Genomic DNA, 57,671 nt, shown 5'->3' with positions numbered 1-57,671 from the left:
GTGACCAGCGGCATGGGCACGTACCGGCCGCCGAACACCTCGGTGAGGAACATCTTGGCCACGCGGCGCGCGGTTTCGTTGGTGTTGTGGTCGCTCTGGGTGTCGATCACCAGGGACTCGAGCACCCCCTGCATCTTGGCTTCCACCTCGGACCGCAGCTCGTCCATCTCGCCCGGGCGGATGAACGCCGCGATGTTGTCGTTCGCGTGGTAGCGGCAGTCCGCGCCGACGAGCCGGTAACGGATGCGCTCGGAGGCGCTGAGCTTCGCAAGCTCTTCCTCGCTGCGAAAGATGGGGGCGGTGGGCTCACCGGACATGGCTCGATCCTCTTACTTCTGAAGTCCAGATTGTGACCGCCCCGGCGCGCCCGTGCCCGCCGGGGTCCCGGGCTCTTCTTTCTGCCGCCCCGGGCCCCCGGGTCCGGGCCGATAGACTCGGTGGGTGAACACGCCTTCCTTGCCCCTCTCGACCCTGCTGGTCCACACCGCTGCCGCGCTGCAGGCGGTGCGTGCCGGCCGGTCGCTCAACGACGTGCTCGACCGCTGCCCGCCCGCGGCCCGGCCCGGCACCCAGGCCCTCGCGTTCCAGGTGCTGCGGCGCCTGGGCGGCGCGCAGGCCGCGCGCCAGCACCTCGCGCCCAAGGCGCCCGCCCCCAACGTCGACGCGCTCCTCACCACGGCGCTGGCGCTGCTGTGGCCCGGCGACGACACCGGCGCCCGCTACGCCCCGCACACCCTGGTCAACCAGGCCGTCGAGGCGGCCAAGCAGACCGCCCGGGCCAGCGCCCCGTTCATCAACGCGGTGCTGCGCCGGTTCCTGCGCGACCGCGACACCGTCGTGGCCGCGGTGCAGGCCGACCCGGTGGCTGCGCTGAACCACCCGCGCTGGTGGATCGACCGGTTGCGCGCCGACTGGCCCAGCGCGTGGCGCGGCGTGCTCGAGGCCGACAACGACCACCCGCCGATGACACTGCGGGTCAACGCCCGCCGCACCACGCCGCAGGCGTACGTGGCGCGCCTCGCGGCCGCGGGGCTCGAGGGCACGGTGGTGGGTCCGCATGCCGTTCGCCTCGGCCGGCCTGCGCCCGTGTCGGACCTGCCCGGTTTCGCCGACGGCGACGTGTCGGTGCAGGACGCCGCCGCCCAGTTGGCCGCCCCGCTGCTGCTCGGTGGAGGGCTGCCCCCGGGGGCCCGGGTGCTCGACGCCTGCGCCGCCCCCGGTGGCAAGACCGCCCACCTGCTCGAGCTGGCCGACCTCGACGTGCTGGCCCTCGACAGCGATGCCGACCGGCTGCGCCGGGTGGACGACACGCTGCACCGCCTTGGCCTTGTCGCCCGCACCGCGGCGGCGGACGCCCGGCAACCCGACACCTGGTGGGACGGCCAGGCGTTCGACGCCATCCTGCTGGACGCCCCGTGCAGCGCCTCGGGCATCGTGCGCCGCCACCCCGACGTGCGATGGCTCCGCCGCCCCACGGACATCCCGGCGCTGGCCGAGACCCAGGCTGCGATGCTCGACGCGCTGTGGCCACTGCTGAAACCGGGCGGCCGCCTCGTCTACTGCACTTGTTCGGTGTTCCGGGCCGAGGGCGACGCCGGAATCGACGCTTTTTTGCAACGCCAGGGCGGGCTCAGCCTTGTGGGCCGGCCACCTTCTCCCGGTCATCTGCTGCCGGGGCCCGACAATCGTGCCGTGGAAGACGCGCCCGATGCCGGGGCGTCGCCCGACGGTTTCTATTACGCCCTGCTGACCAAACCCTTGCCCTGACCCTGCCGCGTGCTCCGGATCCACTGGCCCCTTCCATCAATCGGGTTCCGCCACGGCGCACCGCACCGGACGGGCGGGCTGCGCGCGGCCGTGCTGGCGTTGTTGTGCGCGCTGGCCCTGTTGATGGCCGGGCCGGTGCGGGCCGACGGGGTCAACCTCACCGCGTTCGAGCTGGTGCGCACCGACGAAGGGCTGCAGCTCACGTTCTCGGCCAAGTTCGAGTTGCCCCGTTCCGTCGAGGACGCGCTGCAAAAGGGCGTGCCGCTCGTGTTCGTGGCCGAGGCCGCGGTGTTCCGCGACCGCTGGTACTGGCGCGACAAACGGGTGAACGAAGCCGTCCGCACCTGGCGGCTCGCCTACCAGCCGCTCACGCGCAAGTACCGCGTCACGTTCGGCGGCCTGAACCAGAACCACGACAACCTGGCCGACGCGCTGGCGTCGCTCAGCAGTTCGGTGAACTGGAAGATCGCCGAGCCGTCGCAGCTCGATGGCGATGGCCACTACGTCGAGTTCCGCTACGCCCTCGACACCAGCCAGATGCCCCGCCCCATGCAGATCGGCATCGGCGGCCAGGCCGACTGGTCGTTGCGTGCCGAACGGTCGCGCCGGTTGAACTGAACCGGCGCGTGTCCGTCCGACCATGAGCAAAGCCTCCCGCTGGGCGTGGATCATTTCGTTGGTGGCCGTCATCGGCACCGGCCTGGTCCTCGTGTTCCTGCTGTCCCTCGCCACGAACAGCCGCGGCCTCTACGAGCACCACTACGTCTGGCTGTTCTGGGTCAACGTGATCGTGGCCGGGTTGCTGATGCTCGTGATCGGCATCGCCGGCGTGCGCCTGCTGATGCGGGTGCGGCGCGGCAAGTTCGGCAGCCGGCTGCTGATGCGGCTGGCCCTCGTGTTCGCGATGGTGGGGGTGTTGCCCGGGTTGCTGATCTACACGGTGTCGTACCAGTTCGTGGCGCGCAGCATCGAGACCTGGTTCGACCTGAAGGTGGAAGGGGCCCTCGAAGCCGGCCTGAGCCTCGGCCGCGGCACACTCGACACCCAGGTGAACGAACTCGCCGCCAAGACCCGCCTGGCGGCCGAACGCCTCGGTGACGCCGGCCAGGCCATCCAGCCCATCGCGCTGGAGCGGCTGCGCGAACAACTGTCGGCCCAGGAGGTGACCCTGCTGGGGCCGAGCGGCCAGGTGCTTGCCACCACCGGCCGCACGGCCCGCTTCGCGCCCGAGCGCCCGTCCACCGCGCAGATGCGGCAGGCGCGCAGCGCCCGGGTGGTGGGCCAGCTCGAAGGGCTCGACGAAGACAACCCGAGCGGGTCGAACGAGGCGCGCATCCGCGCACTGGCGCACATGCCCAACAGCAGCTTTTCGCTGAACGCCCAGGACCGCTTCCTGATGGTCACCCAGCTGCTGCCGAGCCAGGTGGTGGCCAACGCGCTGTCGGTGCAGGCGGCGTACCGCGAGTACCAGGCCCGCGCGCTCGCGCGCAACGGCCTGCGGCGCATGTACATCGGCACGCTGACACTCACGCTGATCCTCGCGGTGTTCGGCGCGCTGCTGCTGGCCGTCACGCTCGGCAACCAGCTGGCGCGGCCACTGCTCGTGCTGGCCGATGGCGTGCGACAGGTGTCCCGCGGCGACCTGACCCCGAAACAGGTGCTGGCCGCCACCGACGAACTGAGCGGCCTCACGCGTTCGTTCGCCGACATGACCGGTCAGCTGTCGGATGCCCGGTCACTCGTGCAGCGCAGCCTGTCGCAGCTCGAGGCCGCGCGCACGAACCTGCAGACCATCCTGGACAACCTGACGGCCGGTGTCATCGTGTTCGACAAAGACGGCCGCATCGACACCGTGAACCCGGGCGCCACGCGCATCCTGCGGCTCCCGTTGTCGGCGTACCGAGGCCGGCCGCTCGGTGACGTGCCCGGCCTCGAGGAATTCGCGAATGCCGTGCAACAGCGCTTCGACCTGCACCGCACGAGCCCGGAGGCGGGCGAACGCGACCACTGGCAGGACGCCTTCGACCTGCAGACCGGGTCGGCCAACGCGATGGAGCGCGACAAGGTGACGCTGCTCGTGCGCGGTGCGGCCATGCCCCATGCGGGCCGCCTGATGGTGTTCGACGACATCACCGAGGTGGTGTCTGCCCAGCGCGCCGAGGCCTGGAGCGAGGTGGCGCGGCGCCTGGCGCACGAGATCAAGAACCCGCTCACCCCCATCCAGCTGTCGGCCGAGCGCCTGCAGCACAAGCTGGAATCAAAGCTCGAAGGCACCGACCAGGCGATGCTCGTGCGGTCGGTAGGCACCATCGTGAACCAGGTGCAGGCGATGAAGACACTCGTCAACGAGTTCCGCGACTACGCGCGGCTGCCGTCGGCACGCCTGCAGTCGCTCGACCTGAACGCGCTGGCGAGCGAGGTGCTCGGGCTCTACGCCACCGCGCAGGAATCGGGGCGCCTGAAGGCCGAGCTGACCGCCGGCCTGCCCCCCATCGTGGGCGACACCACCCAGCTGCGGCAGGTGATCCACAATCTCGTGCAGAACGCCCTCGACGCCGTCACCGACCAGCCCGACGGCCACGTGCGCCTGCGCACCGAGGTGGCACGCAACGAACAGGGCGAGTTGCGGGCCGTGCGGCTGCAAGTGCTGGACAATGGGCCGGGGTTCCCCGAAAAAGTGCTGAAACGCGCATTCGAACCCTACGTCACCACGAAGAGCAAAGGCACGGGCCTGGGCCTCGCGGTGGTCAAGAAGATCGTCGACGAACACGGGGCACGCATCCGCCTGGCCAACCTCCCGGCGGACGCCGAAGGAGGGCAGGGTATTGCCGGTGCCCAAGTTTCGATATCATTTTCAAAATTGGCGCCGGCAGACAGCCCCTCCGCTGTCCCTGCAACCGCTTGATGCCGGGCGCACCGAGGACCCATGGCCACCATTCTTGTTGTTGATGACGAACTGGGCATCCGCGCCCTGCTTTCGGAGATCCTGACCGACGAGGGTCACAGCGTCGAGCTGGCGGAAAACGCAGCGCAGGCCCGGGCCTGCCGGGAACGGGTGCGTCCCGACCTCGTGCTGCTGGACATCTGGATGCCCGATGTCGACGGCATCACGCTGTTGAAGGAGTGGGGCGCCACGTCGCTGCTCACGATGCCCGTGATCATGATGTCGGGCCACGGCACCATCGACACCGCCGTGGAGGCCACGAAGGTGGGCGCCGTCGCGTTCCTCGAGAAACCGATCACGCTGCAGAAGCTGCTGCGCGCCGTGGAGCAGGCGCTCGCCAAGCCCGCACCGCGTCCGCAACCCGGCCCGGCCAGCCCGCAACCCCTCACCACCCGGCTCGATGGCCTGGTGACCATCGAATCCGCGCTGGCCCCCGCCAACTCGCTGCCGCTGTCCACGCTGCCCATCGGCCCCCAGAGCGAGCAGGTGTTCGAACTCGACCGCCCGCTGCGTGAGGCCCGCGACGCCTTCGAGAAAAGCTACTTCGAGTTCCACCTGTCGAAGGAAAACGGCAGCATGACCCGGGTGGCCGAGAAGACCGGCCTCGAGCGCACGCACCTCTACCGCAAGCTCAAGCAACTGGGCGTGGATCTCTCTCGCAACAAACGTAGCGGCGGGCTCTGAAAACAGGCTATACTCTCAGGCTCTTGGCCAAGTAGCTCAGTTGGTAGAGCAGCGGATTGAAAATCCGCGTGTCGGTGGTTCGATTCCGCCCTTGGCCACCAAGATCGTCATAGAAAGCCCCGTGCACGCAAGTGCCCGGGGCTTTTCTACATCCGCTCGTCGATCAGCCGCCCTTCATGGCGAACCGGCCTGACTTGAACACGGTACTGACGCGGATCCCATGCCGGCCGACCTCCCAGGCGAGGGCCTTGCTGATCAGGTATGGTGCTTCACAGTTCGTCACAGCAGCGCCGCTCCGCGGTGAATCGCCATATGAAAAAATTTGCGTTGTGCGCAGCCCTCTGGGCCGTCGTGTCGGGCCCCGCGTGGGCGGACATCCGCATCGGGCAGACTGCCGGGCAGACCGGCGCCGTGTCGGCCAGCGTGCTCGATGCCAACCAGGGCGCCAAGCTCTACTTCGACGCCGTCAACGCCCGCGGCGGTGTCCATGGCGAGAAGATCCAGCTGATCTCTCTCGACGACAAGTTCGATCCGAAGCTGGCGGCCGACAACGCCCGCCAGCTGATCGACCAGGGGGTGATCGCGCTGTTCCTGAACCGCGGCACGCCGCACTCGCAAGCAATCATGCCGCTGCTGGCCGAGCACAAGGTGCCGCTCGTGGGGCCGTGCACCGGCTCGATGGTGCTGCACAACCCGGTGCACCCCTGGTTATTCAACGTGCGGGCCCCCTACCGGCGTGAAGCCGAACGGGCCATCGCCCACCTGAGCCTCATCGGCGTGGACCGCATCGCCATCGTGCACGTGGACGACTCGTTCGGTACCGACGCCGTTGGTGGTGCGCTCAAGGGCCTCACCGCCGTCAACAAGCAGCCGCTCGCGCTCGAGAAGTACGACCGCAGCAAACCCGACTTCGGCCCCATCATGCCGAAGATCGTCGCCACCGACCCGCAGGCCGTGATGTTCATCGGCTCGGGCACCGCGGTGGTGGACGGCATGAAGGCGCTGCGCGCTGCCGGCTCGCGGGCGCAGATGGTCACGCTGTCGAACAACGCGTCGTCCGGCTTCATCAAGGACCTGGGCCCCGTGGCCCGCGGCGTGATCGTGAGCCAGGTGTTCCCGTACGAGCGTTCCATCGCGTCCCCCCTGGTGAAGGAGGCCATGGAACTCGCCAAGGCCGCGAAGGTGGAACTGACCCCCAGCGTGATCGAGGGGTACGTGTCGGCCAAGGTGCTTGTGGAAGGCCTGCGCCGCGCGAGCCCGCAACCCACGCGCGACAAGCTGCGCCGCGCGCTGGAAACGATCAACCACTACGACCTGGGCGGCCTGGAGCTGACCTTCAGCCCCACCGACCACACGGGCCTCGACTACGCCGACCTCTCGATCGTGGGGCCGGACGGCCGCTTCCAGCGTTGAGGCCCTGCCTGCCGTCAGGCTGATCCGACATGGATTCCCGTCACCCGCCCGGGTGACGGGGTGGTGCGGCCGCCTTCAGGCCTTGGCGAGCGCAGCGATCTCGGCGTCACCCAGCGCGCCGTTGTAGATGCGCAGGTCCTGCAGCTGCCCGTTGAAGCTGGGGTCGGCGCCGTACTGTGAACGGCCGAGCCAGGCGTTGGGTGTGTTGCCGAGCTGGTACGGCGTGACGACGATGCCGCTGCCCTCGCCGACCTGCACGCCGTCCACGTAGAGCTTGCCGACGGTGCCCGACAGCTTGACCGTCACGTGCACCCAGCGCCCGGTGGGCAGCGCCTCGGTCGAGACAACGTTCTGCTCGCCGTAGAACTGGCTCCGCGTGGCGGTGAACCGCAGCTTGCCGCCCGAGTCGCGCGGGATCAACGCCATGTAGGCGATGTCGCTCGTGCCGAAGTCGAAGATGCGCGTGTTGGTCGCGGCCGCGCTCCAGTACACCCACACGGCGATCGTGAAGTCGGAGACCTGGGCCAGCGCGTCGGCCGGCAGCGCCACGTGCGCGCCCTTCGTGTCCAGCAACAGGGCGTTGCCACCATTGCGGCCGGTGCCCCAGCGCGCCCCGCCGGCCAGCGTGCCGTGCCGCGCCCGGCTCGTGGTGTCGGTGGCGGCCGTGCCGCTCCCGGCATTCAGCGGCCACAGCCCCAGCAGCTCTGGCGACGTGGCGGCACGTGCCACGCTCGAGGGCTGGCTCTCGCCGGCGTCCCCGACCGACGTGACGACGTAGTACCAGGCCCCCGCACCGGGGTTGTCCTCATGGGTGCGCGGGTCGGTGACCGTGGCGATGGTGGAGAACGGGCCGCTGGCCGAGCTGCCGCGCTTGACGTTGTAGCTGCTCGCCCGCGCACTGCCCCACCAGGACAGCACCACGCGGCCGGCGATGACGTTGGCGGCCAACCCGCTCGGCGCGATCAGGTCCTTGTAGGGGTCGCGGCTGTAGGGCAGCGTGCCGAACCCGGGTTCGTCACCGACCCAATCCAGCTTCTCGGGCCGCAACGACGCCGCGATCCGGGCGACGTAGGGCGTGGAGAGGCCCTTGCGGTTGGCGTAGTGGTTGTAGATCGCTTCCCAGGCGGGGCGTGCATTCGGACCGTCGGTGGCCGCGGCCGTGAACGTGCCCTTGTTGGTGGAGTACGGTGTGAACGGCACGATGTAGCGCACGCCCGAGGCATCGCTCAGGTTGGCCTTGGCCACATACTCCGCCCCGGCGAGCAGGCGGTTGTTCCACAGGCCATAGAGGTCGTCCCCCTGGTTCCAGGCCATCTCGCTCAACATGCTGCCGAGCGAGATGCCCAGCGTGGTGTGGCCCATGTCGCGCGGGCTCTCCTGCCATTGGCCCATGTGGCCGGGGTGCACGTAGTGGACGGCGTGCGGCAGCGAACCGTTGCCGCGCCCGGTCTTGTAGTAGGCGATGGCTTCGGCGTAGAGGTCGGCGCGGTCGCAGAAGATGCCGATGGCCAGGATGCCGCAGATCGCCTGCAGGTCCCAGTTGGCCCAGTGGTTGGTGATCTTCGAGCCGGCGTGGTTGACCAGGAAGCCGCTGATCCACGGATAGAAGAGATCCACCAGCATCTTCTGGAAGCGCGCGAGGTCGGCGGCGGCCCACCCCGGGTAGGTGCGCATGATCTCGCCGGCGTTGGCCCACTGGTAGCCATAGAGGCCCGCGGCGAGAATCTGGTCGTTGTTGCCGGTCAGCACCTTCATGGTCGAGGACCAGGCGTTCAGGTAGGTCACCGCCAGGTCGGCGTAGGCGGTGTCGCCCGAGACCTTCCAGCGCAGCGCGAACTGGTAGGCGCGCTGCATGTCCTCGACCATCGCACGGTGGTTCTCACCGGTGCCGCCGCGGATCACGGTCTCGAGCGGCGTGGGGGCCCGGCCGAGCTGGGCGCGGCCACTGCGCGTGAGCGCCCCCCAGGCATCGGCCCAGGGCTGCTCGCCCTTGGCGATCTTGTCGCGCATGCGGGTGAAGTCGGCCTCGGTATGCAGCAGGCCGGGGTGGGCGAAGGTGCGGGCACTCGTGCCAGCCGCAGCCGGCTTGGCTTCTTCGAGGAGGGCCGTTCCCTCCGCGGTGTCGGAGGAGGTGCTGGCCCCGGTCCCGGTCTCGCTTGCCACCCCACCGCCACCACCGCCGCAGGCCGCCAGCGTCGTCAACAGGGGCACCGTGCTCAGGCCCCGCAGCAGCAGCCGGCGCTCGGGGGCATCCGGCGCGTCGCTGGCGGCAGCGACGGTGTGGCGTTCGTTGGTCATCGGGACTCCTTCGTACTTCGTGATTCCTGTGGCTCGGGATTCTGCCGCAAAGGCGGGGCCCACCTCGGCCGGCGACCTGCCGTCGCAGTGTCGGCCGGCTCGATGGACCTCACCCTCGTCGTCAGTTGGTCAACTTGCACGCTGCAACGCGGTTGACGCCGACGACACCCCCTCCGTTGCTGTGTGCCCAGAGCACGTCGCCGTTGGACGCGGTGGTCATGTCCTGGAACTGATCGATGTTCAGGGACGTTGCCACGGGGCCTTCGAGCACGGCACCGGTGGTGGCATCGGCTACCGCCAGCACCAGGCGTCCGGAGGCCTTCCAGCCCATCAGCAACTTGCCGGTGCCGTAGGCGGCCATGTAGGGCCGGAACGGATAGGCGTTGTCCAGTGACGTGGCGGCCGTGATGGTGCGCTGTTGCAGCAAGGCCGAGCCGTTGCTCGGGGCCTTGGCCAGCCGCAGGGAGAGGTTGCCGTTGTCGGACTGGATGTAGTTGATCCAGAAACCATCGCTGGCAGGCACCATGCCGCCCAGGGCGCGGGTCGCGGGGTCGGTGTCGCCCAGCCACTGCAGGTAGCTGGGTGCCGCGGTGGGCGTGGACAAGCGTCCCACTTGCATCGCATTGGGGAAACCGTCGCCGTGGCAGGCGGCCGCCCATTGCTTGCCATCGTAGGCCGTGCGCACCGACCAGCTGTGGCTGCACCCCCAGTCCCACCCGCCGGAAAGCAGGGCACCGTTGGCGAGGTCGACGAACTTGAGCGTGTCGCCCGCGTGGATGTCGACCTCGCCGGCCACGTTGGGGCGGGCGGTGGACATCGCCGACCGGTAGTAGACCGCGATCTTCGAGCCATCGGTGGCCAGCCGCGCCGTATGGCCGTACCACCAGATGAACTGCGCGCCGTCACTGTCGGCGTTGCCCTTCTTGGTCAGCGTGGTGCGCGTGAGCGGGTTGCCGTTGGCGTCCAGCCGAACCAGGTCCATCTTGCCGCACACGTTGTTGTTCGGCGTGCTGCTGCCTTGGCAGTACTTGGGCGAGTAGATGTCGGGGTCGTTGGCCACGACCGCCAGGGCGATGCCATTGGAGGTGGCCAATGCGGCGTGGACCTCGAGGCCGGCCACGCCGGGCAGCGTGCGATTGAGTGCGTCCTTGGAGGTCAGCGTGGCCATGCGCACGCTCCGGGCGGCGCTGTCGGTCCAGGCCAGGACGGACGTGCCGTCGGCGCGCGGGGCAATCACCGACGGGGTGTACTCGTCGCTCGGCGAGACGCTGCCGCCCACGGCAACGCTGGTCGTGCGAACACGTTGCGCCAGGGGGTCGCAGGCTGCTGGCGCTGGCGCTGGCGCTGGCGCTGGCGCAGGCGCAGGTGCAGGTGCAGGTGCAGGTGCAGGTGCAGGTGCAGGTGCAGGTGCCGGGCCGATCGCGCATGCCTTCTTCTTGCCGGGAATCGGGTCGCCGAAGGTGGCGTTGGTGCACGCGACATTGCCTGACAGGGTCTTGATGTTCCACTTGTCCTGGGCCCCATAGGAGACCTGCCGCGAGCTCGCGCCAACGGCGCAGGTGGCGCGTTCGTTGGCACACTTCGCAAAGCCGCTCGGCCAATCGGCGGCGAACGCCGGAACTGCACTTCCACACAGTAGGGCCGTGGCGGTACCGGCGATCAGGGTCTTGCGATGCGTGCGCTTCATGTCTTCCTCTGACAGTTGTCGTGGCGGGTGGGTGCTCTTCTTGCCGGCACGCCCGTGGTGCGGGAGGCCAGGCCGCGATCATGGGGGCCACACGGGGCGATCGTCATGACCGATCCATGAGGAGGCCGTGTTGCACTGTGTCGATACGTTGTCCGCGGTGTCGCGGTGTGGTGCCCGCGATCCGTCACAGAACGGTCGTTGGCCCCTGGCGGTCCCGCTGTGATCGGTGTCGTCGCGGGCGGGTGGCGCCGGTTCCGAGCGGGCGACTCGGAACACGTTGTCACACCTTCACTCGGCATCCACGCCGTCCACCACAAAGGCGTGGTGGCCAGAGGCGTGCAAGGACTCGTCCAGCAGGTTGGCCTGCGTGGACTTGCCGGCACCCGACAGGGGCGCTCCTCGTTCGTCGGGTCGCGGAAACGGAATGTCATGCGAAGGCCGGACGCGGGCGCGATGGGGGACAACCGGCGTCGCGCCGGCTCGCTCCGCCAGGTCTCCCCGAAGGGGCTCATGGCGTCACAGGTGTCGAGGCCGTTTCGCGTAGCCCCCTGTCACAGGGTCAGCGACAACGAATCGACCACGTGGACTCGGGCCCCACCTCGTGGAACTGCTCGTTGAATCGCAGCGCCAACGGACGGGCACCGGCCGAGGTGTGCAGCGTGAGTTCCTTTCCCTGCAACTGCACCGTCACCCAATGGCCCGCCAGGCACACCCGCACCGAGACCCGGTCGAGCGCATCGGGCGGCCGCGGCCGCAGGCGCAGTCCATCGGCCTCGGGCTGGAGACCGAGGTAGTGGCGCAGCAGCACGTCCCATACGCCCCCCATCGCACCGAACGAGAGGCCATCGTCGAGCGCCGGACGTTCGTTCTGCGGGGCATGCAAGGCCACATGGAAGTTCGCCCACGAGGCGGCCGGGTCCACGGCCGCCAACACACCGGCGCGAACCACACGGGACACGGCCGTGGCCGGCGCGCTTGCGGCGATGTGGTGGTGCACGGTGCGCGCGTACCAGCCGGCGGCCGGTCGGCCACCCGCGTGGGCGATCAGGTCGTTGGCACCGTCCTCACCCAGCAGGTGCAGCAGCATCAGGGTGTCAGCGCCGTCCCCGCCGGGCAGCGCGAGCACCCCGCCGGTGTGCCATGGCACGGTGACGCTGCGGCTGAGGTCGTGCCACAGCGCCGGTTCGTGCGCCTGCAGTTGCACGCGGGCGCACAGCCGCGACCACGCGGCTTCGTCGAGGTGGTCGCGCAGGCCGGCGGCACAACGCAACGCCCAGGCTGCCACCAGGGAACGCTCGGACGCGGCACGGTCGGCCCAGAACCGGGCGGCGGCCACCAGCACATCGCCGGAGGCATGTTCGAGCAGCGCGCGGTCGCGGGTGGCAAGGTGGTGCCGCCAGGCGGCCATGGGCGCAGCGCCATGCCACGGCCGCGCCGACTGGGGCCCCAGGCGCCGGGCGCGGTGGTTCAGCAGTTCGCGGGCCAGGGCGGGCAGGTGCAGGCTGTAGAACGGCAGCGCCATCGTTTCGTCCCAGGCATCGTGGCCGGGGGCGCCGTCGGGCGCGGACCAGGCCGGCAGGCCCACGTCGCGCCCCACCGAGAGCGGAGACACCGCCTGCAGCAGGTGGAAGGCGTTGAAGCGGCAGGCGCGTTCCAGCGGCACGTCCTGCGGTGCCGACACCTGGACTCGCGACCACAGGCCCTGCCAAGCCGCACGGTGCCGTTCGAGTTCCGGGTCGAACGCGGGCACCGTGACCGGCGCGACGCCGGCATCGACCACCGTCATTGCCACGTCGATGCACACGGCCGCGCCGGGCGGCAGCTCGACGCGCCGCTGCTGGTAGCTCTGGTCGTGGTCGTGGGCCCGGCCCGCCTGGCGGCACGGCGCGCCGGAGGTGCGCAGGCTCACGTCCACGCGCAGGGCCTGGCCGGCACCGGGGCCCGTCACACGCACAGCCAGGCCGTCGTCGGGCAGCAGGTCGTGCACGTCATGGGGCTCGCCGCCATGGGCCCACGCTGGATGATGGGCCGCCTGCCGCTGCGCGCGCAGGTCCAGCAGCGAGCGGACCACGATGGGGCCGGACCAGTTCTGCGGTGTCAGTTCCCAGCGGAGCAACACCACGTGCGCGTGCGCCAGGCTCACGAGGCGGGTCTCGCGCCACAGCGTCTGCCTGCCGGCATCGTCCTGGACCAGCGCTTCGCGCACGGCGACGCCCTCGGACAGCCGCAGGCGGTGTTCGCAACGCAGGAATTGGTCGGGCCGGGGCCGGAACCACGCCGCCTCGCCGTCGTGGCGCCAGCTCAACGCGAGGCCATTCGGCAAATCGATCAGGCGGCCTCCGGCAAAAAAGCACACGGGGTCAGACGGCCCCTCGTGCCCGAACGCCACCTCGGGGTCGACCGCGAGCACGAACAGCACCCCGTTGCCCAGGCCGAAGGACAGGGTGCGCGACGCGGCGTCGGCGCGGTCACCCGGGGCGATGCTCACCTCATCGGCGGCCGTCGCGTCAGCGCCGGCCATGGAACCTCCACGGGGCAGACGGGGCAACGGAGGTGAGGGTGGCCAACGGGAGGAGGTGGGGCATGGGCAGCGAAGGGCAACGGGATGAGCCCGTCTCGGCAATCGGTGTTCCCAGTGGCCCACGGCTGCTCAGAAAACTCTGGGCTTCGGGCGCGAGGCCATCGAAAATGCAACGCATGATGCACACCCCGTCTCCGCACACCGATCCCGCCGCGTTCCTGCGCGCGCTGTACGACACGGCCGTCTCCCGCGCACTGCCCGCGGACGTCACCGCGGCCTACCTGCCCGCGCCGCCGAAGGGCCGCACGCTGGTGCTGGGCGCCGGCAAGGCCGGCGGTGCCATGGCCCACGCCGTGGATTCCCTGTGGCCGCAGCATGCGCCTCTTTCCGGTCTGGTGGTGACCCGCTACGACCATGTCCCCCCTGCCTACCGGGCCGCTCCGGGGCGCATCGAGGTGGTGGAGGCGGCGCACCCGGTGCCCGACGCCGCCGGCCGCGACGCGGCCGCGCGCGTCGTGGCGCTCACCCACGGCCTGACGGCAGACGACCTGGTGCTCTGCCTGATCTCCGGCGGTGGCTCGGCGCTGCTGTCGCTGCCGGCCGCCGGCGTGTCACTCGAAGACAAGCAGGCCATCAACAAGGCGCTGCTCAAGAGCGGGGCGGCCATCGACGAGATGAACTGCGTGCGCAAGCACCTGTCGGCCATCAAGGGCGGGCGGCTCGCGGCGATGTGCGCGCCCGCACGCGTGGTCACGCTGCTGATCAGCGACGTGCCCGGTGACGCGCCCGAAGTGATCGCCAGCGGCCCCACGGTGCCCGACACCACCACGTGCGCCGACGCCCTCGCCATCCTCGCGCGCTACGGCATCGACGTGCCGCCGGCGGCGCGCGCGGGGCTCGAGTCCGGCGCGTTCGAGACGCCGAAGCCGGGTGACCCGTGTTTCGACGGCCACACGGTGCACATGATCGCCACGCCCCAGGAGTCGCTGGAGGCCGCGGCAGCGGCCGCGCGGGCGGCGGGCATCGAGGCTCACGTCCTGTCGGACGAGATCGAGGGCGAGTCGCGCGAAGTGGGCAAGGTGCATGCGGCCCTGGCGCGCGCGGTGGCGCGCCGCGGGCAGCCGTTCGCCAAACCCTGCGTGCTGCTGAGCGGCGGTGAAACCACCGTGACCGTGAAAGCCAAGGGGGGCCGAGGCGGGCGTGCCACCGAGTTCCTGCTGGGCTGCGCCGTCGCGCTGCAGGGAGAACCCGGCGTGTACGTGCTGGCCGCCGACACCGACGGCATCGACGGCATCGAGGACAACGCCGGCGCCCTCGTCACGCCCGACACCCTCGCCCGCGCCGCCGCGCTCGGCCTGAAGGCCGACGAGCACCTCGACCGCAACGACGCCTACAACTTCTTCAAGCCCCTCGGCGACCTGGTCGTGCCCGGCCCCACGTTCACGAACGTGAACGACTTCCGCGCACTCCTGATCCTCTGATCCCCGTTCACCCACGCCATTGAAAAGGCCCGCACGAAGCGGGCCTTTTGCCGAACAGAACAGATCAGGCGAGCAAAGCGAAGCCGCAGATCAAGCTACCGCCGAGCCCGGGTCCCCCGGGCGACCGCGGGCGCCCCTTGGGGGCAGGAGCGAAGCGACTGGGGGGCCTTATTTCAAGACGAGATTCGGCAACCACATCGAGAAGCCCGGCACGTAGGTCACCAGCATCAGCGCCAGGATCAGCGCGCCGTAGAACGGCCAGATCGTGCGCATCACCGTGCCCACCGACACCCCCCCGATGGCACACCCGATGAACTGGGTGGTACCCACGGGCGGCGTGTTCAGGCCCAGCGCGCAGTTGATCAGCATCACGATGCCGAACTGCTCGGTGCTCATGCCGAACTGCTGGCAGATGGGCAGGAAGATCGGCGTGCAGATCAGGATCGTGGCGGCCATGTCGAGGAACGTGCCCAGCACGAACAGGATCACGTTGACGGCCAGGAAGATGACCCACGGGGTGGTGGAGAGGTTCGACAAGGCAGTGCCCGTCATCTCCGCCACGCCATACAGGCCGATCAGGTACCCGAACATCGACGAAATGCCGATCAGCAGCAGCACCACGCCGGTGGTCTTCACCGCCTTGGCAGCCGAGCGGATGAACTGTTCCATGGTCAGCGTGCGGTAGGCAATGACCGTGAGCAGCAGCGCCCACAGCACGGCGACTGCAGCCGATTCGGTGGCGGTGAACGCCCCCGACAGGATGCCCGCGATGATGATCACCACCACGAACAGGCCCGGCAGCGCCTGGCCGAACGACTTGGCCACGATGGCCCAGCCCGGGAATTCACCGGCCGGGTAACCGCGCTTGACCGCCACCAGGTACGCCGCGCCCAGGTTGCACAGGGTCAGCAGGATGGCCGGCAGGACACCCGCCAGGATCAGCGTCGAGATGCTCGCCTTGCCGCTCGCGGCGAGCGCGAAGATGATCAGGTTGTGGCTGGTGGGCATCAGGGCGCCCACGAGCGAGGCGTGGGTTGTCACGTTGACGGCGTAGTCAGCGTGGTAGCCCTCTTTTTTCATCTGGGGGATCAGCACCGCGCCCATGGCCGACACGTCGGCCACCGGCGAACCGGAGACACCACCGAACAGCGTGCAGGCCACGACGTTGCTCATGCCGAGACCACCTCGCACATGGCCCATCAGGCTCTTGGCCAGCGCGATGATGCGGTCGGCAATGCCGCCGTACATCATGATTTCACCGGCAAAGATGAAGAACGGGATCGCGAGGAACGAGAACGGGTTCATCCCGGAGATCATCTGCTGGAAGCCCACCGCGAGCGGCAAGCCTTCATACAGGATGGTCGCGAGCGACGAGAGGCCGATCGAGAACGCGACCGGAACGCCCAGCAGCAGCAGCAGGGCGAACGTGATGCAGAGAATTGTCAGTGCCATGCGGGCTCAACCTCGGTGCCACGCACGAGCGCAACAATGTGTTCAAACGAAAAGAGTGCGATGAGGACGCCGGCCAACGATGCCGGCAAGTACCTGAACGCCTCGGAAATGCCCAGCGTGGGCAGCTTGTACGCCATGACCGACTCGGCCAGGATGCCGCACTGCCACGCCATGACCACGCCGAAGACCAGCACCAGCGCGTGGATCAGGATCTCGAGTTTCAGGCGCAGCCACTCGGGGGCCAGCACCAGGAACGACTCGAGGCCGATGTGGCCGGCGTCATGGACGCCCACTGCCACACCGAGCATCGTCACGTACAGCACGAGCAGGATCGCGATGGTCTCCGCCCACGTGGGTGTGTCGTTCATGATGTAACGACCGAAGACCTGGTACAGCACCGCAATCACCAGCAGCACCATGCCGACCACGCCGATGTTCAAGCAGGTTTTCGCGATGAAACTGCAAGTTCGCGTGAACAGGTTGGGCGGCGGAGACGCGGTCATTGGAGCTACCAGGGAATGCGATGCGACGGTCATTTCGTGGCCTGCACCCGTGCGACCATGGCCTTCAGCTTCGGATCCTGAAGGTACTTGTCATACACCGGCCTCATCGCCGACTGGAACGATGCCTTGTCCACTTCGACGATCTGGACGCCAGCGGCCTTGACGGTCGCGAGCGACTTCTCTTCACGCTCGTCCCACAGCTTGCGCATGTAGCCGACCGATTCCTTGGCGGACTCGCGGAAGATCTTCTGCTCGTCGGGGGTCAGCGTGTCCCAGATCTTCTTCGAGAACAACAGGATCTCGGGGGCCATCGAGTGTTCGGTCTTCGAGAAGTACTTCGCCACTTCGAAGTGACGCGAGCTCTCGTAGCTCGGGTAGTTGTTCTCGGCGGCGTCGATCAGGCCGGTCTTCAGTGCGGTGTAGACCTCACCGAAGGGCATCGGCGTGGCGTTGGCGCCCATGGCCTCGAGCAGCGAGACCCACAGGTCGGATTGCTGCACGCGCACCTTCAGGCCCTTCGTGTCAGCGATGGTCTTGATGGGCTTCTTGACGGAGTAGATCGAACGGGCGCCGCTGTCGTAGAACGCGAGGCCGATGAAGCCCTGGGCCGCGCAGGCCTTCAGGATCTCGTCGCCGATGGGGCCGTCGAGGACGTGCCGCATGTGCTCCTTGCTGTTGAAGAGGAACGGCATCGTCGGCACGGTGGTTTCCGGGCAGATGTTGTTCATCGGCGCCACGTTGACGCGGGTCATGGCCAGCGCGCCCAGCTTGGTCTGCTCGATGGTGTCCTTCTCGATGCCCAGGGCGGACTTCGCATACACCTTGATGGTGTGCTTGCCGTTCGTGCGCTTCGCAACGAGTTCACCCATGTGGCGGACCGCCAGCACGGTGGGGTAGTCGTCAGGGTGGATGTCCGACGAACGGAACTCGGTGGCGCTGGCCAACGAGCCGACGCAAGCCAGCGCGGCGGCGAGGACGCCGGTACGCAGGCGCAGGGTGATGTTTTTCATGCAGGGACTCCAGTTCAACGTGTGCGGAAAGGAACTTCAGCGATACCGCGCCCACCCGGCCGCGTGACAAACAGCGCGCCATCGCGGGCGGCATCGTAACCCTCGACGGGCCTCGGGGGCTGGATCGAGGCAATGAACAGTTGATCGAGATCGGGGCCACCGAACGCGCACATCGACGGCTTGGACACCGGCACGGCGATCGACCGGTCGAGCTTGCCATCTGACGTGAAACGATGCACCTGGCCGCCATCGTTGGCGCAGATCCAGTATCCCCCGTCCTCGTCGACGGCGGCGCCGTCGGGACGGCCGGGCAGGGGTTTCATGTCGACAAATATTTCGCGCTCACCCATCGTGCCATCGCCCGACAGCGGCGCGCGCCAGATGGTCTGCACGTTCGGGTGCGAATCCGACACGAACAGGTGGCGCCGGTCGGCCGAGAAGGCCAGGCCGTTGCCAGTGATCAGGCCGCTCACGAGCGGCTCGCCGATGCCGGCACGGGTGACGCAGTACAGGCTGCCAACGGCGGCGGCGAGCGACATGTCGCGCACCATCGTGCTGACCCAGTAGCGGCCGTCGCGGTCGCAGCGGCCGTCGTTGAAGCGCATGCCGGCCTGCGGGAACGTCATCGGGAACAGCAGGCGTTCGGCGGCGTGCGGGTTGCCGGCGGGCAGGTCGATCTCGAACACGCCGGATTCCATGCCCGCCACCAGGCCACCGCCTTCGCGCAACACGATGCTGCCGATGCGTTCATCGGTGGCCCAGCTCTGCACCGAACGCGACGCCCAGTCGTACCGGCGGATCTGGCGGCCTTCGATGTCGACCCAGTACAAGGCCTGTTCGGCCACGGACCAGACCGGGCTTTCGCCCACCTGGTCACGGAGGTCGGAGACGGCGAACACGGTGGTCATTCGAAGGGGCCGGTGCGCACGAAGGGGCCGCCCTGGTACAGCACGGCGGGGTCGTTGAAGTCGAGCACCTGCTGGCGGGACTCCACTTCCGCGCGGAACTGTTCGGAGCTGTCCTGGGGCACGTAGCCGATGTGGCCGGCCGACGTGTTGTCCCACCATTTGGTGCGGTTGTCGGACGCGCCGTAGATGACGGAGAAACCCGCCACCGGGGCGGTCAGCGACGCGACGACGAGGCGCTCGAGGTCGTCGTAGCTCATCCACGTGGCGAGCATGCGGCGGTCGCGCGGGGCGGTGAACGACGAGCCGATGCGAAGGGCCACGGTCTCGATGCCGAAGCGGTCGAAGTAGAAGCGGGCGAGGCTCTCGCCGAAGGCCTTGCTGACGCCGTACAGCCCGTCGGGGCGCATCGGGTCGGCCGGGGAGATCACTTCGTCCTGCCGGTAGAAGCCGGTGACGTGGTTGGAGCTGGCGAACACCACGCGGCGCACACCCTGCTTGCGAGCGGCCTCGTACAGGTTGTACGTGCCGACGATGTTGGCTTGCAGGATCGGGTCCCACGGCGTTTCGACCGACACACCGCCCAGGTGGACGACGGCGCTCACGCCTTCGAGCAGGTTCAGCACGGCCGCGCGGTCTTCGAGCGGGGTGACGGACAGCTCTTCGCCCGGGGCGGCCGCGCCGAGGTCGGCGATGTCGGACAGGCGGAGCACGTCGCAGTGGGGCTTCAGGCGGGTGCGCAGTTCGCGGCCGAGCCCGCCGGCGGCGCCCGTCAGCAGCAGGCGAGGAAAACGGATGGAGCAGGTGGTGGCTGGCATGGTGATCTTCGTTGTGCGGCACGCACGATAACCCATTGCAGAGCCTTTTGGCCGCGTTGTAGGTTGTCGTACAACGAGGTCAATCGTCGCCGAGCGGACCCCTGAAGTCAAGGCAAGGTCCTGTGGTGGTTACCCTAATGCGCCCCTCACAACACCTGCGGGTTTGTCCGAATCCGTGAAGGATTGCACGCGATCTCCTCAGGTCATACGATGACTGACAACAAGAGGGTCTGTTGCCGCAACCGCGGCGTTTGTCCAACCCAGAGGAGAGAGAAGCATGAAACGCAGAATGTTCGTGATGTCCAGCCTGGCGCCCATCGCGCTGGCAGCGTGCGGCGGCGGTGACGACGACGTCGCCCAGCCCGACCCGTCCACCACCGGCACCCGGGGCGCCGCCCTCGACGCCCTCAAGCGCGCCGCTGAACACATGGACCAGAACGTGTCCTACCGCGGCGGCTACGTGTGGCAGTACCTCCCCGACCTGTCCGTGAGCTGGGGCGAGATGGAGGCCAAGCGCAGCATGTGCTGGATCCAGCCGCCCGGCACCCCAACCGCCGGTCATGCCTTCCTCGACGCCTACCACGCCACCGGCAACGAACTCTTCTACAACGCCGCCGTGCGCACCGCGCAGGCGCTGATCAGCGCGCAGCACCCAGCCGGCGGCTGGAACTACATCCATGACTTCGCGGGCGAGGAGTCGCTCAAGCACTGGTACGACACCATCGGCAAGAACGGCTGGCGCCTCGAGGAGTTCCAGCACTTCTACGGCAACGCCACGTTCGATGACGCCGGCACCGCCGTGTCATCGCAGTTCCTGCTGCGCGTCTACCTCGAGAAGAAGGACGCCCAGTTCAAGCCCGCCGTCGACAAGGCAATCGACTTCGTGCTGGCCGCACAGTTCCAGGGCGGCGTGGCCGACGGCGGCTGGCCGCAGCGCTGGCCCGTCCAGCCGGCGGCAATCTCGTCGATGGCGCTGCCGAACCCGGGCCAGTTGCCCACCGGCGCCATCGCCGGCATGGAAGACGGCGACTACACCACGATGGTCACGTTCAACGACGACGTGGCCGGCGAGAACATCAAGTTCCTGCTGATGTGCGTGGCCGGCCTCGGCGAGACCCGCCTCGTGGCCCCGATCACCCGCGCGATGGAATGCCTGCGCACGCTGCAACAGCCCGGCCCCCAGGCCGGCTGGGGCCTGCAACACCTGGCGGCAGATCGCAACGGCCGAGTGGCAGGCGCACCGGCGGGCGCGCGCAGCTACGAGCCGCGCTCGCTCGCAACCCACACGACGCAGACGAACGTGCAGCAGCTGTTCAACTACTTCCGCGTGACGGGCGACCGCAAGTACCTGGCCCGCGTGCCCGAGGCCATCGCCTGGCTGGAGAGCTGCAAGCTCACCGCCCAGCAGATCGCCGACAACCCGCTGCTGGCCGGCCGCACGCACCCGACCTTCATCGAACTCGGCACGAACCAGGGGCGTTTCGTCCACCGGTATGGCTCCAACATCGAGAACGGCGCGTACTTCCACGACTACGACCACACCAACACGATCAGCCACTACTCTGCCGGCCGCCCCATCAACATCACGGGCCTCCAGGCCACGTACGACCAGCTCAACGGCATGACCGACGCGGCCATCGCCGAGATGGTGGCGAACTCGCCGTTGAAGGTGACCACGCCGCGTCCACTGCCGAAGTACTTCTCGATCCGGGAAGTCGACTTCGCCGACCTGTTCACGAACGCGGTGATGAAAACACCCGACGTGACGGAAGCCGCCGCGAAGGCGATCATCGACGACCTCGGCACGAAGAACCACTGGCTGACGCCGCTGCCGCAGGTGACCAACTCGTACCGCGGCGACGGGCCGTCGACGCCGTACACCGGCACCGCCTATCGCAGCAAACACGTCGGTGATGTGTACGACACGTCGCCGTACGATTCGCTCGAAGCACCGGAGATCGCGCCATACACGAAGAAGGATCGTCCGCTCGGCATCTCCACGAGCAACTGGGTGGCCAACATGGCAAAGCTCGTTGCCTATGTCTCCCCGGTGAAGTGAGCCACAGGCCCGTGTGATCTGCGGCGCCGAGGTGCCGGCGGCCGCCCTCCACACGGGCTTTGCTACAGTTCGACTGTCAGGGGTCGTCATACATCGATTTCGCACCCCTGGCACATCCGTCATGAAGAGGAAATCGATGAACACGCCCACGCTGGCCACACGACGCACCAAGCCCCGCAACCTTGCACTCGACGTAGTCGACGCGGTGGTGGAGCGCGTGCGCGCAGGCGCCCTCGTTGTCGGCGCGAAACTGCCCACCGAAGCGGCCATCATGGACGAGTTCGGCGTGAGCCGCACCGTGGTCCGTGAAGCGCTGTCGAAGCTGCAGGCCTCCGGTGTCGTGCAGACGCGCCACGGTGTTGGAACCTTCGTGGTGGGCCTCGGCGATGCCAGCGCCTTCCGCATCGGGCCGGAACAACTCGCCACGTTGCGCGACATCATCGCGGTGCTCGAGTTGCGCATCGGCCTGGAGACCGAGGCCGCGGGCCTCGCCGCCGTGCGGCGCACCGAAGCCAACCTCACCACCATGCGCCAGGCCCTCGACGATTTCGCCGCGTCGGTCAGCGCCGGCCTCGATGCGGTCACCGCAGACTTCGCGTTCCATTCCGAGATCGCGCGCGCCACGCAGAACCCGCACTTCACCGACCTCATCGGGGCACTCGGCATGACGGCCATTCCGCGCGCAAGGCTCGATCCATCCGTCTCCGCGGATGCCGAGAAGCTGAGCTACCTGAGGCGCGTCAACGGCGAACACGAAAGCATCTACGACGCCATCGCCTCGCAGGACCCCGAAGCGGCCCGCGCCGCGATGCGTACCCACCTGGCAAACAGCCGCGAACGCCGCCGGCGCGCGGCCGCGCTGGCCGGAGACGCCTGAACGGTCGTCCCGGCGCATGCCGATCTCCAACGACCCGTTCAGCAACGGATTTCCCGGTGATCTCGGTCATTTTTTGTATCGTTAACAACCAAGGGATTCCCTGGGGTTGCCACGGGTTGCAGGGTGGCAGCTCAGGTTGTACGATGACATACAACGGGTTCTCTGCCCGCGTTTTGAAGGTCCGCCCATGACGTCCGTCACCCCGTATTCCAGCTTCCCGAACTCGCTCCGCGCAGACCTGCTCGCGGGCAAACGCCTGATCGGTTGCTGGTGTTCGCTGGCGAACCCCATCACCACCGAGGTGCTGGGCGTGGCCGGCTTCGACTGGATCCTGCTGGACGGCGAACACTCCCCCAACGACGTGATCAGCTTCATCCCGCAGCTGATGGCACTGAAGGACAGCCCCAGCGCACCGGTGGTCCGGCCGTCCCAGAACGACACCGTCGAGATCAAGCGGCTGCTCGACGCCGGTTTCTACAACTTCCTCGTGCCGTTCGTCGAAAGCGCCGACGATGCACGGCGCGCCGTGGCCGCCACCCGCTACCCGCCGCAGGGCGTGCGCGGGGTGTCGGTGTCACAACGCAGCAACCGGTACGGCAGCGTGCCCGGCTACTTCACCGGCATCAACGAACAGATCTGCGTCGCGGTGCAGATCGAAAGCCGCGCCGGCCTGGCCGCCGCGGCCGACATCGCCGCGGTGGATGGCGTCGACTGCCTGTTCGTCGGGCCGTCCGACCTGGCCGCCGGCCTGGGCCACCTGGGCAACGCCAACCACCCGGAGGTGCAGGCCGCCATCACCGGGGTGTTCGCCGCCGCGCGCCAGCACGGCAAGCCGATCGGCATCCTCGCGCCGGTGGAAGCCGACGCGCGCCGCTACCTCGACATGGGCGCGACATTCGTCGCGGTGGGCAGCGACCTGGGCGTGTTCCGTGCCGCCACGCAGGCCCTCTGCGACAAGTACCGCCCCTGACCCTTTCCACCCTTTTTCCAGGACACACACATGAGCAAGCTGGGTTTCATCGGTCTGGGCATCATGGGCACGCCCATGGCCACCAACCTCATCAAGGGCGGCCACGAGCTGTACGTCCACACACGGCGCACCGTGCCGGCCGACCTGACGGCCCTCGGCGCCAAGTCGTGCGCCAACGCCACCGAGGTCGCGCAGAAGGCCGACATCATCTTCCTGATGCTGCCCGACACGCCCGACGTCGCCACCGTGCTGTTCGGTGACAACGGCGTCGCCGCCGGCCTCGCGAAGGGCAAGACCGTCGTCGACATGAGCTCCATCTCGCCGATGGAAACGAAGACGTTTGCCAGGAAGATCAACGACCTGGGCTGCGACTACCTCGACGCGCCGGTGTCCGGCGGGGAAGTGGGCGCCAAGGCCGCGAGCCTGACCATCATGATCGGTGGCACCGAGGCGGCCTTCGAGCGCGTCAAGCCGCTGTTCGAGCTGATGGGCAAGAACATCACGCTCGTGGGCGGCAACGGTGACGGCCAGACCACGAAGGTGGCCAACCAGATCATCGTGGCGCTGAACATCGCCGCCGTGGGTGAAGCGCTGGTGTTCGCCAGCAAGGCCGGGGCCGACCCCGCCAAGGTGCGCCAGGCGCTGATGGGCGGTTTCGCCTCGTCGCGCATCCTCGAAGTGCATGGCGAGCGCATGATCAAGCGCACGTTTGCCCCGGGCTTTCGCATCGGCCTGCACCAGAAGGACCTGAGCCTCGCGCTCGCCGGCGCCCGCGAACTGGGTGTGGCGCTGCCGCAGACGGCCGGTGCCGCCCAGCTGATGCAGACCTGCGCGGCCAACGGCATGAAGGACCTGGACCACTCGGCCCTCGTGCGCGCGCTCGAGCTGATGGCCGACCACCCGGTGGCGCCCGACGCAGCCTGACCGCCGGCGTTTGCCCCTATGAAACGCCTCCTTCGTGGAGGCGTTTTCGTTTCTGCCGATAAACTGACCCGGACCATCCGATCCACCGCGTTCACCCTGGAGGAGCCCGCATGCCGCATGACGCCAGCCTCATCTCCACCATCGCCGTCGGGCTCGGCCTGGCGATGGTGCTGGGCTTCGTCGCGGCCCGGCTGAAGCTGCCGCCGCTGGTGGGCTACCTGCTCGCCGGGATCGTGATCGGCCCGGCCACGCCGGGGTTTGTCGCCGACGTGGCACTGGCCGGGCAGCTGGCCGAGATCGGCGTGATGCTGCTGATGCTCGGCGTGGGGCTGCACTTCTCGCTGTCCGACCTGCTCGCGGTGCGCCGCATCGCCATTCCCGGCGCGGTGTTGCAGATCACCGTGGCCACGCTGATGGGCGTGGGCACTGCCACCTGGTGGGGCTGGAACCTCGGGGCGGGCCTCGTGTTCGGCCTGGCGCTGTCGGTGGCAAGCACCGTGGTGCTGCTGCGGGCGCTCGAGGCCCGCGGGGTGCTCGAATCCGTCAACGGCCGCATCGCGGTGGGCTGGCTCGTCGTCGAGGACCTGGCGATGGTGCTGGTGCTCGTGCTGCTGCCGCCGCTGGCCGGCCTGCTCGGCGGCGACCCCGCACCGGCGGCCCTCGCCGAGCCGGGCCGCGGCATCGCCGTGACACTGGGCCTCACGCTCGCCAAGGTGTCGGTGTTCATGGCGCTGATGCTGGTGGTGGGCCGCTGGGCGTTCCCGAAGCTGCTGTGGCTGGTGGCCCGCACCGGCTCCCGTGAACTGTTCACGCTGTGCGTGGTGGCAGCGGCACTCGGCGTGGCCTACGCCTCGGCCAGGCTCTTCGACGTGTCGTTTGCGCTCGGCGCCTTTTTTGCCGGGATGATGATGCGCGAGTCGGAATTCAGCCACCGCGCGGCCGAGGAATCGCTGCCGTTGCGGGATGCGTTTTCCGTGCTGTTTTTTGTGTCCGTCGGTATGTTGTTCGACCCCATGGTGTTGGTGGACGAACCGCTGAAGGTGCTGGTCGTGGTGCTGATCATCATGGTGGGCAAGACCCTCGCCGCGTTCGCGCTGGTGCTGGCCTTCCGCTACCCGCTCAACACGGCGCTGACGGTGGGCGTGAGCCTCGCGCAGATCGGCGAGTTCTCGTTCATCCTCGCCGGGTTGGGGCTGCAGATGAAGCTGCTGCCGGCCACCGGCCAGAGCCTGATCCTCGCCGGCGCGCTGATCTCCATCGCGCTGAACTCCGCGCTGTTCGCCGCCATCGAACCGGCACAGGCGTGGATCCGCAAGCATTCGCCGCTCGCGCGCCGGCTGGAGGCCCGCGACGACCCGCTGGCCGAACTGCCGATCACCGTGGACGCCAACCTGCTGCGAGGCCAGGTCGTGCTGGTGGGCTACGGCCGGGTGGGGCGGCGCATCGCGCGCACGCTGACCGAACACCGTGTGCCCTTCGTGGTGGCCGACGAACAGCGCGAGGTGGTCGAGATGCTGCGCTCGCGCAACATCCCCGCGGTGGCGGGTGACGCCGCCGATCCGGCCGTGCTGATCCAGGCGCACATCGCCCGGGCCGGCATGCTGGTCATCGCAGTGCCGGATGCCTTCAACGTGCGCAAGATGGTGGAGACGGCCCGGCTGCTGAACCCCTCCATCGAGGTGATCGTGCGCAGCCACAACGAGAGCGAGGCCGAACTCCTGGAACGCGACCTCGTGGGCAAGGTGTTCGTCGGTGAACACGAGCTGGCGCGGGGCATGTCCGCCCACGTGCTGGCCCGCATGGCACTGCCCTGACATCCCGTAACAGCGGGCGGCACCCTTCCTGCTGCAATGCTTCCTGCGCGCCGATCTCCCCGGTTTCCCCGGGTGAGGTGACCAGGTTTGTCCCTCAGTGACAACCGGCGGCGCTTTTGCAAGCAAATACAGGGTGGGTCTGTCATGGTCGATGAACGTTCTTCCGCTCCGGAATCGGGGCATTGGCGGTCGCGCTGGCACGCGGTGACGGCCGCGGCCGTGTTCACCGCGGCGCTGGCCGGGTGCGGCGGCAGTGGTGGCAGCGACACGCCGTCCGCGGGTGCGCCGGCCGCAGGCGCCCCTTCGTCCGACGAACCCGCGGCAACGCCGCCCCCGGCCTCCCCACCGCCACCGCCGCCCCCACCGCCGGCCCCCACCACCCAGGCTGACGCGGTGCGCCTCGCCGACCAGGCTTCGTTCGGCCCCACGGAAGCGCTCATCACCACCATCAAGGCCAAGGGCCCCGGCACGTGGGTGGCCGAGCAGATGGCGTTGCCCGCCTCGTCGCGCTACACCAGTGGCAACGGGCCTGACATCCACAAGTGGACCTCGTCGGCCGACTTCTGCACCGGCAAGGGCGTGAACTGCTGGCGCGACTGGTATTCCACCGAGCCGCTCCTCTGGGACTTCTACCGCAACGCGCTCGGCCAGCCCGACCAGCTGCGCCAACGTGTCGCGTTCGCGCTGCAGCAGATCCTCGTGGTCAGCAGCGTCGAGGTGAGCGGCACGTACGGCTTCCGCAAGTACCACAACAACCTGCTCGACCTGTCGTTCGGCAACTACCGCGAGGTGCTGCGCAAGGTGACGCTGTCACCGGTGATGGGTGACTTCCTCAACAACGCCAACAACGATCGTGCCGCGCCGAACGAGAACTTCGCGCGAGAGCTGCTGCAGCTGTTTTCCATCGGCACCTGCGAGCTGACCTCCGACGGCTCTCTGAAGGGCGGCAAGTGCACGCCCACCTACACGAACGACACCGTGCGGGCGTACGCCTTCGCCCTCACCGGCTGGACGTACCCGGCCGGGGGTGCCACGTCGTACGGCTGCTACCCCACGGGGGCGAACTGCCGCTACTACGACGGTGACATGGTCAAGGTCGACAAGTTCCACGACACGGAAGCCCGCGACCTGCTCAACGGCTACAAGCTCGCCAGCGGCCACAAGGCCGACGCAGCGCTCACCACCGTGCTCGACAGCCTGATGGCCCACCCGAACACCGCGCCGTTCGTCAGCAAGCAGCTGATCCAGCACCTGGTGTCCAGCAACCCGTCGAAGGCCTACGTGGCCCGGGTGGCCGCGGCCTTCCAGGCCGGCAAGTACCAGTCGTTCGGCACCGGCGTGGCCGGTGACCTGAAGGCCACCGTGGCGGCCGTGCTGCTCGACGAAGAAGCCCGTGCCGCCACGCCCGCGGCCACCGCCGGCAAGCTGCGCGAACCGGTGCAGATGTTCACCGGCGTGCTGCGCGCGCTGAACGGCAAGACCGACGGCGACGCGCTCAGCTGGCAGTGGGGCGACCTGATGCGCCAGCACATGTTCCGCCCGCCGTCGGTGTTCAACTACTACCCACCCGACTACCCGGTGCCCGGCACGCAGCTCGTGGGCCCCACGTTCGGCATCCACAATGCCAACACCGCCCTCGGCCGTCTCAACTACCTGACGTACCTGATCGACTGGGGAGGCACCCCCGCCGCCAATTCCACCGCCATCCCGGCCACCGGCACGGCGATCGACCTGACCGCCTTCGCCGCCGATGCGGCCAACGCCGGCACGCTGGTGGACCGCCTGTCGATGCTGGCGATCGGCCGCACGCTGTCGGCCACGTCCCGTGCCGAGGTCATCAAGGCCGTCGAGGCGGCGGGCACCAACGCCACCGCCCGCACGAAGGCGGCCGCCTACCTGGTGTTCGGTTCGCCGCAGTACCACGTTCAACGCTGAGGCTTTACCATGTCACACCACCCTCACCACGCCTCGCCCGCTTCCGCGATGAACCGCCGCCAGTGGCTCACCCGATCGAGCGCCGGCCTGGCCGGTGCCCTCGGCACCGGCAGCCTCGCGAACCTGATGATGGCGTCAGCGGCGTCGGCCCAGTCGTCCGACTACAAGGCGCTCGTCTGCATCTTCCTGTATGGGGGCAACGACGGCCTGAACACCATCGTCCCCACCGACACGGCCCGCCACAACCAGTACAAGGCCGTGCGCTCGGGGCTGCACCTGCCGGTGGCCAACCTGGTGCCGCTCACCGGTGTGTCCTACGGGCTGCACCCGGCGCTGGCCGGGCTGTCGGCGGCCTGGGGTGACGGCAAGCTCGCACCGGTCTTCAACGTGGGCACGCTCTACAAGCCACTCACGAAGGCGCAGTTCCGCGCCGAACCGGACAGCTCCGACCTGCTCCCCGACAACCTGTATTCCCACTCCGACCAGCAGAACCTCTGGGAAAACGGCACCACCGACACGCTGACCCGCACCGGATGGGGCGGCCGCGCCTCGGTGGCGTTGAACACCGCGAACCCGGTGATCTCGGTGGGCGGCAGCGCCCGCTTCGGCCTGTCCGACACGCAGTCGCCGCTCGTGCTGCCCGAGAGACCGGGTGACGTGTTCGGCGCCTACAACCTGCAGCCCGCCGACCTCACCTACGCCACCAACGCGGCGCGCAAGAAGGCCATCGACACGCTGTACGCCGAGAGCCAGCCGCTCGACCTCGCCAACGCGTTCACCGCCGCGCAGCGCAACGCGTTCAGCGTGTCCGACCGGCTGGGCGCCCTCGTGAAGGTCAAGCCCGGCAGCGACACCGCGTTCGCGGCCATCGACGCGGCGTTCGCGCCCCTCAAGAAGGCCGACGGCACCCTGACCACCGGCATGGCCAGGCAGATGTACCAGATCGCGAAGATGGTGTTCAAGCGCGACACCGTGCTCGGCAGCCGGCAGGTGTTTTTCGCGCAGATGGGTGGCTTCGACACCCACGGCAACCAGCTGGTCACCGGCTCGCCCACCGAAGGGGAACACGCCCGCCTGCTGAAGGAACTGGGTGACGCGCTCGGCGCGTTCTACACCGCGATGAAAGCCATCGGCATGTCCGACGCCGTCACCGCGTTCACGCAGAGCGACTTCGGCCGCACCTTCACGCCCAACAACAGCACCGGCACCGACCACGCGTGGGGCAACCAGCACCTCGTGATCGGCGGAGCGGTGAAGGGCGGCGCCACCTACGGCACCTACCCCACGCTCGAACTCGCCGGCCCCGATGACGTGGGGGTCGATTCGTGGGAGCGCCAGGGCCGGTGGATCCCCACCACGTCGGTGGACCAGTACGCGGCCACGCTGCTCGGGTGGCTCGGGGTCAGCGATGCACAACTGCTGAACGTGCTGCCAAATCTGAAGAACTTCTCGACCAAGAAACTCGGCTTCGTCTGACAGGGCCGGTCACCCCGGTGAAAACCGGGGCCCACCGGACCCTTGGCGCGCCAACCGAAAGTGGGTCCCGGCGTTCGCCGGGATGACCAGGCTATTCGGGCACATCGACCTTGCTCGCCGCCCGCGCCGCGGCCGCCGCGCGCAGCGCCTTCAGTTTCTCGCGCGGATCTTCCTTCGCGGTCTCTTCGTCCAGCTTCATCTCGCCAATGAAGCGGCTGGGCACGCCCTGCACGAACTCGCGGCCCTTCTTGCGGCGGCGCAGCACGTTGACCGCCAGCGTGCGGCGGGCGCGGGTGATGCCCACGTACATCAGGCGACGCTCCTCTTCCAGGCGCTGCGGAGTCATGTCGTCGTCCTCGCTGCGAAACGGCAGCAGGCCTTCGTTGACCCCGGCCAGCACCACGTGCGGCCATTCGAGGCCCTTCGATGCGTGCAGCGTGGACAGGGTCACCTGGTCCTGGTCGTCACCGCGTTCGGCGAGGCTGATGATCACCGAGATGGTCTGGGCCACGTCGAGCACGGTCTTGCGTTCGGTCTCGAAGGTGGCGCCCCCGTCGTTTTCGATCTCGCCGCCACAGCGCTTGGCAATCCAGGCCACGAAGTCCATCACGTTGGACCAGCGGCCCGCGGCCACCTTCTCGCTGTCGTCGCCCTCGTAGAGGTGCTTTTCGTAGTCGATGTCGGTCAGCCAGCCCATCAGCAGTGCCTTGGCGTCCTCCGAGCCACTGGTGTGGCGTGCGCGGTACTCGAGGTCGTTCACCATGCGGCCGAACTCGTGCAACGACGCCACCGCCGCGGGTTTCATCGACACGCCGAGACTCTCGGCGAACAGCGCCTCGAACAGGCTCACCTTCCACTTGCCGGAGAACTCGCCGAGCGCGGCGAGCGTCTGGTGGCCGATGCCCCGCTTCGGGGTGGTCACGGCGCGCAGGAACGCGGGGTCGTCGTCGTTGTTCACCAGCAGGCGCAACCACGCGCACAGGTCGCGGATCTCGGTGCGTTCGAAGAAGCTCTGGCCACCCGACACCTTGTACGGGATGTTGGCCTTGCGGAGCGCCTTCTCGAAGACCCGGGCCTGGTGGTTCGCGCGGTACAGCACCGCGAAGTCCTTGAACGCCACCTCGCCGCCCTGGCCGCGCAGGCTCTCGATGCGCGCCACCGCGCGCTCGGCCTCGTGTTCCTCGTTGTCGCACTCCACCAGCGTCACCGGCTCGCCATCGCCGAACGCGCTCCACAGCTTCTTCTCGAACAGCTTCGGGTTGTTGCCGATCACGTTGTTCGCCGCGCGCAGGATGTACCCGGTGGAGCGGTAGTTCTGCTCGAGCGGGATCACCTTCAGGTTCGGGTACTCCTGCGGCAGGCGGCGCAGGTTCTCGATGGTGGCGCCGCGCCAGCCGTAGATGCTCTGGTCGTCGTCGCCCACCGCGGTGAACATGGCGCGTTCACCCACCAGCGACTTCAGCAGCTCGTACTGGATCGCGTTGGTGTCCTGGTACTCGTCGACCAGCACGTAGCGCAGCGTGTCCTGCCACTTCAGGCGGCACTCCTCGTCGCGCTGCAGCAGTTTGCGGGGCATGCTGATCAGGTCGTCGAAATCGACAGCCTGGTAGGCCGTGAGCCGCTCCTCGTAGAGCTTCATCACCCGCGCGGCCACGCGCTCGTCGTCGTCGAGCGCCGCGGCCTCGGCCTCGTCGCTGTCGAAGCCCTGGTTCTTCCAGAGGCTGATGGTCCACTGCCAGCGCCGCGCCAGGTTGATGTCGGTGGTGCCCCCGGCGTCCTTCAGGATGCCGAGCACGTCGTCGCCGCCGAGGATGCTGAACTTGTCCTTCAAGCCGAGGCGCGCGCCTTCGGCACGCAGCAGCCGTACCCCGAGCGAGTGGAACGTGCTGATCACGAGGTTCTTCGAGGCCTTGCCGCCGATCAGTTCCTTGGCGCGCTCGCGCATTTCCTGCGCGGCCTTGTTCGTGAACGTGATGGCCGCGATCTGCCCGGGCGCGTAACCCGCCTGCAGCAGCCGCCCGATCTTGTGCGTGATCACCCGCGTCTTGCCGGAGCCGGCGCCCGCGAGCACGAGGCACGGGCCGTCGAGGTGATGCACGGCCGCCATCTGGGCGTCGTTCAGGGAAGGGGCTTCGGCAGACATGGGCGCGCGGTCCGGAAGGGGCAGAACAAGAGGGGGTGGCGGGGCATCATAGCGACGCCCGCCGATGCCCTTTGATCGTGCTCTGTGCTAGCGTGAAATGATCGTTCCAATTGCCGACCGCATGCCTTTCGATCCCCAACGCCGCCACCTGCTGAACCTCGCCCTGGGGGCCGGTGTCGCCCCCGCCCTCGTCGGATGCGTCAACCTCGGGTCGCGCGAACCATGTTTCGGCCTGGGTGTGGCGTCGGGGTGCCCCCGGCCCGACCGCCTCGTGATCTGGACCCGGCTCGACCCCGACATCCGCCTCGACCCCGTCGTGCCGGTGAAATGGGAGATGGCCACCGACGAGGCCTTCCGCCAAGTCGTTCAGACCGGCACCACCACCGCGGAAGCCGACTGGGGGCATAGCGTGCATGTGCTTGTCGCCGGCCTGGAGCCGGCCCGCTGGTACTGGTACCGCTTCTCGGCGATGGGGCACGTGTCCCGCACCGGCCGCACCCGCACGGCGCCAGCGGCCGGCAGCCTCGACGCCGTGTCGTTCGCGATCGCGTCGTGCCAGCGCTGGGACCACGGCCACTACGCCGCGTGGCGCCACCTGGCGGACGAGTCTCCCGACGTGGTGCTCTTCCTGGGCGACTACATCTACGAATACGCCCCGGTGCCCGGTGGCGTGCGCATGCACCAGGGCCTCACCGACACCCGCACGCTGGCGCAGTACCGCGCCCGCTACGCGCAGTACAAGCGCGACCCCGATCTGCAGCGTGCGCATGCCAGCGCCCCATGGATCATCACGTGGGACGACCACGAGGTGCAGAACGACTACGGCGGCACGCAGTCACAGTTCATGAGCCCCGCGTTCCTCGCCCGCCGCGCACGGGCCTACCAGGTGTGGTGGGAGAACATGCCGGTGCCCCCGGCCACCCGCCCGCACGGGCCCGGCCTGCAGGTGTTCGACCGCTTCGACTGGGGCGCGCTGGCCCGCTTCCACGTGCTCGACGACCGCCAGTACCGCGACCCCGCGGCCTGCCCGCCGCCCGGCCGCGCCGGGGGCAACACCGTGGACGTGGACCACTGCGCCGAACTGGCCGACCCGGCGCGCACGCTGCTGGGCGCCGGCCAGGAGCGCTGGTTGACCGAGGGCTTGTCGGCCGGCGGCGTGCGCTGGAATTTCATCGCGCAGCAGACGCTGATGGCACCGTTCACGTGGCGGCAGGGCGGCGAGCGGGTGTGGACGGACGGCTGGTCCGGTTACCCCGGGGCACGGGCCCGCGTACTCGACACCCTGGCCGACCACCGGGTGGCGAACCCGGTGGTGCTGGGCGGCGACACCCACACGAACTGGGTCGTCGACCTGAAGCGCCGGCCCGACGCCCCGCCCATCGCCACGGAGTTCTGCGGCACGTCGATCTCGAGCCACGGGCGGCCGCAGGCCGTGCTGGACGCCGCCCTGCCGTGGAACCCGCACGTGCACTACGGCCGCCGCGACGAGCGGGGCTACATGGCCTTCCGGCTGGCCCCCGGCATGCTCGACGCCCGCCTGCGGGTGGTCAGCGACGCCGCCGATCCGGCGGCCACCATCAAGACGGCGGCCACCTTCCACGTCGAAGCCGGCCGCGCCGGCGCATTGCGCGGGTAGGCTCGCCGGATCATGTCGTCCATCCTCCCGGTCACCCTCCCGTTTTTTGCGCTTGTGTTCTGCGGTTACGCCGCCGCATGGCGCGGGTTCCTGCCCGAGTCCGCGATCCCCGGGCTCAACGCCTTCGTGCTTTTCTTTGCGCTGCCCTGCCTGCTGTTCCGCTTCGGCGCCAGCATGCCGTTCGCGCAGCTGATCGACCCCGCGCTGCTCGGCATCTACGCGGTGTGCGCACTGGTGGTCGTGGCAGGCACCGTGGCCGCCACCCGGCGCCAGGTGGGCCTGAAGGACGCGGCCTTCGGCGGGCTGGTGGCCGCGTTCCCCAACACGGGGTTCATGGGCGTGCCGTTGCTGGTGGCGCTGTTCGGTGAACGAGCGGCCGGCCCGGTCATCACCACGGTGCTCGTGGACCTGGCGCTGACCAGTTCGTTGTGCATCGCGATCGCGGAATCCGGGTCCGGCACGCACCATCCCACCGGCCCGTCACCGCTGGCCCGTGCGTTGCGCGGCGCGTTCAGCAACCCGCTGCCATGGGCCATCGCCCTCGGGGCGGTGAAGGCGGCCAGCGGGTTGCAGCTGCCCGGCCCGGTGGACCAGGTCATCCGCATGCTGGCAGACGCCGCGTCCCCGGTGGCGCTGTTCACGATCGGGGCTGTGCTGTGGCGTGCCGGGCGGCACGCCCACACGCGCACGCCGCCCGCGCACTTCCTGCCGGTGGCAGCCGTGAAGCTCTTCCTGCACCCGCTGCTGGTGCTGGGCGCGGGCCTGGCCGCGCGCGCGGCGGGGTTCGACGTGCCGGCCTATGGCCTCACGGTGCTGGTGCTGGCATCGGCACTGCCCAGCGCCAGCAACGTGTCGATGCTGGCCGAACGGCACGGCGCCGACAACGGCCGCGTGGCGCGCATCATCATGGCCACCACCGTGCTCTCGTTCGCCACGTTCTCGGGCTTTGCCGCGCTGATGCGTCAGTAGGGCGAGCAGAGGCAGTGAGCGAGCGACGCGAACGGGTTGGTGCCGTCCGCAAGCCGCACCAGCCACGCGAGCTCGTCCTGCGCCTGGCGCGCCACTTCCGGCGGCCGCAGCCCCGGCATCCGGGCCTCGAACTGCGCGACCGCCGCCTGCGCGGCCACCCCGCCGAACAGGCCGACGAAACGGTCGAAGCGGCTGCGTTCGGGCTCGATGTACACCACCCGCGGCGTGCCGTCGAGCTTGGCCCGGGTGGCCGCCGCCTTCAACGCCACGTCGAAGCCGCCGAGGGTGTCGACCAGTCCGCGTTCACGGGCTTGCGACCCCGTCCACACCCGGCCCTGCGCCACCTTGTCGATGGCCTCGGGCGTGCTCTTGCGGGCCTTCGCGGCCAGCGCCGTGAACTGCCCGTAGACGTGGTTGATGTTGGCCTGCATCACGTCGGCAAAGCGCGGGTCGAGCGGCCGGCGGGCGTCCCCCGCGCCCACGAGCCACGTGGTCTGCACGCCGTCGGTGTGCACGCCGAGTTTGTCGAGCGCCTTGTCGGCGCGCGGCAGCAGCGCGAAGACGCCGATGGAGCCGGTCACGGTGGCCGGGTCGGCCACGACCTCGTCGGCGGCCATCGAGATCCAGTAGCCCCCGGACGCAGCCACGTCCCCCATGGACACGATCACCGGCTTGCCGGCCGACCGGGTCAGTTCGAGTTCGCGGCGGATCAGCTCGGAGCCAAACGGGCTGCCGCCCGGCGAGTTCACGCGCAACACCACCGCCTTGACCTTGTCGTCGAGGCGCGCCTGGCGGATCAGGTCGGCCGTGGACAGCCCGCCCACCGAACCGGCCGGCGCGGCACCGTCGACGATGGCACCCTCTGCCACCACCACGCCGATCGCATCGCCCACGAACGACGTGACCTGGCGGGCCAGGTAGGCGTCGAACGGCACCTGGCGGAACGTCTTGCCGTCGGCCGTGGCGGCGCCCGCCTGGATGAGTTGCTCGCGCACCTGGTCGAGGGTCTTCAAGCCGTCGACGAGCTTGCTGTCGAGCGCGAGCTTGGCCGAGTCGCCTCCCGCCGTGGCCAGGCGCTTCGGCAGGTCGGCGATCAGCGCTTCGAGCGCGCCGGCCGGCAGCTTGCGGGCCTTTTCGACGTCCTGCGTGTACGTGGTCCACAGGCCGCCGTACAGGGACCGGCTGGCCTCGGTGGATTCGGGCGACGGGCCGTCGGCGATGTAGGCCTCGGCGGCGTCCTTGAAGGTGCCGACCCGCACGAGGTTGACCGTCACGCCGATGCGGTCGAGCGCCTCGCGGTAGTAGTTGCGGTAGCCGCCGTAGCCTTGCACGAAGACCACGCCCATCGGGTGCAGCAGCACCTCGTCGGCCTGCGCGGCCAGGAAGTACTGCCGCTGGTCGTAGCTGGCACCCCAGGCGATCACCTTCTTGCCCGTGGCACGGAACCGCGCGATGGCAGCCGCCGCCTCGTGCAGCGCCGGCAGGCCGGCCCCGCCGAAGTCGTCGAGCACCAGCAGCGCGTTGTGGATCTGAGGGTCCTTCGCGGCGGCATCGAGCACGGTGCGCACGTCGCGCAGTTGCGTGTCCACCGAGACCCGGCCCGCGCCCACCTGCGCCAGCGCCGCCTCACGTGCCGTGACCGACCGCTGCTCGACGAGCTTGCCCCGCAGGTTCAGCACCAGCGTGGTCTTGTCGGACAGCGGCGCAGCGCCGCCGCGCAGCACCGCAACGGCAAGGATCACCACGAGCAACAGGAACAGCAGGTTCAGCAGGAGGCGGCGGGTGCCATCGACCACCGACCACAGGCGGCTGACAAACCGGCCGGTGGCGGCGAGGCGGGGATAGGGCATGGGTGCTCCTTCTGGGGGCAAAGTCATCGCGGGTGCGTCACCCGACACTGTAAGGGTTCCAACCCGGAAACAGCCCGGCGCCGGTTCGGGGCCGGCGCCCCACTCACCAGGTCAACGGATCCACCCGGTACAGCGAGGCGAGTTCCCGGTACAGCGCGGGCTGTTCGGCGGCCAGCGGCACGGGTTGCTCGAAAAACACCTCGGTGGCCACCGCGAAGAACTCGGCGGGGTTCGTGGCGCCATAGGTGCCGAGCAACGACGGCTCGCCCACGGCCGCCTGGTTCACCAGCTGGGCGAACCCCTCGCCCATCACCTGCGCCCACCGGGCGCGGCGCTGCGTGGGGCCAAGCGGCGGGGCGCCGTTGGCGGGGCCGTTTTCCTGGTCGAGCTGGTGGGCGAACTCGTGGATCACGACGTTCTGGCCGTCGTCGGCCACGGCCGCGCCCGACAACGTGTCGTCCCACGACAGGATCACCTGCCCCTGCGACCAGGATTCACCCGCCAGCGCCTGGCGCTGGTCCTGCTGCACGCCGCTGCCGTCGGCATGCACCCGATCCACCAGGAACGCGCCGGGATACACGAGCACCTGCCGCAGGTTCGGGTAGTAGTCGGTGGGGCGGTTCAGCAGCAGCAGGCAGGCCTGCGCTGCGATCGTCACGCGCACCTCGTCGGTGATTTCCAATCCGCGGCAGCCGATGAAAGCCTTTTCGCGGAGGAACACCTGCATGTGCTGCTTGAGCTGCAGCTGCAGGTCGGCCGGCAGCCCGCGCAAATACGGCACGCGGCGGCGCAGGATGGCGCGCCATTCAGCCGGGAACGGCAACGCACGCCACCGGGCGCGGCGCCGCGCGATGAACCAGGGTTCGGCGACCAGCCAGCCCACGTACACCGCGGCCAGGCTCATGACGATCAGCAGGGTGAGCACGGCCCGCGTCCTGAGGTGGAGGAATGCTGCAGATGGGTGCCGCAGCGGCGGATTTCAATGCCCTGTTAGGCTACCCGGTTCGCTCATCCCCCCTCGCCCATGTCTGCCTCCGTCGTCATCCTCGGCACCGGCCTCGCCGGTTTCACGCTCGCCCGCGAATTCCGCAAACTCGACAAGGACACCCCGCTGGTCCTCGTGAGCCGCGACCACGGCGGTTTCTATTCCAAACCCATGCTGTCGAACGCGCTGGCCGGCAACAAGACGGCGGCCAGCCTCGTGATGAAGGACAGCGACAAGATGGTGGCCGAGCTGAACGCCACCATCCACAACCGCGCCACGGTGTCGCGCATCGACACCGCCGCCCGCACCGTCGAGCTGGCCGACGGCACCCGCATTGGCTACCGCGACCTGGTGTTTGCCGTGGGCGCCGACCCGATCCGGCTGCCGCTCGAAGGCGATGCCGCCGACACCGTGCTGTCCGTCAACGACCTCGACGACTACGCCACGTTTGCCGGGCGCCTCGACGGCGTCACGTCGGTGGCCATCCTCGGCGCCGGCCTGATCGGCTGCGAGTTCGCCAACGACCTGCTGTCGCGCGGCATCGTCCCCACGGTGATCGACCTGGCCCCGCGTGTGCTGCCGCGCCTGCTGCCGGAAGCGGCCAGCGAACGCCTGCGCGCCAAGCTGGCCGAAGCGGGAGCGCAGTTCCGCTTCGGGGTGTCTGCGGTGCGTGTGGACCGTGTGGGTGACGCAGGAAATGGCCTGCGCGTCACGCTCAGCGACGGCCAGGCGCTCGATGCCGGCCTCGTGCTGTCGGCGATCGGGCTGCGCCCGCGCACCACGCTCGCGGCCGAAGCCGGCCTGCAGGTGAACCGCGGCATCGTCACGAACCGGCTGCTGGCCGCCAGTGCCGGCCACGTGCACGCGCTGGGCGACTGCGCCGAGGTGGACGGCCACACGCTGCCGTACGTGATGCCCATCATGCAGCAGGCCCGCGCGCTGGCCGCCACGCTGGCCGGCAACCCCACCCCGGTGGTGTACCCGGCGATGCCGGTCATCGTGAAGACGCCGGCCTGCCCCACGGTGGTTTGTCCGCCGCCGCTCGACGCCTCGGGCGCGTGGACCGTCGAACTCACCGACGATGGCTGCGACGCGCGTTTCCACCGCGGCGATGGCCAGTTGCTGGGTTTTGCGCTGCTCGGCGCCGCCACCAAGCAGCGCCAGGCGCTCGCCACGCAAGTGCCCGGCCTGCTCGTCTGACGAACAGGCGTGAGATTTCCCGCGTTATTTCTGCCCACGGTGGCGGCCAGGGCCGCACACTGGGGCATCGACGCTCCTCATTCGATGACCGCCATGCACAACTTCCTCCGCCAACGCTCGGTCCAGCTCTACCTGCTCGGCCTTGTCCTGATCCTGATCGGCGCCTGGTCGATGGAAGCCACCGGCTCCTTCGTGCCCATGGCGCTGGCCGCGTCCGCGGCCCTGATGCTGTCGGCACCGCTGGTGCGCCAGCGGTTCGCGCGGCTGAAGGCCGCGTCGCGCCGCTGACCCTGTAGGAGGCGGACCACCGGCGGGCGCGCTGCCGTCCGCTGCCTGCCCGGGCCGTCTCTCGGCATCCTTTGGACTCTCCCCGCGCAACCGGCGCGGGGCCACTTCCAGGAGACTGCCATGAGCAACACCGGACCCCTCGTCACCGGACTCTTCCGCGACCGCGACAGCGCCGAACAGGCGTACCGATCCGTGCAGGACCGCGGCTACAGCCGCAACGACGTCAACCTCGCGATGTCCAAGGAAACGCGTGACCGCTACTTCGCCGACGACATGCGTGTCAGCGAACTCGGTTCGAAGGCCGCGGAAGGGGCCGGCGTGGGCGGTGCCATCGGCGGCACCGTGGGCGCTATTGCCGCGGCCATCGCCGCCGTGGGCACCACCCTCGCCATTCCGGGCCTCGGCCTCGTGATCGCCGGCCCGCTGGCTGCGGCTGTGGCCGGCGCAGGTGCAGGCGCGGCCACCGGCGGCATCGTCGGCGCACTGATCGGCTGGGGCATCCCCGAAGAACGCCTCAAGACCTACGACGCCGGCATCCGCGATGGCGGCATCCTGTTGGCCGTGAAGCCGCGCAGTGACGAAGATGCTGCCCATTTCGAGAATCAATGGCGCGTCGCCAAGGGCCCCCCAGTCGGCTGGCGCCTCCTGCCCCCAGGGGGCGACCCCGGGTCGGCCGGCAAAGCCGGTCCTCGCGGGTGGCTTGATCTGGCGCTTCGCTTCGCTCGCTTTACTTCAGATGGCCAAGGGGTCGACGTCCAAGGCCCAGCGCAGCACGCCTTTGTGGGTGCTGCGCAACGACGGCAACTCGGCCATCCATGGCGACAGCACGCGCTGCAGTTGCGATCGGGCATTGCCCTCCACCAGCATCTGCATGCGCTCCACCCCCGCCACGCGGGCGATGGTGGTGGGGACCGGCGGGTAGATCAGCAGGTCGGCCGCGCCAGGCAACGTGCCGGCCAGGTCGGCCGCGGCCTGCAGGAAATCGCGCGCCGCCTCGGGCGTTCGGGCTTCGGCCCGCATCAGCGCGAGGTGCACGTACGGCGGCAAGCCGGCGATCTCGCGCTCCTTCAGCTGGCTGGCCGCGAACGAATGGAAATCGTGCTGGCGCAACGCCGTGTACACCGGGTGGGTCGGGTGCCAGGTCTGCACCCACATCTCGCTGCGATCGGCCTGCGCCGCATCGCGTCCGGCTCGGCCGGCCGCCTGCATCAGCAGCGAAAACAGGCGCTCGGGTGCACGGAAATCACTGCTGAACAGTGCACTGTCGGGGTTCACCGCGGCCACGAGCGTGATGCGGCGGAAGTCGTGGCCCTTCGTGATCATCTGCGTGCCCACGAGCACGTCCACCTCACCCGCGTGCACCGACGTCAGGCTGGCCTCGAGCGAACCCTTCAGCTTCGTGGTGTCGGCATCGATGCGGGCCATGCGCGCGCCGGGCAGTGCCGCCGCCAGCTGTTCCTCGAGGCGTTCGGTGCCCTGGCCCAGCGGGGCGATGTCGAGGTTGCCGCAGTCGGGGCAGGCCCGCGGCACGGGCTGCGTGAAACCACAATGGTGGCAGCGCAGCGTGCGATCGAGCTTGTGGAACACGCGCCAGGCGCTGCAGTGCGGGCACCCGCTTTTCCAGCCGCAGTCGGTGCAATGCAGCACTGGCGCATAACCCCGGCGGTTCAGGAACACGAGGCTCTGTTCGCCCCGTTCGATGCGCGTCGCGAGCGCGGCCACCAGGGCCGGCGACAACGCGGTGGTGGCCCCGCGCACCTTCGGCAGCAGGTTCATGTCGGCGATGCGCACGCGCGGCAACACCCCGCCCCCCACGCGGTTCGCGAGGGTCAGCCGCAGGTACCGCCCCTGTTCCGCCCGTTGCCAGCTTTCGAGCGAGGGCGTGGCCGATCCGAGCACCACGCAGGCCCCTTCCAGCTTGCCTCGGTACACCGCCAGGTCACGCGCGGAATACCGGGCGCCCTCCTGCTGCTTGAACGAGGGGTCGTGCTCTTCGTCGACCACGATGAGGCCCAGCCGCGGCAGCGGCGCAAACACGGCGAGGCGTGTGCCCAGCACCAGGTCGGCCAGGCCCAGGTGGGCCGCCAGCCAGTTCTTCAGGCGCTGGGCCGGGGTCAGGCCACTGTGCAACGACACGATGCGCCGCGGCGAAGTGCCCGACGCGAACCGTTCCGCAAACCGCGCCTCGAGCTGCGGGGTCAGGTTGATCTCGGGCACCAGCACCAGCACCTGGCGGCCAGCCGCGAGCGCGGCCTCGGCCGCCCGCAGGTACACCTCGGTCTTGCCGCTGCCGGTCAGCCCGTGCAACAACACCACCGGCGCGGCCCCGGGGGCGTTGGCGTCGGCAAGTTTCGCGAGTGCGTCGGCCTGGTCGGTGGTCAGGTCCGGCCGAGGCGGGGCTTCGGTGGCCGGCAACGGCTTGTCGTACGCCTTCCGGAGCCGCGCAATCCGGCTGCCGAGACCGGCGTTGTCGAGCTTGCGAATCTCCGGCGGCAACACCGCCATCGCCACCTCACCCAGACCCCGCTGGTAATAGGTGGAAGTGAATCGCACCAGGTCGCACCAACGTGGCAACAAGGGCGGCAAAGCGTCCAGCACCTCGGCGACTGCCTTCAACGCGTGGCCGCTGGCTTCACCCGGTGCGTCGGTCCACACCACTCCCGGGACGTCACGGCGGCCCAGCGGCACACGTACCAACGTTCCCGGAAGAAGCGGTCGCTCACACAGATAGTCCAGCGGGCCGTGCAGGCCGCTGTGAAGGGGTGCCTCGACGGCCACCGACAACCGGCAGGAATCCCCGTCACCCGGAGTCAGCGAGTTAGCTGGCAATGTTCAGGCCTCTTTGAGACATCGGGCTTAAGGCCATGATTTACATGACCTTTTGGATCTCTCCACCGGATCTGTGGATAACTTTGTGGGTAAACTGCCCACAGCCGCGCTAAGGTGTTGATCTGTTTGGCTTCCGCTTGGATTGCTCACTTTCGTGGCAGCGCGCGATGTCAATAAAATCAACAACTTAGCTAGCACATTCGCGAATCGTCTGCTGCACTGCAGCACCCCAAACGTGTGTTCTTGGCACGCAGCATTTTGGGGATAAGTCAAGCCTGATCGATCACTTCCTGGTAAAGCACAGGCGTTCAGTCCCGAAGTTCGTGACACACCGCATCAGCGGACGGCGGCACGTTGCCGACGCGAGTGTTCGTGCACCGCATCCACAAGCACGGACACACTTTCTGGCGGGGTGAACTGGCTGATGCCATGGCCCAGGTTGAAAATATGGCCGGCCGTGCTGCCATCGGGGTTCGCGGGGGCGCCGAAGCTGTCGAGCGTGCGGATGGCCTCCGCGCGCACCTGCTCCGGCGGGGCGAACAGCACATTGGGGTCGAGGTTGCCCTGAAGGGCCACCCGATCGCCCACACGGCGCCGGGCCTGGCCCAGGTTCACCGTCCAGTCGAGGCCCACCACGTCGGCGCCGGAAGATGCGATCTCGTCCAGCCACAGCCCGCCGCCCTTCGTGAACACGATGTGCGGGATGCGCTGGCCGTCACGTTCGCGCTGCAACCGGCCCAGCACGCGGCGGGTGTACGCCAGGCTGAACTGCTGGAACGCGCCATCGGCGAGCACGCCCCCCCAGCTGTCGAAAATCATCACGGCCTGCGCGCCGGCATCGATCTGGGCGTTCAGGTACTGGGCCACCGAGTCGGCGTTGACTTCCAGCATGCGGTGCATCAGGTCGGGGCGGCTGTACAGCATCGACTTCACGAGGCGGTAGTCGTCCGACCCCTGGCCTTCGACCATGTAGCAGGCGAGTGTCCACGGGCTGCCGGAGAACCCGATCAGCGGCACCCGGCCGTTCAACGCCTTGCGGATGGACGTCACCGCGTCGAAGACGTAGCGCAGCTTGTCCATGTCGGGCACCGCGAGGCGGGCCACGGCGGCTTCGTCACGCACCGGCGACGCGAACTTCGGGCCCTCGCCGATGGCAAAGCTCAGGCCGAGGCCCATGGCGTCGGGCACCGTGAGGATGTCGCTGAACAGGATGGCCGCGTCGAGGGCGTAACGCTCCAACGGCTGCAACGTCACCTCGGTGGCGTACTGGGTGTTGGTGGCCAGCCCCATGAAACTGCCGGCCTTCGCGCGGGTGTCGCGGTACTCGGGCAGGTACCGGCCGGCCTGGCGCATCAGCCAGACCGGGGTGTGCGGGGTGGGTTGGCGCAGGCAGGCGCGCAGGAAGCTGTCGTTCTGGAGGGGTGCAAACATGTCCGTGATTATCGTTGCACCCATAATTTGAGGATCACGACCGGAGATCCCCCATGCTCGTCCAGAACGTTCTGCAGACCATCGGCAAAACCCCGCACATCCGCATCAACCGCCTGTTCGGGAACAGCCACAACGTCTACGTGAAGAGCGAACGTTCGAATCCGGGCGGCTCCATCAAGGACCGCATCGCGCTCGCCATGGTCGAGGCGGCCGAGCAGGACGGCCGCCTGAAGCCCGGCGGCACCATCGTCGAACCCACGTCGGGCAACACGGGGGTGGGCCTGGCGATGGTGGCCGCGGTCAAGGGCTACAAGCTCGTGCTGGTGATGCCCGAGAGCATGAGCGTCGAACGCCGCCGGCTGATGCTCGCCTACGGCGCCCGCTTCGAACTGACCCCGCGCGAGAAGGGCATGAACGGGGCCATCGCCCGCGCCACCGAAATCGTCGGACAGACCCCCGGCGCCTGGATGCCGCAGCAGTTCGACAACCCGGCCAACGTCGACGTGCACCAGCGCACCACGGCCGCCGAGATCGCGGCCGCCTTCCCGAGCGGGCTCGACGCGCTGATCACCGGCGTGGGCACCGGCGGGCACATCACCGGCTGCGCGCAGCACCTCAAGACGCTGTGGCCCAAGCTCAAGGTGTACGCAGTGGAGCCCAGCGCGTCACCCGTCATCAGCGGCGGCAAGCCGTCGCCCCACCCCATCCAGGGCATCGGCGCCGGGTTCATCCCCCGCAACCTGAACACCGAGCTGCTCGACGGCGTGATCCTGGTCGAGGCCGATGCCGCGAAGGAGATGGCCCGCCGCTCGGCGCGTGAGGAGGGCCTGCTGGTGGGCATCTCGTCAGGCGCCACGCTGGCCGCCATCGCGCAGAAGCTGCCCGACCTGCCGGCAGGCGCCTCCGTGCTCGGCTTCAACTACGACACCGGCGAGCGCTACCTGTCGATCGAGGGTTTCCTGCCCACCGAATGACCACCACCGCATGAAACCGAAGATCCTGATCGTCGAGGACGAACCCGGCATCGCCGATACCCTGCAGTACGCGCTGCGCACCGACGGCTTCGACCCCGTCTGGGTGGCCACCGGCGAGGATGCCGTGGCGCTGGTGCGCGAGGCCCCGCCGGCGCTCGTGATCCTCGACGTCGGCTTGCCTGACACCAGCGGGTTCGAGGTGTTCAAGCGGGTGCGGGCGTTTGCCGACGTTCCGGTCGTGTTCCTCACCGCGCGCAGTGACGAGATCGACCGTGTGGTGGGCCTCGAACTCGGCGCCGACGACTACGTGGCCAAGCCCTTCTCGCCGCGCGAGCTGGTGGCCCGGGTGCGGTCCATCCTGCGGCGCTCGGCCAAACCGGCCGCGGCACCGGCCGAAACGCCGCCGGCGCCGCTCCCGGTGGCGGTCGACGAGGGCCGCCGCCAGATCCGCTACTACGGCCGGCTGCTCGAACTGTCGCGCTACGAGTTCGGCCTGCTGCAGACGCTGGCCTCGCGCCCGGGGCACGTGTTCACCCGCGACACGCTGCTGGCCCGTGTGTGGGACGACGCCACCGAGAGCCTGGATCGCACCGTGGATGCCCACGTGAAGACGCTGCGGGCAAAGATGAAGGGCGTGGCCCCCGACCTCGACCCTATCCGCACGCACCGTGGCACCGGCTACGCCCTCGCCGAGGACCTGCCGCCCACGCTCTGACAGGCCGAGGCGGTCCAGGCCTGACCCCGACGGCGGCATCTGATAGGGTGCCGCCCATATGAACAAGCGCACCCGCATCTTCATCGGCATCCTGCTCGCCTACGCTCTCGGCGTGGGCTGGCTGCTGTACCGGCAGCTGGAGGACATCGACCCGCGCTACCGCGAGTCGGCCGAGGAATCGCTCGTGGAGACGGCCCAGCTGATGGCCACGCTGGTGGAGCGCCAGTCGGCCGACGGCACGCTGCAGGCCGACGCCCTGGAGCCGCTGTTCCAGGCGCTGTACGCGCGCCGTTTCGAGGCGAACATCTTCGGGTTCCTGAAGACCCGCGTCGAGCTGCGCGTCACGGTGGCCGACCGCACCGGCCGGGTCGTGTTCGACTCGCTCGGCCGCGAAACCGGCAAGGACCACTCGCAGTGGCGCGACGTGCGCCTGGCGCTGCAGGGCGAGTACGGGGCCCGGTCCACGCCCGACATCGGAAACGACAGGCGCACCGCGGTCATGTACGTGGCCGCCCCGATCCGCGCGAACGACACCATCATCGGGGTCGTCAGCGTCGGCAAGCCGGTGCAGAGTTTCGGGCAGTTCGTGGATGCGGCGCGGCGCAAGACAATGTACGTGGGGGGCCTGTCGGTGGTGGCCGTGCTGCTGCTGGCCGTGATCGTGTCGGTGTGGCTCGTGCGCCCGTTCGGCGTGATCGCCGACTACGTGCGCTACGTGCGCGCGCAGCACTCGTTCAGCCTGCCGCGGCTCGGCCGCCGGGCGCTCGGGGCCATTGGCGCGGCCTACGACGAGATGCGCGACGCACTCGCCGGGCACACCTACGTCGCCGACTACGTGCAGACACTGACCCACGAGGTGAAGAGCCCGCTGTCGGCCATCCGCGGGGCGGCCGAGCTGCTGCAGGAACCGATGCCCGACGCCGACCGGGCCCGGTTTGCCGCCAACATCGCCCGCGAGGCCCAGCGCATCCAGGAACTGGTGGACCGCATGATGGAGCTGACCGCGCTGGAATCCCGCCGCGGCCTCGACCAGGTGGCCCCCGTGGCCCTGGGCCCCATGCTGCGCGACCTGGCCGCCGCCGCCCGCCACAGCGGCGCACCGCGCGGGGTCACGGTGGACGTGGACGTCGCCGCCGTGGAGGACGTCCCGTCGGTGGAGGGTGACGCCTTCCTGCTGCAGCGTGCGGTGGCCAACCTGCTGGCCAACGCGGTGGACTTCGCCCCCGACGGCACCACCGTCACCCTGGCCCTGAGCCGCGCGCGGCGCACCGTCGACGTCACCGTGCGTGACCACGGCCCCGGCATCCCGCAGTACGCCGAAGGCAAGGTCTTCGAGAAGTTCTATTCCCTCGCCCGCCCGCATTCCCGCAAGAAAAGCACTGGCCTCGGACTGCCGTTCGTCAAGGAGATCGCGGAGCTGCACCACGGGCGCGTGACGCTGAAGAACGCACAAGGCGGCGGCGCCGTGGCCACCCTCTCCCTACCCCTGGTGACCTGAAAGGAAGCAAAGCGAGCGAAGCGAAGCGCCACATCAAGCCACCCGCGAGGACCGGCTCCGCCGGCCGACCCGGGGTCGCCCCTCGGGGGCAGGAGCGAAGCGACTGGGGGGCCTCACTTCACTTGCTGTTTGCCCAACTTGCGCGCCAACGTGCGCCGGTGCATCCCCAACCGCCGCGCCGTCTCCGAGATGTTGAACCCCGTCTCCGCCAGCATCTCGTGGATGCGCTCCCACTCCAGCGTCTTGATCGACGACGTGCGGTTCGTCAGTTCGACCTCCGCGTTGCCGGCCGCACGGCCGAACGCGGCCTCGATGTCATCGGTGTTCGACGGCTTGGCGAGGTAGTGGCAGGCACCGAGCTTGATGGCCTCGACCGCGGTGGCGATGCTGGCGAACCCGGTGAGCACCACGATCAGCATGGCCGGGTTGTGGGTGTGCAGCGCCTGCACGCAGGCGAGGCCCGACGCGAGGCCGTTGAGCTTGAGGTCCACCACGGCATACCCCGGGGTCCGGGTGGCCAGCAGGGCGGTCACCTCGTCCAGGTTCGACGCATGGGACACCCCGTAGCCGCGGCGCTCGAACGAGCGGCCGAGGGTGCGGGCAAAGGCCTCGTCGTCCTCGACGATCAGCAGTTGGCGTTCAGTCTCCATGGGGCAGATTCTCTTCCAACGCGATGGCCGCCAGCGGCAGCGTCAGGGTCACTTCGGCCCCGCCCTCGGTGCGGTTGCGCGCGGCCACGTCACCACCGAGCGTGCGCGCGACATTGACCACGAGGAACAGCCCCAAGCCACCGCCCGGACGCCCCTTGCTCGACTGGTACGGCTTGCCCACGTGGCGCAGCATCTCCGGGATGAACCCGGGGCCGCGGTCGGTCACGGTGAGCACCAGCGTGCCACCTTGCCGCGTGGCCACCAGCCGCAGCCACTTGGGCGAGGCCTCCAGCGCGTTGTCGAGCACGTTGTCGATCATCTGCTTGACCGCGGAGTCGGACACCATGGGCAGGTCGTCGCCGAACTGGTTCTCGTACTCGAACGCCACCAGCGGCCGGGTGGCCCGCCAGTCGTGCACCAGTTCCTCGAGGAAGGCCCCGATGGTGGTGGCCGCCGACGACTCGCCCCGCGCCTCGCCGGCCGACAGCAGGATGCCGCTGACGATGGCCTTGCAGCGCTTGAGCTGGGTTTCCATCTCGATCACCTCGTTGAGCAACTCGGGGTCGGACGTGAAGTGGGGCAGGCGCGCCCAGTCGCCGAGGATGACGGCCAGCGTGGCGAGCGGTGTGCCCAGCTCGTGGGCGGCGCCCGACGCGAGCAGCCCCATGCGCACGATGTGTTCCTCCTCGGCCGCGCGCTGGCGCAGGCCGGCGAGCCGCGCGTCGTGCGCGCGCAGGATGCGGCCGATGCGGGAGATGAAGGTGACCAGCAGCCCGGCGTTCAGCGCAAAGCAGACCAGCAGGCCCTGGATGTACGGGCTGGCGAGGCCACGGTCGAGGTCCAGCGGCACGGGCAGTGGCCGCGAGAACAGTGCGAGCCCCGCCACGCAGGCGCTGGAGATGACCGCGAGGGTCCACACCGACCCCGCCTCGAGCAGCACCGCGCCCAGGCTCACCTGCAGCAGGAACAGGAACACGAACGGATTGGTCACGCCACCGCTCAGGTACAGCTGGGCCGTGAGCGTGCCCACATCCGCGAGCAAGGCGATGAACAGGCGGCTGTTGGTGACCGTGCGGGGGGCGCGCCAGCGCACGTGGCTCACCAGGTTGAACGCCGCCAGCCCCCCGAGCACCGTCAGCATGGCCTCGAGCGGCAGCCGGATGCCGAACCCGAAGTGCACGGCAAGGATGGTGACGACCTGCCCCACCACGGCGATCCAGCGCAGCTGGATCAGCTGCTGCATGTTTTTCAGGCCGGTGATGTCGCGGGCGGGTTCAGGGGCGCGGGGCATTTTCTTGGGGGTGGTCGCGTGTGCGCAGGGTGTACACCGCCGCCCCTGCCGCCATCAAGGCCAGTGCGAACCAGGTGAGCGCGTAGACGGCATGGTGATTGCGAAAGGCGATCACCGTCAAGCCACCCACCGGCCCGGGGCCGGTGGTGTCGCCGCGGTCGGCGTCGATGAAGTACGGGGCCACCCGGTGCAGGCCGCGGGCGGTGGCGATGGCCGCCACGTCGCGCGAGTGCCAGCGGTCGGCCGTGGCATCGTTCTGGCGCAGGAATCCGCCGCCCGGTTCCGTGAGCCGCAGCAGCCCCGCCACCGACACGGGCCCGGTGGCTTCGCTGGTGCTGCGCGATGTGCGGTCTCGCTGTTCCGGTGGCACGAACCCCCGGTTGACCAGCACCACGGCACCGTCCGCCGCCTGCAGCGGGGTCAGCACCCAGTAGCCGGCGCCGAGTTCGGTGACGGCCTGGACCCGGGTTTCCAGGTCGTGCCGGAAAGTGCCCGACACCGCGACGTGACGGTACTCGTGGGTGGCGGCGGCCACCTGCGGCCACTCGGCCGGTGCCGGAGCAGCCACTGCTGGCGCGTGCACACGGGCGTTCACCCGCTCGATCAGCGCGAGCTTCCAGGCCCGGCGCTCCACCTGCCACACCCCCAGCGCCACGAACACGGCGCAGGCCAGCGCGGCACCCAGCGCCAATGCGATGCGGGCGGCCCCGCGGCCGTGGCGGGCAGGGGTGGTCAAGGCATGTTGCGCATGTCGTGGACGGGCATCATGTTGTGGTTCAGGTGGTACATCACCCACAACGAGCCGCTGAGCGTGATGACCACGAGCACCAGCGTGAAGATCAGCGCCAGCATGGTCCAGCCGCCTTCGGACTTCGCGTTCATGTGCAGGAAGTACACCATGTGCACGACGATCTGCACCGCGGCAAAACCCAGGATCACCATGGCGGTGACGCTCGACTTGTCGAACACCTTGCCCATCACCAGCCAGAACGGAATGGCCGTGAGGATCACCGCGAGCACGAAGCCCGTCATGTAGCTCTTGAACGTGCCGTGGTCGTGGCCACCGTCGTCGTGGTGGTGGTGGTCGTTGGTGTGGTTGTCGTGCGCGCTCATGGCAGCACCCCCATCAGGTACACGAAGGTGAAGACGCCGATCCAGACGACGTCGAGGAAGTGCCAGAACATCGACAGGCACATCAGGCGCCGGCGGTTTTCACCGATCAGGCCGTGCTGGCCCACCTGGAACATCAGGGTCACGAGCCAGATGATGCCGAACGTGACATGCAGCCCGTGCGTGCCCACCAGCGTGAAGAACGACGACAGGAACGCGCTGCGCTGCGGGCCCGCGCCCTCGTGGATCAGGTGCGCGAACTCGTACAGCTCGAGGCCGAGGAAGCCGGCTCCCAGCAGGCCCGTGATGCCGAGCCACACGAGCACGGGCTTCACGCGGTTGCGCTGCATCTCGAGCATCGCGAAGCCGTACGTGATGGACGACAGCAGCAGCAGCGACGTGTTCACGGCCACGAGCGGCAGGTCGAACAGGTCGGCGCCCGACGGGCCCGCGGCATAGCTGCGGCCCAGCACGGCGTACGTGGCGAACAGGCATGCGAAGACCAGGCAATCGCTCATCAGGTAGAGCCAGAACCCGAGCAGCGTGCCGTTCTCGGGGTGGTGGTCTTCCGTCAGGTGAAAGCGCGGGCCGCCGTCCGCGGCGAGGGTGGATGCGGTGATGTCAGACATGGCCGGCGAGCAGGCGGGTGCGTGCGGTTTCGACGCGGAGGACGTCTTCCGCGGGGATGTGGAAGTCGCGCTTGTAGTTGAAGGTGTGGACGATGATGGCGACCATCATGGCGGCGAACCCGACGCCGGCCACCAGCCACATGTGCCAGATCAGCGCAAAACCGATCACGGCGCTCAGCGCGGCGATGATGAAACCGGCAGCGGTGTTCTTGGGCATGTGGATGGGCAGGAAGCCGGTCACCGGGCGCTCGTAGCCGTTCGACTTCATGTCGTACCAGGCATCGTTGTCGTGCACGCGCGGCGTGAACGCGAAGTTGTAGTCGGGCGGCGGCGACGCGGTGGACCACTCGAGCGTGCGGCCGAGCCACGGGTCGCCGGTGGTGTCACGCAGCGATTCGCGGCGGATGAAACTCACCACCAGCTGGATGATGAAACAGGCGATGCCGAAGGCGATCAGCACGGCGCCGAACGCGGCGATCTGGAACCAGATCTGCAGCGACGGGTCCTCGAAGTGGCTCACGCGGCGGGTCACGCCCATCAGGCCCAGCACGTACAGCGGCATGAACGCGACGTAGAAGCCCACGAGCCAGAACCAGAAGGAGCACTTGCCCCAGAACGGGTCGAGCTTGAAGCCGAACGCCTTCGGGAACCAGTAGGTGATGCCGGCGAGCAGGCCGAACAGCACGCCACCGATGATGACGTTGTGGAAGTGGGCGATCAGGAACAGGCTGTTGTGCAACACGAAGTCGGCCGGCGGCACGGCCAGCAGCACGCCGGTCATGCCCCCGATCACGAAGGTGACCATGAAACCGATGGTCCACATCATGGGCAGCTCGAAGCGGATGCGGCCGCGGTACATCGTGAACAGCCAGTTGAAGATCTTCGCCCCGGTGGGGATGGAGATGATCATCGTGGTGATGCCGAAGAACGAGTTCACGCTCGCCCCGGACCCCATCGTGAAGAAGTGGTGCAGCCACACGAGGTACGACAGGATCGTGATCACGACGGTGGCGTACACCATCGACGCGTAGCCGAACAGGCGCTTGCTGCAGAACGTGGACACCACTTCCGAGAAGATGCCGAAGGCCGGCAGCACGAGGATGTACACCTCGGGGTGGCCCCAGATCCAGATCAGGTTCACGTACATCATGGCGTTGCCGCCCAGGTCGTTCGTGAAGAAATTGGTGCCCACGTAGCGGTCGAGCGACAGCAGGGCGAGCACGGCGGTCAGCACCGGGAAGGCAGCCACGATCAGCACGTTGGTGCACAGCGACGTCCACGTGAACACCGGCATCTTCATCATCGTCATGCCGGGCGCGCGCATCTTGACGATGGTGGCCACGAGGTTCACGCCCGACAGCAACGTGCCTACCCCCGCGATCTGCAATGACCAGATGTAGTAGTCGACCCCCACGTCGGGGCTGGCCAGGATGCCCGACAGCGGCGGGTACGCGAGCCAGCCGGTGCGCGCGAACTCGCCGACGAACAGCGAGGCCATCACGAGGCCGGCGCCGAAGGTGGTCATCCAGAAGCTGAAGTTGTTCAGGAACGGGAACGCCACGTCGCGCGCGCCGATCTGCAGCGGCACCACGTAGTTCATCAGCCCCGTGACCAGCGGCATGGCCACGAAGAAGATCATGATCACGCCGTGGGCGGTGAAGATCTGGTCGTAGTGGTGGGGCGGCAGGTACCCGGCCACATCGCCGAACGCGACGGCCTGCTGGGCACGCATCATCAGCGCGTCGGCGAAGCCGCGCAGCAGCATCACCAGCCCGAGGATGATGTACATGATGCCGATCTTCTTGTGGTCGATGCTGGTGATCCAGTCGCGCCACAGCGTGCCCCACACGCGGAAGTAGGTCAGCGCCACGAGCATCGCCACGCCGCCCAGCACGACGGCGGCGAAGGTGGCGAGCAGGATGGGCTCGTGAAGCGGGATCGCGTCCCAGGTGAGACGGCCGAAGATGAGCTTCGTCAATTCAGGGTGGTCGGACATCGGAGGTCGGGGCTCAGGTAAACGGTGCGAGCGTCAGCGCGTGACGGTCTCGGCGCGGGCGATGCGCAGGCCGGACGGGTCGGCGGCGGTGCAGAGGCGGGCCTCCACGTACGGGCGGTTCTCGGCGGCACCGGCCACGATGCCGATGCCGGCCTTGCCGAGGCCACCGGTGGCGTCGATGGCCATCATCTGGTCCATGCACAGCTTGTCGGTGTCGACGCAGCGGTTCAGCACGGCCTTGAAGAGGCCGTCGGCCACCTTCGCGTAGCGGCGCACCGGCTCGCGTTCGCTCGGTTGTTCGAGTTGCAGGTAGCCGGCGCGGGTCAGGTCACCCTGGGACGCCTTGGCCTCTTGCACCCAGCGGTCGAACCCGGCGGCGTCGAGGCCGTGGAAGCGAAAGCGCATGTGCGAGAAGCCGTGGCCGCTGTAGTTGGCCGAGAAACCCTCGAAGTCGCCCGGCTTGTTGATGACCGCGTGGAGCTGCGTCTGCATGCCCGGCATGGCGTAGATCTGGCCGGCGAGCGCCGGGATGTAGAACGAGTTCATCACCGTGGACGCGGTGATCTTGAAGTGGATGGGCACGTCCACCGGGGCCGCCAGTTCATTGACCGTGGCGATGCCTTGTTCGGGGTAGATGAACAACCACTTCCAGTCGAGCGCCACCACCTCGACCACGAGGGGCTTGGTGCCTTCGGGGATGACCCGGGCTTCGTCAAGGCGGTACAGCTTTCGGTACGGGTCGAGCGTGTGGGTGCTGATCCAGGTGATGGCACCCAGCGCGATGATGATCAGCAGCGGGGCCGCCCAGATGACCAGCTCGAGCAGCGTGGAGTGGTCCCAGTCGGGGTCGTACTTGGCCTCGGTGTTGGACTGGCGGTAACGCCAGGCGAACACCAGCGTCAGGATGATCACCGGCACGATGATCAAGAGCATCAGCACCGTGGAGACGATGATCAGCTTGCCCTGCTGGGCCGCGATGTCGCCCGACGGGTTGAGCAGCACCGTGTCGCAACCTGCCAGCAGGGCGAGCGGGAGCAGGGACCACGGTCCGCGGGGTGTCTTGAGGAGGGGCATGCCGGAGAATTGAGCGTGTGCTGCGCGAAGAGACCACAATCTACGGCCAAAGATCGGAGATGGGCATTGGACGCTTTGTCCTATGGCCTTATTTGCGGCGCGGTGAGAACCTTGGCACTGCCGTCCGAACCTTCGTTATCTGCACCCGATGATGTCCAGCATCCCTCCGGCCCACCCTGAACCCTCCACCGAATCCATCGGCCGCGACGCGCGGCGGCTCAGCGCCGACCACCACAAGGTCGCCCCGGGCGAGATCGCCATCGGCGTGATCATCGGGCGGGCGTCGGAGTATTTCGACTTCTTCGTGTTCGGCATCGCCGCCGTGCTGGTGTTCCCGGCGGTGTTTTTCCCGTTCGAAGAGGGGCTGGAGGGCACCCTCTGGTCGTTCGCAATCTTCTCGCTCGCGTTCGTTGCCCGGCCGTTCGGTTCGGTGATCTTCATGCGCATCCAGCGCCGGTTCGGACGTGAGGCCAAACTCACCATCGCGCTGTTCCTGCTGGGCTTCTCCACCGCGGGCATGGCCTTCCTGCCGGGTTACGCGAGCCTTGGCGCGGCGTCCATCGTCGCGCTGTCGGTGCTGCGGGTGGGGCAGGGCATCGCGCTCGGTGGTTCGTGGGACGGCCTGCCGTCGCTGCTGGCCCTCAATGCCCCGGCCAACCGCCGCGGCTGGTACGCCATGCTGGGCCAGTTGGGTGCACCCGTGGGCTTTGCATTGGCCAGCGGCCTGTTTGCATTCATCTATTCGAGCCTGAACGGCGACGACTTCCTCACCTGGGGCTGGCGCTACCCGTTCTACGTGGCCTTCGCCATCAACGTGGTGGCCCTCTTCGCGCGGCTGCGCCTGGTGGCCACCGCCGAGTACGCCCGCCTGCTCGACGCCCACGAACTCGAACCCACCCCCGTCCCGGAACTGGCCCGCTCGCAGGGCGCCACCGTCCTGATCGGGGCGTTTGCCGCACTGGCCAGCTACGCGTTGTTCCACCTCGTGACGGTGTTCCCGTTGTCGTGGATCAAGCTGTATTCCACCCAGTCCATCAGCGAGTTCCTGATGATCCAGGTGATCGGGGCCTTCATCGGCGCCGGCGGCATCATCGCCTCGGGCTGGATCGCCGACCGCTTTGGCCGCCGCCGCACCCTCGGCACGCTGGCCGGCCTGATCGCGGTGTTCAGTGGTTTCGCCCCCACGCTGCTCGGCGGCGGCCCCATCGGCCAGGACACCTTCATCCTGCTCGGGTTCCTGCTGCTCGGTCTGTCGTACGGCCAGGCCTCGGGTGCGGTGACGTCCAACTTCGAGGCCAAGTACCGCTACACCGGCGCCGCGCTGACGTCCGACCTGGCGTGGCTCGTGGGCGCCGCCTTCGCCCCGCTGGTGGCGCTGGGCCTGTCGGCCCACTTCGGGCTGCAGTTCGTCAGCATCTACCTGCTGTCGGGCGCAGCCTGCACGCTGGCGGCGCTGAGCCTGAACCGGGCGATGGACATCCGGGACTGAACTGCTGTCGCCGCAGGGTGGCGGGTCCCCTGCTGTTGCCTTCTATTTCGGCCGATTCAAGGTTTCCGGGATGAAGCCCTCGGCAGACAGGGCGCGTATGACGCCGCGAATCAAGAAGTTGTTGGCGAAGCCGACCGTGTACTGCCGCGCGCCCTCGCGGATGGGGGCCAGCATCCCGCGTTCCACGAGCTTTCCGACTTGATAGGTTCGCTGGCGTTCCGTCAGTTGCGGCATGGCGCCTTTCAGGTCACTGGCCTTCGCAATGCCCAGCCGCGCCGTCGCCAGCAACACCTGCTCTTCCATCTGGGTGACCAGCTCGCGCTCGCGGGCATAGTGGAGCGCAGGGGTCAAGATGCGCTCGATGAGATAGGTGGCATCGGTCAACCGGTCCACCTTGCGCAACTCATCCAGCATGCCGCTGAGCACATACACGCACCATGCCTCACGTCCCTCTGGCGTGCCGGTGTCGGCCTGCCCCAGCTTGGCGTAGTAGCGGTCCCGGTCGTTGCAGAACACAGCAGTGGGGTTCATCACCCGGCCACCCGCCTTCACGTTGAAGCCGTACTTGATGAGCATCGTGTAAGTCAGCAGTCGCACAACCCGGCCATTGCCGTTGCCGAAGGGGTGTGCCCATGCGAAGCGGTGGTGAGCCAGCGCCACCTTGATGAGGTCGTACTTCGCTGCGTCGGGGCGGTTGATGAACTCAACCAGTTCGTTCATGTACTGCGGAACGGAAACCGCCTCGGGCGGCAGGTGATCCGACTGAGAAATCTGGACCGGCTTTTGACGATAAGCGCCGGGCGTGTCATCACCTTCGCGTTCCAGTCCTTGCACAGTCATGGCATGCAGTTCGCGGATGAAGTGCTCCGTGACATCCTGCCCCGGCTCGAAATGCTCTTCGATGAAGCCCATGGCCTCCTCGATGTTGGCCATCTCGCGAAGTTGGTCGCTCAGATTGGCAGGCTGCGCCTCCAGCCGGCTCTCCACATAGTCGGCCAACGTCGTGTGATTGCCCTCGATGCGAGCTGACCCCAAGCTCTCCAGCATGTGGAAGATGTGCTTGAGCTGGAAGAAGACGGGTGCCGGGGTGCTGCCACCCAACCGCAAGCGCCGCAGGTGCTCAAGCTCGGTCACCACATCGACCAACGGTGAGTCGTATGCGGGGTTCAGCAGGCAAAGGTCGTGGTGGTGGAAGGCTGACATGTCCGTGTTCCCATCAAGAACTCAGACAGTCTGACACATTATCTGCAAACGGATGAATTCACACCTGCAAACAGAGGCCACAAAATCAAGCAAAAACAATGACTTGCGAACATCGTGAGTCAGCTTCCTTGTCAGGCACCAGCTTTTCTCATCTGCAAAATGGCCCTTTCGGGAACTACAGCCATGGGTCACTGGAAGACTAACTCGGGAGGCCGACTGGACTGCCAACCAGGCATCGGAGAACGAGCCCAAACCTTCCGAATCGCCCACTTCACCGTCCCTTCACAAATCTCCTTCCGGCTTCCCACCCGCTTCGCACGACACATCGATCCTTGAGTCACCCCGCCACCCCGGCGGCCCTCAAGGAGAAATGTCATGCGCTTGTTCCTTCACCCACCCGGCCCGCTCAGCCAAGTCGGGCGGGTGTTGTGGTGTGCCGCGGCCTCGGTGTCCGCGGCGCTGCTGTTGCTGGCCTGGTCCCCCCAGGCCCGTGCCGACGATTCCGAGGCCACGAAGGCCGAGAGCCCGTACTTCCAGGTCCGCAGTAGCGAGCCCGGCACCGACCGGCTGCCGCTGAAGGCCACCACGGTGGACGTGCGCATCTCCGGCGTGATCGCCGACGTGACGGTGGTGCAGCAGTACCGCAACGAAGGCCAGCGCCCCATCGAGGCCCGCTACGTGTTCCCCGGCTCGACGCAGTCGGCCGTGTACGCGATGAACGTGCGCCTGGGCGACCGCCTGCTGACGGCCCGCATCAAGGAAAAGCAGGCCGCCCGCATCGAGTACGAGGCCGCGAAAAAGGAAGGCCGCACCAGCGCGCTGCTGGAGCAGCACCGCCCGAACGTGTTCGAGATGAACGTCGCGAACATCCTGCCGGGTGATGACGTGCGTGTCGAACTGCACTACACCGAACTGCTCACCCCCACCGACGCCCGCTACGGCTTCGTGTTCCCCACCGTGGTGGGCCCGCGTTACGCGTCCCCCACCGCATCGCCCGCGAACGGTGCGCTGCCCGCCGTGCCGTACCAGCGCGAAGGCGAGGCGCCGAAGGCCGCGTTCGACATCAAGGTGTCGCTGGATGCGCCGGTGTCGGTCAAGGAGGTGTCGTCGCCATCGCACGACGTGCGGATCGACGGCGCCGGCACCCCGCACGCCCGCATCGCCCTCGCCGCGGGCGACCGCCCGGCGAACAACCGCGACTTCATCCTCGACTACCGGCTGGCGGGCGACCGCATCGAGACCGGCCTGATGCTGTTCCGTGGCACCGACGAGAACCACTTCCTCGCCCTCGTGGAGCCGCCGAAAGCCGTGCCGGCCCGCGAGGTGAATCCGCGCGAGTACATCTTCGTGGTCGACATCTCCGGCTCGATGCACGGCTACCCGCTCGAGACCTCGAAGGTGCTGCTGCAGAACCTGATCGGCAGCCTGCGCCCGAGCGACACGTTCAACGTCATGCTGTTCTCCGGCAGCAACCGCATGCTGTCGCCCACGCCGGTGCCGGCCACCCGCGCCAACATCGACCAGGCGATGGAGACCATCCGTGCCATGGGCGGCAGCGGCAGCACCGAGATCGTGCCCGCGCTGAAGCGCGTGGCCGATCTGCCGAAGCCGAAGGACGTGTCGCGCAGTGTCATCGTGGTGACCGACGGCTACGTGAGCGTCGAAGCCGAGGTGTTCCAGCACATCCGCCAGCACCTGTCGAAGCAGAACGTGTTCGCGTTCGGCATCGGCAGCAGCGTGAACCGCCACCTGATCGAAGGCATCGCCCGCGCCGGCATGGGCGAGGCGTTCATCGTGACCAAGCCCGAGCAGGCGGCCGCCCAGGCCGAACGCCTGCGCAAGATGATCGACTCGCCGGTGCTGACGAACGTGAAGGTCAGCTTCGAGGGGCTCGACGCCTACGACGTGGAACCGATGCAGCTGCCCGACGTGCTGGGTGGCCGCCCGGTGGTGGTGTTCGGCAAGTGGAAGGGTGACACCGCCCACGCCAAGGTGATCGTGGATGGCCAGACCGCCGGCGGCCCGTACCGCATCGAGATGAGCACGGCCGGCCAGGAAGACGCGAAGTCGTCGGCCCTGCGCCTGCTGTGGGCCCGCCAGCGCATCGCCGCGCTGGTGGACCAGGAAACGCTCGAAGGGGGCAGCACGCAGAAGGAAGCCATCACCGCGCTGG

Annotated in this window: 44 protein-coding genes and 1 tRNA gene (2 of these 45 cut by a window edge); 23 read left to right on the top strand and 22 right to left on the bottom strand. The window is 68.5% G+C overall.

Annotated features, from left to right (window positions below):
- A protein-coding gene (gene folE / locus ASC87_RS11375) for a GTP cyclohydrolase I (RefSeq protein WP_056661073.1) crosses the window boundary here: on the bottom strand, positions 1–317 show its 5' end (the start). It extends 412 nt beyond the left edge of the window; only the first 317 of its 729 coding nucleotides appear in the window; its start codon is at positions 315–317; its stop codon lies off the left edge, out of view.
- A 139-nt stretch (positions 318–456) separates the two neighbouring features.
- On the opposite strand from folE, the gene rsmB reads away from it, so the two are divergent.
- The 6 genes from rsmB to ASC87_RS11345 all read left to right on the top strand — a co-directional run bounded on the left by rsmB (position 457) and on the right by ASC87_RS11345 (position 6,808).
- Positions 457–1,767 (top strand): 16S rRNA (cytosine(967)-C(5))-methyltransferase RsmB, encoded by a 1,311-nt coding sequence (rsmB, locus tag ASC87_RS11370; protein WP_056661292.1) that lies wholly within the window; start codon positions 457–459, stop codon positions 1,765–1,767.
- Between the two features lie 9 nt (positions 1,768–1,776).
- A complete protein-coding gene (locus ASC87_RS11365; RefSeq protein WP_235582140.1) occupies positions 1,777–2,385 on the top strand; it encodes a DUF4390 domain-containing protein in 609 nt (202 codons plus the stop codon).
- Between the two features lie 22 nt (positions 2,386–2,407).
- The gene (locus tag ASC87_RS11360) at positions 2,408–4,672 is read left to right on the top strand and encodes an ATP-binding protein (RefSeq protein ID WP_056661070.1); all 2,265 of its coding nucleotides are present in this window, start codon (positions 2,408–2,410) and stop codon (positions 4,670–4,672) included.
- Between the two features lie 21 nt (positions 4,673–4,693).
- Complete coding sequence (locus ASC87_RS11355) at positions 4,694–5,395, top strand: response regulator (RefSeq protein WP_056661067.1); 702 nt, start codon at positions 4,694–4,696, stop codon at positions 5,393–5,395.
- Positions 5,396–5,420: 25 nt separating this feature from the next.
- Positions 5,421–5,496: transfer RNA gene (locus ASC87_RS11350), tRNA-Phe, on the top strand.
- 211 nt (positions 5,497–5,707) lie between these two features.
- A complete protein-coding gene (locus ASC87_RS11345; protein ID WP_056661065.1) occupies positions 5,708–6,808 on the top strand; it encodes an ABC transporter substrate-binding protein in 1,101 nt (366 codons plus the stop codon).
- A gap of 75 nt (positions 6,809–6,883) precedes the next feature.
- On the opposite strand, the gene ASC87_RS11340 is transcribed toward ASC87_RS11345, so the two are convergent.
- The 3 genes from ASC87_RS11340 to ASC87_RS11330 form a co-directional block, all read right to left on the bottom strand.
- Positions 6,884–9,106, bottom strand: coding sequence for a LamG-like jellyroll fold domain-containing protein (locus ASC87_RS11340; protein WP_056661062.1), 2,223 nt, complete (start codon positions 9,104–9,106; stop codon positions 6,884–6,886).
- Between the two features lie 121 nt (positions 9,107–9,227).
- Positions 9,228–10,793, bottom strand: a complete 1,566-nt coding sequence (locus ASC87_RS11335; protein WP_235582139.1) for a hypothetical protein — start codon at positions 10,791–10,793, stop codon at positions 9,228–9,230.
- 559 nt (positions 10,794–11,352) lie between these two features.
- A complete protein-coding gene (locus ASC87_RS11330) occupies positions 11,353–13,314 on the bottom strand; it encodes a glycosyl hydrolase family 65 protein (protein ID WP_056661060.1) in 1,962 nt (653 codons plus the stop codon).
- A gap of 176 nt (positions 13,315–13,490) precedes the next feature.
- Between ASC87_RS11330 and ASC87_RS11325 the strand changes: the two genes are divergently transcribed.
- The gene (locus ASC87_RS11325) at positions 13,491–14,795 is read left to right on the top strand and encodes a glycerate kinase (RefSeq protein WP_056661283.1); all 1,305 of its coding nucleotides are present in this window, start codon (positions 13,491–13,493) and stop codon (positions 14,793–14,795) included.
- A gap of 168 nt (positions 14,796–14,963) precedes the next feature.
- Here the strand turns inward: ASC87_RS11325 and ASC87_RS11320 are convergent, their stop codons facing one another.
- The 5 genes from ASC87_RS11320 to ASC87_RS11300 form a co-directional block, all read right to left on the bottom strand.
- Positions 14,964–16,247: a TRAP transporter large permease gene (locus ASC87_RS11320; protein ID WP_056661057.1), complete on the bottom strand. Its 1,284-nt coding sequence runs from the start codon at positions 16,245–16,247 to the stop codon at positions 14,964–14,966.
- Positions 16,238–16,666, bottom strand: coding sequence for a TRAP transporter small permease (locus tag ASC87_RS11315; protein WP_369820755.1), 429 nt, complete (start codon positions 16,664–16,666; stop codon positions 16,238–16,240). The genes ASC87_RS11320 and ASC87_RS11315 overlap by 10 nt, the downstream gene beginning before the upstream one ends.
- Positions 16,667–16,779: 113 nt before the next feature.
- Complete coding sequence (locus tag ASC87_RS11310) at positions 16,780–17,760, bottom strand: TRAP transporter substrate-binding protein (protein WP_056661054.1); 981 nt, start codon at positions 17,758–17,760, stop codon at positions 16,780–16,782.
- A 14-nt stretch (positions 17,761–17,774) separates the two neighbouring features.
- Positions 17,775–18,668 (bottom strand): SMP-30/gluconolactonase/LRE family protein, encoded by an 894-nt coding sequence (locus ASC87_RS11305; protein WP_056661051.1) that lies wholly within the window; start codon positions 18,666–18,668, stop codon positions 17,775–17,777.
- On the bottom strand, positions 18,665–19,483 hold the full coding sequence (locus ASC87_RS11300) for an NAD(P)-dependent oxidoreductase (RefSeq protein ID WP_056661048.1): 819 nt from the start codon (positions 19,481–19,483) through the stop codon (positions 18,665–18,667). The genes ASC87_RS11305 and ASC87_RS11300 overlap by 4 nt, the downstream gene beginning before the upstream one ends.
- A 277-nt stretch (positions 19,484–19,760) precedes the next feature.
- Between ASC87_RS11300 and ASC87_RS11295 the strand changes: the two genes are divergently transcribed.
- The 7 genes from ASC87_RS11295 (at position 19,761) to ASC87_RS11265 (ending at position 29,538) form a co-directional block, all read left to right on the top strand.
- On the top strand, positions 19,761–21,542 hold the full coding sequence (locus ASC87_RS11295; RefSeq protein ID WP_056661045.1) for a pectate lyase: 1,782 nt from the start codon (positions 19,761–19,763) through the stop codon (positions 21,540–21,542).
- Positions 21,543–21,678: 136 nt separating this feature from the next.
- Positions 21,679–22,419, top strand: coding sequence for a FadR/GntR family transcriptional regulator (locus ASC87_RS11290; protein WP_056661041.1), 741 nt, complete (start codon positions 21,679–21,681; stop codon positions 22,417–22,419).
- Between the two features lie 187 nt (positions 22,420–22,606).
- Positions 22,607–23,389, top strand: coding sequence for a 2-dehydro-3-deoxyglucarate aldolase (garL, locus tag ASC87_RS11285; protein ID WP_056661038.1), 783 nt, complete (start codon positions 22,607–22,609; stop codon positions 23,387–23,389).
- Between the two features lie 30 nt (positions 23,390–23,419).
- Positions 23,420–24,313 carry a 2-hydroxy-3-oxopropionate reductase gene (gene glxR / locus ASC87_RS11280; protein ID WP_056661035.1) on the top strand — a complete coding sequence of 298 codons (894 nt, stop codon included), beginning with the start codon at positions 23,420–23,422 and terminating at the stop codon, positions 24,311–24,313.
- Positions 24,314–24,423: 110 nt separating this feature from the next.
- On the top strand, positions 24,424–26,127 hold the full coding sequence (gene ybaL, locus ASC87_RS11275) for a YbaL family putative K(+) efflux transporter (protein WP_056661032.1): 1,704 nt from the start codon (positions 24,424–24,426) through the stop codon (positions 26,125–26,127).
- 144 nt (positions 26,128–26,271) lie between these two features.
- On the top strand, positions 26,272–28,062 hold the full coding sequence (locus tag ASC87_RS11270; protein WP_056661029.1) for a DUF1800 family protein: 1,791 nt from the start codon (positions 26,272–26,274) through the stop codon (positions 28,060–28,062).
- A gap of 9 nt (positions 28,063–28,071) precedes the next feature.
- A complete protein-coding gene (locus tag ASC87_RS11265; protein ID WP_056661026.1) occupies positions 28,072–29,538 on the top strand; it encodes a DUF1501 domain-containing protein in 1,467 nt (488 codons plus the stop codon).
- A gap of 91 nt (positions 29,539–29,629) precedes the next feature.
- Here the strand turns inward: ASC87_RS11265 and ASC87_RS11260 are convergent, their stop codons facing one another.
- The gene (locus ASC87_RS11260; RefSeq protein WP_056661022.1) at positions 29,630–31,681 is read right to left on the bottom strand and encodes an ATP-dependent helicase; all 2,052 of its coding nucleotides are present in this window, start codon (positions 31,679–31,681) and stop codon (positions 29,630–29,632) included.
- Between the two features lie 121 nt (positions 31,682–31,802).
- Here ASC87_RS11260 and ASC87_RS11255 point away from each other — a divergent pair, with 121 nt between their 5' ends.
- Together ASC87_RS11255 and ASC87_RS11250 are read left to right on the top strand one after the other, a co-directional pair.
- Entirely contained in the window at positions 31,803–33,317 is a 1,515-nt protein-coding gene (locus tag ASC87_RS11255) for an alkaline phosphatase (RefSeq protein ID WP_056661020.1), read from the top strand.
- A 12-nt stretch (positions 33,318–33,329) separates the two neighbouring features.
- On the top strand, positions 33,330–34,286 hold the full coding sequence (locus tag ASC87_RS11250; RefSeq protein WP_056661017.1) for an AEC family transporter: 957 nt from the start codon (positions 33,330–33,332) through the stop codon (positions 34,284–34,286).
- Here ASC87_RS11250 and sppA read toward each other — a convergent pair.
- Together sppA and ASC87_RS11240 are read right to left on the bottom strand one after the other, a co-directional pair.
- Positions 34,280–36,136: a signal peptide peptidase SppA gene (sppA, locus tag ASC87_RS11245; RefSeq protein WP_056661014.1), complete on the bottom strand. Its 1,857-nt coding sequence runs from the start codon at positions 36,134–36,136 to the stop codon at positions 34,280–34,282. The genes ASC87_RS11250 and sppA overlap by 7 nt on opposite strands.
- Positions 36,137–36,239: 103 nt before the next feature.
- Positions 36,240–37,061 (bottom strand): zinc-dependent peptidase, encoded by an 822-nt coding sequence (locus ASC87_RS11240; protein ID WP_056661011.1) that lies wholly within the window; start codon positions 37,059–37,061, stop codon positions 36,240–36,242.
- A 99-nt stretch (positions 37,062–37,160) separates the two neighbouring features.
- On the opposite strand from ASC87_RS11240, the gene ASC87_RS11235 reads away from it, so the two are divergent.
- Both ASC87_RS11235 and ASC87_RS11230 read left to right on the top strand, forming a co-directional pair.
- The gene (locus ASC87_RS11235) at positions 37,161–38,321 is read left to right on the top strand and encodes an NAD(P)/FAD-dependent oxidoreductase (RefSeq protein ID WP_056661008.1); all 1,161 of its coding nucleotides are present in this window, start codon (positions 37,161–37,163) and stop codon (positions 38,319–38,321) included.
- A 93-nt stretch (positions 38,322–38,414) separates the two neighbouring features.
- Positions 38,415–38,609, top strand: coding sequence for a hypothetical protein (locus tag ASC87_RS11230; RefSeq protein WP_162255147.1), 195 nt, complete (start codon positions 38,415–38,417; stop codon positions 38,607–38,609).
- Between the two features lie 732 nt (positions 38,610–39,341).
- Here ASC87_RS11230 and ASC87_RS11225 read toward each other — a convergent pair.
- A complete protein-coding gene (locus ASC87_RS11225) occupies positions 39,342–41,438 on the bottom strand; it encodes a primosomal protein N' (protein WP_082568547.1) in 2,097 nt (698 codons plus the stop codon).
- Between the two features lie 336 nt (positions 41,439–41,774).
- Complete coding sequence (hemE, locus tag ASC87_RS11220; protein WP_056661002.1) at positions 41,775–42,869, bottom strand: uroporphyrinogen decarboxylase; 1,095 nt, start codon at positions 42,867–42,869, stop codon at positions 41,775–41,777.
- Positions 42,870–42,922: 53 nt separating this feature from the next.
- Between hemE and cysK the strand changes: the two genes are divergently transcribed.
- The 3 genes from cysK to creC are packed head-to-tail and all read left to right on the top strand — an operon-like array spanning position 42,923 to position 46,056.
- A complete protein-coding gene (cysK, locus tag ASC87_RS11215) occupies positions 42,923–43,843 on the top strand; it encodes a cysteine synthase A (protein ID WP_056660999.1) in 921 nt (306 codons plus the stop codon).
- A 10-nt stretch (positions 43,844–43,853) separates the two neighbouring features.
- A complete protein-coding gene (gene creB, locus ASC87_RS11210) occupies positions 43,854–44,558 on the top strand; it encodes a two-component system response regulator CreB (protein ID WP_056660996.1) in 705 nt (234 codons plus the stop codon).
- A gap of 58 nt (positions 44,559–44,616) precedes the next feature.
- Positions 44,617–46,056, top strand: a complete 1,440-nt coding sequence (creC, locus tag ASC87_RS11205) for a two-component system sensor histidine kinase CreC (protein ID WP_056660993.1) — start codon at positions 44,617–44,619, stop codon at positions 46,054–46,056.
- Positions 46,057–46,169: 113 nt separating this feature from the next.
- Here creC and ASC87_RS11200 read toward each other — a convergent pair whose 3' ends face one another.
- The 7 genes from ASC87_RS11200 to cyoA are packed head-to-tail and all read right to left on the bottom strand — an operon-like array spanning position 46,170 to position 52,806.
- Entirely contained in the window at positions 46,170–46,706 is a 537-nt protein-coding gene (locus ASC87_RS11200; RefSeq protein ID WP_056660990.1) for a response regulator transcription factor, read from the bottom strand.
- Positions 46,696–47,997 (bottom strand): ATP-binding protein, encoded by a 1,302-nt coding sequence (locus ASC87_RS11195; RefSeq protein ID WP_056660987.1) that lies wholly within the window; start codon positions 47,995–47,997, stop codon positions 46,696–46,698. The genes ASC87_RS11200 and ASC87_RS11195 overlap by 11 nt, the downstream gene beginning before the upstream one ends.
- Entirely contained in the window at positions 47,981–48,733 is a 753-nt protein-coding gene (locus ASC87_RS11190) for an SURF1 family protein (RefSeq protein ID WP_082568546.1), read from the bottom strand. Before ASC87_RS11190 ends, ASC87_RS11195 begins: the two co-directional genes overlap by 17 nt.
- Positions 48,730–49,110, bottom strand: a complete 381-nt coding sequence (gene cyoD / locus ASC87_RS11185; protein WP_056660984.1) for a cytochrome o ubiquinol oxidase subunit IV — start codon at positions 49,108–49,110, stop codon at positions 48,730–48,732. The genes ASC87_RS11190 and cyoD overlap by 4 nt, the downstream gene beginning before the upstream one ends.
- Complete coding sequence (cyoC, locus tag ASC87_RS11180; protein WP_056660981.1) at positions 49,107–49,736, bottom strand: cytochrome o ubiquinol oxidase subunit III; 630 nt, start codon at positions 49,734–49,736, stop codon at positions 49,107–49,109. Before cyoC ends, cyoD begins: the two co-directional genes overlap by 4 nt.
- Entirely contained in the window at positions 49,729–51,732 is a 2,004-nt protein-coding gene (gene cyoB / locus ASC87_RS11175; RefSeq protein WP_056660978.1) for a cytochrome o ubiquinol oxidase subunit I, read from the bottom strand. Before cyoB ends, cyoC begins: the two co-directional genes overlap by 8 nt.
- A 33-nt stretch (positions 51,733–51,765) precedes the next feature.
- Positions 51,766–52,806: a ubiquinol oxidase subunit II gene (gene cyoA / locus ASC87_RS11170; protein ID WP_082568545.1), complete on the bottom strand. Its 1,041-nt coding sequence runs from the start codon at positions 52,804–52,806 to the stop codon at positions 51,766–51,768.
- A gap of 148 nt (positions 52,807–52,954) precedes the next feature.
- Here cyoA and ASC87_RS11165 point away from each other — a divergent pair, with 148 nt between their 5' ends.
- Positions 52,955–54,295, top strand: coding sequence for an MFS transporter (locus ASC87_RS11165; RefSeq protein ID WP_082568544.1), 1,341 nt, complete (start codon positions 52,955–52,957; stop codon positions 54,293–54,295).
- Between the two features lie 42 nt (positions 54,296–54,337).
- Here ASC87_RS11165 and ASC87_RS11160 read toward each other — a convergent pair whose 3' ends face one another.
- Positions 54,338–55,498: a Fic family protein gene (locus ASC87_RS11160; RefSeq protein WP_056660975.1), complete on the bottom strand. Its 1,161-nt coding sequence runs from the start codon at positions 55,496–55,498 to the stop codon at positions 54,338–54,340.
- A gap of 375 nt (positions 55,499–55,873) precedes the next feature.
- Between ASC87_RS11160 and ASC87_RS11155 the strand changes: the two genes are divergently transcribed.
- A protein-coding gene (locus tag ASC87_RS11155; RefSeq protein WP_056660972.1) for a VIT domain-containing protein crosses the window boundary here: on the top strand, positions 55,874–57,671 show its 5' portion. The gene runs 239 nt beyond the window's last position; the window shows 1,798 of its 2,037 coding nt (coding positions 1–1,798); it begins with the start codon at positions 55,874–55,876; its stop codon lies beyond the right edge, outside the window.

The sequence above is a fragment of the Rhizobacter sp. Root1221 genome (genome assembly GCF_001425785.1).
In the GTDB taxonomy this organism is placed as follows: domain Bacteria; phylum Pseudomonadota; class Gammaproteobacteria; order Burkholderiales; family Burkholderiaceae_C; genus Rhizobacter.
This window is presented reverse-complemented; position numbering and strand designations above follow the sequence as displayed.

Coding starts and splice junctions, on each gene's coding strand:
- ASC87_RS11360 (WP_056661070.1), top strand. CDS start 2,408: ATGAGCAAAGCCTCCCGCTGGGCGTGGATCATTTCGTTGGTGGCCGTC.
- ASC87_RS11355 (WP_056661067.1), top strand. CDS start 4,694: ATGGCCACCATTCTTGTTGTTGATGACGAACTGGGCATCCGCGCCCTG.
- ASC87_RS11345 (WP_056661065.1), top strand. CDS start 5,708: ATGAAAAAATTTGCGTTGTGCGCAGCCCTCTGGGCCGTCGTGTCGGGC.
- ASC87_RS11340 (WP_056661062.1), bottom strand. CDS start 9,106: ATGACCAACGAACGCCACACCGTCGCTGCCGCCAGCGACGCGCCGGAT.
- ASC87_RS11335 (WP_235582139.1), bottom strand. CDS start 10,793: ATGAAGCGCACGCATCGCAAGACCCTGATCGCCGGTACCGCCACGGCC.
- ASC87_RS11330 (WP_056661060.1), bottom strand. CDS start 13,314: ATGGCCGGCGCTGACGCGACGGCCGCCGATGAGGTGAGCATCGCCCCG.
- ASC87_RS11325 (WP_056661283.1), top strand. CDS start 13,491: ATGATGCACACCCCGTCTCCGCACACCGATCCCGCCGCGTTCCTGCGC.
- ASC87_RS11320 (WP_056661057.1), bottom strand. CDS start 16,247: ATGGCACTGACAATTCTCTGCATCACGTTCGCCCTGCTGCTGCTGCTG.
- ASC87_RS11315 (WP_369820755.1), bottom strand. CDS start 16,666: ATGGTGCTGCTGGTGATTGCGGTGCTGTACCAGGTCTTCGGTCGTTAC.
- ASC87_RS11310 (WP_056661054.1), bottom strand. CDS start 17,760: ATGAAAAACATCACCCTGCGCCTGCGTACCGGCGTCCTCGCCGCCGCG.
- ASC87_RS11305 (WP_056661051.1), bottom strand. CDS start 18,668: ATGACCACCGTGTTCGCCGTCTCCGACCTCCGTGACCAGGTGGGCGAA.
- ASC87_RS11300 (WP_056661048.1), bottom strand. CDS start 19,483: ATGCCAGCCACCACCTGCTCCATCCGTTTTCCTCGCCTGCTGCTGACG.
- ASC87_RS11295 (WP_056661045.1), top strand. CDS start 19,761: ATGAAACGCAGAATGTTCGTGATGTCCAGCCTGGCGCCCATCGCGCTG.
- ASC87_RS11290 (WP_056661041.1), top strand. CDS start 21,679: ATGAACACGCCCACGCTGGCCACACGACGCACCAAGCCCCGCAACCTT.
- garL (WP_056661038.1), top strand. CDS start 22,607: ATGACGTCCGTCACCCCGTATTCCAGCTTCCCGAACTCGCTCCGCGCA.
- glxR (WP_056661035.1), top strand. CDS start 23,420: ATGAGCAAGCTGGGTTTCATCGGTCTGGGCATCATGGGCACGCCCATG.
- ybaL (WP_056661032.1), top strand. CDS start 24,424: ATGCCGCATGACGCCAGCCTCATCTCCACCATCGCCGTCGGGCTCGGC.
- ASC87_RS11270 (WP_056661029.1), top strand. CDS start 26,272: ATGGTCGATGAACGTTCTTCCGCTCCGGAATCGGGGCATTGGCGGTCG.
- ASC87_RS11265 (WP_056661026.1), top strand. CDS start 28,072: ATGTCACACCACCCTCACCACGCCTCGCCCGCTTCCGCGATGAACCGC.
- ASC87_RS11260 (WP_056661022.1), bottom strand. CDS start 31,681: ATGTCTGCCGAAGCCCCTTCCCTGAACGACGCCCAGATGGCGGCCGTG.
- ASC87_RS11255 (WP_056661020.1), top strand. CDS start 31,803: ATGCCTTTCGATCCCCAACGCCGCCACCTGCTGAACCTCGCCCTGGGG.
- ASC87_RS11250 (WP_056661017.1), top strand. CDS start 33,330: ATGTCGTCCATCCTCCCGGTCACCCTCCCGTTTTTTGCGCTTGTGTTC.
- sppA (WP_056661014.1), bottom strand. CDS start 36,136: ATGCCCTATCCCCGCCTCGCCGCCACCGGCCGGTTTGTCAGCCGCCTG.
- ASC87_RS11235 (WP_056661008.1), top strand. CDS start 37,161: ATGTCTGCCTCCGTCGTCATCCTCGGCACCGGCCTCGCCGGTTTCACG.
- ASC87_RS11230 (WP_162255147.1), top strand. CDS start 38,415: ATGCACAACTTCCTCCGCCAACGCTCGGTCCAGCTCTACCTGCTCGGC.
- hemE (WP_056661002.1), bottom strand. CDS start 42,869: ATGTTTGCACCCCTCCAGAACGACAGCTTCCTGCGCGCCTGCCTGCGC.
- cysK (WP_056660999.1), top strand. CDS start 42,923: ATGCTCGTCCAGAACGTTCTGCAGACCATCGGCAAAACCCCGCACATC.
- creB (WP_056660996.1), top strand. CDS start 43,854: ATGAAACCGAAGATCCTGATCGTCGAGGACGAACCCGGCATCGCCGAT.
- creC (WP_056660993.1), top strand. CDS start 44,617: ATGAACAAGCGCACCCGCATCTTCATCGGCATCCTGCTCGCCTACGCT.
- ASC87_RS11200 (WP_056660990.1), bottom strand. CDS start 46,706: ATGGAGACTGAACGCCAACTGCTGATCGTCGAGGACGACGAGGCCTTT.
- ASC87_RS11195 (WP_056660987.1), bottom strand. CDS start 47,997: ATGCCCCGCGCCCCTGAACCCGCCCGCGACATCACCGGCCTGAAAAAC.
- cyoD (WP_056660984.1), bottom strand. CDS start 49,110: ATGAGCGCGCACGACAACCACACCAACGACCACCACCACCACGACGAC.
- cyoC (WP_056660981.1), bottom strand. CDS start 49,736: ATGTCTGACATCACCGCATCCACCCTCGCCGCGGACGGCGGCCCGCGC.
- cyoB (WP_056660978.1), bottom strand. CDS start 51,732: ATGTCCGACCACCCTGAATTGACGAAGCTCATCTTCGGCCGTCTCACC.
- cyoA (WP_082568545.1), bottom strand. CDS start 52,806: ATGCCCCTCCTCAAGACACCCCGCGGACCGTGGTCCCTGCTCCCGCTC.
- ASC87_RS11165 (WP_082568544.1), top strand. CDS start 52,955: ATGATGTCCAGCATCCCTCCGGCCCACCCTGAACCCTCCACCGAATCC.
- ASC87_RS11160 (WP_056660975.1), bottom strand. CDS start 55,498: ATGTCAGCCTTCCACCACCACGACCTTTGCCTGCTGAACCCCGCATAC.